This is a genomic window from Amycolatopsis sp. CB00013, assembly GCF_001905755.1.
GTDB classification, from domain to species: Bacteria; Actinomycetota; Actinomycetes; order Mycobacteriales; family Pseudonocardiaceae; genus Amycolatopsis; species Amycolatopsis japonica.
This window is the reverse complement of the sequence record NZ_LIWC01000003.1, coordinates 506823-564493: the sequence shown is the minus strand read 5'-3', so window position 1 is coordinate 564493 and position 57671 is coordinate 506823. Positions and strand designations below refer to the sequence as shown.

General features: G+C 67.4%; 39 protein-coding genes and 5 pseudogenes (1 of these 44 only partly in view). 25 read left to right on the top strand and 19 right to left on the bottom strand.

The genetic code is table 11. The features are described 5' to 3' along the window. The 9 genes from AMK34_RS22180 to AMK34_RS22140 all read left to right on the top strand — a co-directional run. Nucleotides 1–1852, top strand: the 3' portion of a protein-coding gene (locus AMK34_RS22180; protein WP_143202559.1) for a VWA domain-containing protein. It extends 845 nt beyond the left edge of the window; 1852 of the gene's 2697 nt are visible here — the last part of the coding sequence; the start codon falls outside the window, past its left edge; its stop codon occupies nt 1850–1852. Continuing rightward, the gene (locus tag AMK34_RS22175) at nt 1737–5018 is read left to right on the top strand and encodes a tubulin-like doman-containing protein (protein ID WP_143202558.1); all 3282 of its coding nucleotides are present in this window, start codon (nt 1737–1739) and stop codon (nt 5016–5018) included. The genes AMK34_RS22180 and AMK34_RS22175 overlap by 116 nt, the downstream gene beginning before the upstream one ends. 5 nt (nt 5019–5023) lie before the next feature. Further along, entirely contained in the window at nt 5024–7177 is a 2154-nt protein-coding gene (locus tag AMK34_RS22170) for a hypothetical protein (RefSeq protein WP_143202557.1), read from the top strand. Beyond that, complete coding sequence (locus AMK34_RS22165) at nt 7178–8167, top strand: hypothetical protein (RefSeq protein WP_073846656.1); 990 nt, start codon at nt 7178–7180, stop codon at nt 8165–8167. It abuts the gene before it with no gap. Beyond that, nucleotides 8164–9252 (top strand): TRAFAC clade GTPase domain-containing protein, encoded by a 1089-nt coding sequence (locus AMK34_RS22160; protein ID WP_073846655.1) that lies wholly within the window; start codon nt 8164–8166, stop codon nt 9250–9252. Before AMK34_RS22165 ends, AMK34_RS22160 begins: the two co-directional genes overlap by 4 nt. Then, a complete protein-coding gene (locus AMK34_RS22155; protein WP_073846654.1) occupies nt 9249–10679 on the top strand; it encodes a hypothetical protein in 1431 nt (476 codons plus the stop codon). Before AMK34_RS22160 ends, AMK34_RS22155 begins: the two co-directional genes overlap by 4 nt. Nucleotides 10680–11239: 560 nt before the next feature. Beyond that, complete coding sequence (locus AMK34_RS22150; protein ID WP_073846653.1) at nt 11240–12550, top strand: N-6 DNA methylase; 1311 nt, start codon at nt 11240–11242, stop codon at nt 12548–12550. Next, entirely contained in the window at nt 12534–13721 is a 1188-nt protein-coding gene (locus AMK34_RS22145; protein WP_143202556.1) for a restriction endonuclease subunit S, read from the top strand. The genes AMK34_RS22150 and AMK34_RS22145 overlap by 17 nt, the downstream gene beginning before the upstream one ends. Further along, nucleotides 13712–14668 (top strand): hypothetical protein, encoded by a 957-nt coding sequence (locus AMK34_RS22140; RefSeq protein ID WP_073846651.1) that lies wholly within the window; start codon nt 13712–13714, stop codon nt 14666–14668. The genes AMK34_RS22145 and AMK34_RS22140 overlap by 10 nt, the downstream gene beginning before the upstream one ends. 871 nt (nt 14669–15539) lie before the next feature. Here AMK34_RS22140 and AMK34_RS43240 read toward each other — a convergent pair. The 4 genes and pseudogenes from AMK34_RS43240 to AMK34_RS22120 all read right to left on the bottom strand — a co-directional run. Beyond that, nucleotides 15540–15729, bottom strand: a pseudogene (locus AMK34_RS43240) (transposase); the annotation flags it as partial. A gap of 56 nt (nt 15730–15785) precedes the next feature. Continuing rightward, the gene (locus tag AMK34_RS22130) at nt 15786–17339 is read right to left on the bottom strand and encodes a DUF6185 family protein (RefSeq protein WP_073846650.1); all 1554 of its coding nucleotides are present in this window, start codon (nt 17337–17339) and stop codon (nt 15786–15788) included. Nucleotides 17340–18557: 1218 nt separating this feature from the next. Beyond that, nucleotides 18558–18799: pseudogene (locus tag AMK34_RS22125) on the bottom strand (transposase); the annotation flags it as partial. Between the two features lie 88 nt (nt 18800–18887). Next, a pseudogene (locus AMK34_RS22120) lies at nt 18888–19070 on the bottom strand (tyrosine-type recombinase/integrase); the annotation flags it as partial. 1516 nt (nt 19071–20586) lie between these two features. Here AMK34_RS22120 and AMK34_RS22105 point away from each other — a divergent pair. Continuing rightward, nucleotides 20587–20835 (top strand): AlbA family DNA-binding domain-containing protein, encoded by a 249-nt coding sequence (locus AMK34_RS22105; RefSeq protein ID WP_143202555.1) that lies wholly within the window; start codon nt 20587–20589, stop codon nt 20833–20835. Here AMK34_RS22105 and AMK34_RS43525 read toward each other — a convergent pair. After that, nucleotides 20762–21003: pseudogene (locus tag AMK34_RS43525) on the bottom strand (IS21 family transposase); the annotation flags it as partial. The gene AMK34_RS22105 and the pseudogene AMK34_RS43525 overlap by 74 nt on opposite strands. Before the next feature lie 344 nt (nt 21004–21347). Between AMK34_RS43525 and AMK34_RS22100 the strand changes: the two are divergent. After that, nucleotides 21348–22238 (top strand): inositol monophosphatase family protein, encoded by an 891-nt coding sequence (locus tag AMK34_RS22100; RefSeq protein ID WP_158073301.1) that lies wholly within the window; start codon nt 21348–21350, stop codon nt 22236–22238. A gap of 668 nt (nt 22239–22906) precedes the next feature. Here the strand turns inward: AMK34_RS22100 and AMK34_RS22095 are convergent. The 4 genes from AMK34_RS22095 to AMK34_RS42770 form a co-directional block, all read right to left on the bottom strand. Continuing rightward, complete coding sequence (locus AMK34_RS22095; protein WP_073846645.1) at nt 22907–25630, bottom strand: ATP-binding protein; 2724 nt, start codon at nt 25628–25630, stop codon at nt 22907–22909. Between the two features lie 1332 nt (nt 25631–26962). Further along, entirely contained in the window at nt 26963–28327 is a 1365-nt protein-coding gene (locus AMK34_RS22080; RefSeq protein WP_158073300.1) for a pentapeptide repeat-containing protein, read from the bottom strand. 253 nt (nt 28328–28580) lie between these two features. Beyond that, nucleotides 28581–28805 (bottom strand): hypothetical protein, encoded by a 225-nt coding sequence (locus tag AMK34_RS22075; RefSeq protein WP_073846642.1) that lies wholly within the window; start codon nt 28803–28805, stop codon nt 28581–28583. 55 nt (nt 28806–28860) lie between these two features. Next, complete coding sequence (locus tag AMK34_RS42770; protein ID WP_143202554.1) at nt 28861–29106, bottom strand: hypothetical protein; 246 nt, start codon at nt 29104–29106, stop codon at nt 28861–28863. Between the two features lie 402 nt (nt 29107–29508). Between AMK34_RS42770 and AMK34_RS22070 the strand changes: the two genes are divergently transcribed. Further along, nucleotides 29509–29748: a hypothetical protein gene (locus AMK34_RS22070; protein ID WP_073846641.1), complete on the top strand. Its 240-nt coding sequence runs from the start codon at nt 29509–29511 to the stop codon at nt 29746–29748. A 340-nt stretch (nt 29749–30088) separates the two neighbouring features. Then, nucleotides 30089–30535 carry a hypothetical protein gene (locus AMK34_RS22060; protein WP_143202553.1) on the top strand — a complete coding sequence of 149 codons (447 nt, stop codon included), beginning with the start codon at nt 30089–30091 and terminating at the stop codon, nt 30533–30535. 123 nt (nt 30536–30658) lie between these two features. Here the strand turns inward: AMK34_RS22060 and AMK34_RS22055 are convergent, their stop codons facing one another. The 7 genes and pseudogenes from AMK34_RS22055 to AMK34_RS22035 all read right to left on the bottom strand — a co-directional run bounded on the left by AMK34_RS22055 (nt 30659) and on the right by AMK34_RS22035 (nt 36696). Further along, the gene (locus AMK34_RS22055) at nt 30659–32134 is read right to left on the bottom strand and encodes a tyrosine-type recombinase/integrase (RefSeq protein ID WP_073846638.1); all 1476 of its coding nucleotides are present in this window, start codon (nt 32132–32134) and stop codon (nt 30659–30661) included. Nucleotides 32135–32220: 86 nt separating this feature from the next. Then, nucleotides 32221–32496 (bottom strand): helix-turn-helix domain-containing protein, encoded by a 276-nt coding sequence (locus tag AMK34_RS42765; RefSeq protein WP_073846637.1) that lies wholly within the window; start codon nt 32494–32496, stop codon nt 32221–32223. 434 nt (nt 32497–32930) lie between these two features. After that, entirely contained in the window at nt 32931–33359 is a 429-nt protein-coding gene (locus AMK34_RS42760; protein ID WP_143202552.1) for a hypothetical protein, read from the bottom strand. Between the two features lie 255 nt (nt 33360–33614). After that, nucleotides 33615–34229, bottom strand: coding sequence for a DNA cytosine methyltransferase (locus AMK34_RS43765; protein ID WP_274534446.1), 615 nt, complete (start codon nt 34227–34229; stop codon nt 33615–33617). After that, a pseudogene (locus AMK34_RS43760) lies at nt 34214–34561 on the bottom strand (DNA cytosine methyltransferase); the annotation flags it as partial. The pseudogene AMK34_RS43760 and the gene AMK34_RS43765, both read right to left, overlap by 16 nt. A gap of 141 nt (nt 34562–34702) precedes the next feature. Then, nucleotides 34703–35833 carry a TRM11 family SAM-dependent methyltransferase gene (locus AMK34_RS22040; protein WP_073846636.1) on the bottom strand — a complete coding sequence of 377 codons (1131 nt, stop codon included), beginning with the start codon at nt 35831–35833 and terminating at the stop codon, nt 34703–34705. A gap of 68 nt (nt 35834–35901) precedes the next feature. After that, complete coding sequence (locus AMK34_RS22035) at nt 35902–36696, bottom strand: hypothetical protein (protein ID WP_073847154.1); 795 nt, start codon at nt 36694–36696, stop codon at nt 35902–35904. Between AMK34_RS22035 and AMK34_RS42755 the strand changes: the two genes are divergently transcribed. The 9 genes from AMK34_RS42755 to AMK34_RS21995 all read left to right on the top strand — a co-directional run bounded on the left by AMK34_RS42755 (nt 36686) and on the right by AMK34_RS21995 (nt 49661). Continuing rightward, complete coding sequence (locus tag AMK34_RS42755; protein ID WP_143202551.1) at nt 36686–36865, top strand: hypothetical protein; 180 nt, start codon at nt 36686–36688, stop codon at nt 36863–36865. The genes AMK34_RS22035 and AMK34_RS42755 overlap by 11 nt on opposite strands. 630 nt (nt 36866–37495) lie before the next feature. Continuing rightward, nucleotides 37496–38566, top strand: coding sequence for a hypothetical protein (locus AMK34_RS22030; protein WP_073846635.1), 1071 nt, complete (start codon nt 37496–37498; stop codon nt 38564–38566). A 221-nt stretch (nt 38567–38787) separates the two neighbouring features. Continuing rightward, complete coding sequence (locus tag AMK34_RS22025) at nt 38788–39111, top strand: Mbov_0395 family pilin-like conjugal transfer protein (RefSeq protein WP_073846634.1); 324 nt, start codon at nt 38788–38790, stop codon at nt 39109–39111. Nucleotides 39112–39186: 75 nt separating this feature from the next. Beyond that, complete coding sequence (locus AMK34_RS22020) at nt 39187–41526, top strand: hypothetical protein (protein ID WP_241832832.1); 2340 nt, start codon at nt 39187–39189, stop codon at nt 41524–41526. Nucleotides 41527–41539: 13 nt separating this feature from the next. After that, nucleotides 41540–42781 (top strand): PrgI family protein, encoded by a 1242-nt coding sequence (locus AMK34_RS22015; RefSeq protein ID WP_073846632.1) that lies wholly within the window; start codon nt 41540–41542, stop codon nt 42779–42781. 6 nt (nt 42782–42787) lie between these two features. Next, nucleotides 42788–44776, top strand: coding sequence for a VirB4 family type IV secretion system protein (locus tag AMK34_RS22010; RefSeq protein ID WP_073846631.1), 1989 nt, complete (start codon nt 42788–42790; stop codon nt 44774–44776). 68 nt (nt 44777–44844) lie between these two features. After that, on the top strand, nt 44845–47397 hold the full coding sequence (locus AMK34_RS22005) for a type IV secretory system conjugative DNA transfer family protein (RefSeq protein ID WP_073846630.1): 2553 nt from the start codon (nt 44845–44847) through the stop codon (nt 47395–47397). Between the two features lie 133 nt (nt 47398–47530). Next, nucleotides 47531–48613, top strand: a complete 1083-nt coding sequence (locus tag AMK34_RS22000; RefSeq protein WP_073846629.1) for a replication-relaxation family protein — start codon at nt 47531–47533, stop codon at nt 48611–48613. A gap of 73 nt (nt 48614–48686) precedes the next feature. Beyond that, entirely contained in the window at nt 48687–49661 is a 975-nt protein-coding gene (locus AMK34_RS21995; protein ID WP_073846628.1) for a C40 family peptidase, read from the top strand. A 285-nt stretch (nt 49662–49946) separates the two neighbouring features. Here the strand turns inward: AMK34_RS21995 and AMK34_RS21990 are convergent, their stop codons facing one another. Beyond that, on the bottom strand, nt 49947–51152 hold the full coding sequence (locus tag AMK34_RS21990; RefSeq protein WP_241832831.1) for an MFS transporter: 1206 nt from the start codon (nt 51150–51152) through the stop codon (nt 49947–49949). Between the two features lie 75 nt (nt 51153–51227). On the opposite strand from AMK34_RS21990, the gene AMK34_RS21985 reads away from it, so the two are divergent. Further along, entirely contained in the window at nt 51228–51599 is a 372-nt protein-coding gene (locus tag AMK34_RS21985; RefSeq protein WP_073847152.1) for a MerR family transcriptional regulator, read from the top strand. A 224-nt stretch (nt 51600–51823) separates the two neighbouring features. On the opposite strand, the gene AMK34_RS21980 is transcribed toward AMK34_RS21985, so the two are convergent. Then, the gene (locus tag AMK34_RS21980; RefSeq protein WP_073846627.1) at nt 51824–52084 is read right to left on the bottom strand and encodes a hypothetical protein; all 261 of its coding nucleotides are present in this window, start codon (nt 52082–52084) and stop codon (nt 51824–51826) included. Between the two features lie 77 nt (nt 52085–52161). After that, nucleotides 52162–54264, bottom strand: coding sequence for an NACHT domain-containing protein (locus AMK34_RS21975; RefSeq protein WP_158073299.1), 2103 nt, complete (start codon nt 54262–54264; stop codon nt 52162–52164). A gap of 949 nt (nt 54265–55213) precedes the next feature. On the opposite strand from AMK34_RS21975, the gene AMK34_RS21965 reads away from it, so the two are divergent. After that, a complete protein-coding gene (locus tag AMK34_RS21965; RefSeq protein ID WP_143202550.1) occupies nt 55214–55579 on the top strand; it encodes a hypothetical protein in 366 nt (121 codons plus the stop codon). Between the two features lie 654 nt (nt 55580–56233). After that, complete coding sequence (locus tag AMK34_RS21960) at nt 56234–57175, top strand: hypothetical protein (protein ID WP_241832830.1); 942 nt, start codon at nt 56234–56236, stop codon at nt 57173–57175. Nucleotides 57176–57671 lie beyond the last annotated feature (496 nt).

Genomic DNA, 57671 nt, shown 5'->3' with positions numbered 1-57671 from the left:
GCAGGTGTGGCCGTTCGGGTTCGGTTCGGTCGACCAGAGCGCGTTGCGCGGCTTCGCGCAGGGTAAGAGTTGCACGCCGGCCGCGCGTGACCCGCACGAACAGACCACACCGACGTCGGCAGATCTCATCAAGGCCGTCAGCGAGGCCCTCAGTTCGGCGAGCTGCGTCAAGTACGAGTCGCCCGCCACAGGCCGGGTGCCGCAGGGTGGCGCCACCGACCTGACCGTGACCATTCCCACCGTCGCCAGCGACGCTTCGATCCTGGTCTACAAGCGTGATCCCCGCATCCAAGTCGAGTACTGGGCACCGGGAGCGACCACGCCCGTCTCGGCGACGGGCCGCTCCGCGGGGGGATCGCACTTCGAGTTCGTCGGACAGACCACCGAGACGGAATCACTGCGGATTACCGACCCCGAGCCGGGCGAATGGCGGGTCCACCTCTCCTCTGGTGACGTGCCGACACAGGACGTAGCCGCCACGGTGGTCTACCAGGCTGCGGTGAAGACTTACCTGAACGTCAACCCGCCTCAACCCTCCCCCGGCCAGACGGTCGCGGTCGAGATGCAAGTCTGGGCCCGGGGCCGCGCGATTACGGACGCGAACACTCTGCAGGACCTCACCTTCGTGACCGCCGTCAGCGGTGCCGGCGCCCCGGCACAGGACTTGCCGCTGGTCGATGACGATCACGACGGGACGTTCACCGGACAGTACAAGGTGCCGGACAAGGCGGCCGGCGAGCTGACCTTCACCGGCAAGGTCTCTGGGATCGGCATCGGCGGTGATACGCGCGTCTTTCCGGCACGCATCCGGAGCAGCCCGGCGACGGTCCAGGCTCAAATCCTTTTCAACACCAACGAAGCGGCGGTCACCCCTGGCGCCTCGGTCTCGGGTTCCGTAGCGGTTGCCAACGACTCCGGGAAGGCGACGCGGCTGCGACTGGAAGTGGTGGAACCGACGCAGGGCACGACACTGACCGTCGACCCCGGGATCGTCCAAGCGGCCCCCGGCCAAAGCACAATGCCGTTCACACTGCACTTCGGTGCGGGCTCGCCGCTCGGCGGGAACGGCGCCAAGCTCCGGCTGGTCGACGACGAGAACCCGCAGATCGTCGTCGCGGAACGGCTCTACGCCGTGACTATCGCCCCGGCGCCAGGGCTCGTGCAAAAGTACTTTTGGCTCCTCGTTGGGCTGGCGGCCCTGCTCGTCATGGCACTGGCGTTGCTGTATTTCCGGTTGCGGGCACGCCGCGACGCCTGCAGTGTGCGGGGCCTCAAGGTACGGCTGCTGCATCGCGACGACCCGCGGCCCGAACTAGAGCCCCGCGTACCGGGCAGTCGGCGGTTCCGATTCGTCGTCCGGACCGACTTCATGGGGCCACAACTGCACGAGCCGGAACCCGGCGACGCGAGCTTCTTCGAAATCCGACGCGCCGGACAGACGATCGAGCTGGTCGCTCCCGGAGCGGCGGCCGTCCGGCTCCTGCCCAGCCAGCGGCAGGAGATCGGCCCCGACCTCGCGATCGTGATTCTCGACGAGCGCGGGAGTGCCACCGGCCCAGTGCCGAGCGTCCCGGTCACCGGTATCGGGTACGACCCCTTCGGCGGCGCCGCGCCGGGACTGTCGACCGGAGTGCCCACCGAGACGATGTTCGACACCTCCCCGACGGCGGAACCCTCACCGCCGCTTGCGCCCAATCCGTTCGCGGCGGCGGTCAGCGGGACAGGCGACGGCGACGGTGCCTTCCCCGCACACGACGACCCATTCGGCGAGGACTCCGTCCGGGGCGAGCCATCCGCCGACGCCCACCGGCGCGATTCCGCGCCCCTCGATCCCTACAACCCGTTCAGCTGACTGTGAGGACGTTGTCGCGATGAGGATTTATCAACCTATGCTGTTCGTGGGGCTTGGCGGAACCGGCTGCAAGGTCGGTGCCGAGCTGGAAAAGAGACTGCGCGAAGAGCTCTGCGGACCGGACGGCACACGGCTTCTCTCCGACATGCAGGATTCACACTTCCTGCCCTATCAGCTGCCTTCGTGCCTGCAGTTCGTCTATGCCGACCTCAGCGCGAACGAACTCCAGGGGGTTCGCCGCGAGGTTGTGCCCGGCCGGGAACACGAGCAGGCGGCGCGTCGGACCATGCACCTCATCACCGACCTGGTGCCGGCCCGGCTCGCGAACTCGGCCGACGTGGCCGAAAGCCTCCGCATCAACATCAAGGAGGAGGAAGCCATCCGTTGGCTGCCGCCGCGGGAGACCGACCCGCTGATTGGCCCTCTTGTGCTCGGCGCCGGCCAGCTCCCCACAGTCGGGCGAGGGGTCCTGTTCGAGACGCTTCGGCGCAACCCCGACACGGCACTGCTGGCGATCAAGGACGCGCTCGCCGCCATCAACAAGTCCGCGGGCGAACTGCATGTTCTCAGTGGTCGGCGGACCCAGCGCGTCAACCCGGTGATCGTGTTCGTGGCGTTCTCCGTCGCTGGCGGCACGGGCAGCGGTGTCTACTACGACTACCTGCATCTCATCGGCGAGCTGATGCAGCGCGGTGGGAAGAACGCTGAGATCTACCCGCTGGTCCTGATGCCGTCGGCGTTCGACGGCGGCCAGGGCGGTGGCCGCGCGGCCGACCTCAACGCGGGGTCCGCGCTCGTCGATCTCTTCCGTCTAGTGGATGACCAGAACGCGCATGGCTCACCCGAGGTTCTGGACTCGCACGGCACGCGGGGTGCAGTGTCCGTGCACTACCCGCAGCTGGAACAGGTCCAGCTGGCCGCGAACACCGTCCAGACGGCGTTCCTCTTTGGCCGCCCCGTCGGCGGTGTGGGCCGTGACGATCTCCACCGTTCGATGGTTTCCCTGGTGACGTCGTTGATCGGCGCGGGCCCGTCCGGCCCGGACGAGGAGGACGACGGTTCGAACCGGCTGTACCAGTCATTCGCGGATGGCTTCATCAATAGTCAGGTCGATCGGCACGCCACCGCTGACACCGGTATCGGCCGGCGCGGTGTGACCACCAGTGCGGTGGCCGCGCTGACCATCCCGCTCCTGGAACTCACCGACGTCGTCAGCTCGCACCTGCTCGCCAACGCGATCAACCAGTTGCGCGTGCCGCCTCTTGCCGCGGAAACCAACAAGAACCACATCCGGCGCTTTGTCACCGCGTCCGGCTTGGACACGCTACTCGAAGCGATCCCGGCGCGGCTCCCGCCTCAGGGCTCTCCCGTCGGGTACGGGCCGGTCCTCGCGGCACTCACTGAACGCGCCAACGCGATGAGCGCGAACATCGACCGCGGGCCGGAACTTCTCGCCGCCCCGGTCGCGAACCTGGCACAGGCTTTCGATCCCGTTGCCGCGGCAGGCAAACTCCTGAGCGACATCGACCTGTTTCGCCTGCAGCGCAGCCTGTTCGGGCACCGTGACTTGACCGATCCACTGGACCAGAACGGTTTCCGGACGCTGCTGGAAGGCTGGCGTTCACCACCGCCGGAACCGCCGGGCCTGACCAACGCGGCGCCTCCCCTGCCGAACGAACTGCGTCGCAAGAAGATACAGCTCCAGCGCGTACGAATCACCGACAGTCCCGCGCAGGCCGTAGTCCGTTTGCAGGACACCTGGTACACCTGGCAGACACGGCGGATCTGGAACGCCGCCTGGAACAACAGCCACCGCCTGTGGAGCCGGCCATGGCAGGCGTTCATACACGAATTCGAGGGCATCCACGACCAGTTCGTCCAGCATGCCCGCACCGACCCGCAGCAGTTCGACCAGCGCGCACAGGATCTCTACAAGTCTCGGGTCGGCGTCGGGTACCTGCTGCCGCCGGAGAACCTTGGCCTCGAAGGCTTCTACCTGACCGTGCTCGAACGGCTGAAGCACAGTTTCTCCCAGCACCTCGAGGCCCACGCTCGGGAAGGTGAGATTCTCAATCTGCTGCTGGGCAAGGAGGGCTGGGTGACCGCATACGAGAAGGGCAGGCGCGACCCGGAGTCCGCCGTCGCCTTCGTGCGCCAACGGATCAAGCAGGCCGTGACCGAGCAGGTTCGGCCGAATGACCGCGGCATCCCGGCACTGGTCCCGCGGATGGAGGACCTGCTGGCCAACGCGGTTCAGCGGCGGGACCGCACCGTCACCGACGGCGACCTCAACCGTTTCCGGCAAAAGCTCGCAGAACTCGTGCCCGGCGGCTTCGCTCCAGACGGCCGGGCTCCGCTCAAGGCACTGTTCACCTATCCGGCCGCGCAGGAGAACGAGGAGGTCGAGCGATTTCTCCGCCGCGAGGTCTCGCTGCCGTCCGACATGATCGGCGAACCCGAGTTCCGTGCGGTGCAGTCGGATTCGATGGTCGTCGTGTTAACTCGTAGTTCGATGGGCATCACCGAGGTGCCCGAATTGCGCCGCGTGGTCAAGCTCTGGTCGGAGGCACAGGGGCAGCCGCAGCCGCAGGACACCCTGCCCTGGCGGCGACGGTTGAGCCAGGACACCGACTACCTGCTGATGGACGGCCGCGACCAACGGCAGATCCTGCACCGGCTGCTCTGCGCGGCCTGGGACGGCCGAATCGTCGTCGACGGCGACCCGGCGAGCCCTCGCTCCATCAGGGTTGAGCTGGGCGGCCGGGACGCGGTGCCGATGAAGCTGGAGCTCGCGCCGCTTGGCGCGCTTTCGTCGTGGGCGAGCGTCCTGCAGGCCTACGAGCACTGGATCCTCACCGACGACCAGCAGGCCCGCCGCAGCCTCGCGGCCCGGTTGATGTCGTCGGCACCGGCGGGAGCCGCCACGTCGCCTACGCCGCCGGCGTCGGAGTTCACCACCATTGTGGATCTGGCCCAGTCCGAGCTGCTGAAGATCAAGAGGGCCGAGGAGAACCGCGTGCTCGCCCGGGATCCACAACTGGCAGTCTTCCGCGGATTCTGGGCGACCACCTTGCCCGCGGCGCTCGACCAGGTCATTCAGGGCACGGCGAAGAATCTCGTCGACCTGCGCGAACTGGTGGACGCAGCGGACGGATTGGACGGATGACGCCGATGAGCACACCGAACGCAACCCTGCTGGACCTCCGTGCCGGGGCCGTCGGCCCACCGGCCGGGATCGGCGGCCGGGTGGTGGTGCTCGACGACGCCGACGCGCTCGTTGAGCATGCGGGAATCTACCTGTCCCTGGTGGGCGACGACATGGTGACGGCAGTCGTGTGCGTCGCGGTCGGCGAAGCGGATACGGACAACCCGCTCGACGGCGTCGTCCTCAGCGTGCCACCAGCCCTGCGGCACGCGACCGTCCTCTGGGTCGGCGACCAGTGCGGGGTCGACTGGGCGCCCGACAGCGGGCGGCTGCACACGGCCGGCGCTGGCGACGCACTCGACGACCTAGTTTCTGCGTTGCTGGTGCCCGAACTGTTCGACCGTGTCGTCGCCGTGTCGGACAAGCTCGCCGGACCGGTGACCAATCCCGGTATCCGACTCGTCTCCCAGGCCGTCGACCCTGCGGAGCTGGCGGCCGCCAGGGACGCCGCCGTGCGCTCGCTGTGCGCCGAGAACCAGTTGCCATCGCACGACCTAGCCGCAAAGATCCGTCAGCTGGACGCCACGCAGGATCCCGACGGCGCGGCGCTTTCCGGTGCCGTCGCCAGGGCGGGAGCAGAGGCGAAGCTCCGGCTGGACCACGTCGAAACGCTCGCCCGGGCACTCACCACAGCGACGGCGTTGTTCGGCTCCGGATCCCCCGCCGCGGACCTCCTCGAGCAGGCGGTGTGGGCGGGACAAGCGGCCGAGAACTACCGCCGGCACCTGGCCGAACTGGTGAACCGGATGGACAGCCACCTCCAGGTGGGGCACCCGCCGGTCGAAAGCGTGCTGGAGCTTGGGGTCCGAACCCCGCCCGAGGCACGGCGACACGAAATCGCCGAGGGCCTGCGCCAGGCGATCAAAACCCGGATCGACGAAGGCGCGTCGCTGCCGGCCCTGGCCCAAGAAACGCGGTTCGCGTCCGAGAACAGCCGTCCACAGGGCTGCACTACGGCGATCGAGGAGTTCGAACGCCACGGTCAGCTGAGCCTGGCCCTTCCGCCCGCCCCCCGCTGGCCGCTGCCACCGGCGGTGTTCCCGTTCGTCTTCCTCTCCTGTGCGGTACTCGCCGCCGCGCGGGCGGGCTGGCCCGGGTTGCTGGCGGGAGCTCTGCTCGCCGTCATGTGGACCGCCGTGGGGAGGCTCATGGTGCATCGCTGGCCGGGTCACGAATCCAGATCCGTCGTCGTTTCCACCTACGCCGTGACGGCTCTGCTGGGGGCGGGCGTCGGCGCTCTCGTATCCCGGGTGCAGGCCGACCGGCTGGCCATGCCGCCTCTGGCCACCGACGTCGTGACCGTCCTGACCGTGCTTGGCAGCGTCGCAGTGGTCCTGCTCGGCTGGCGCACGAACACGCGCCGATGGTGTGCCGAGCTGCCGGTCGCCGTACTCCGCTACCGCCTCGACGAACTGACGCGGCTAACCGAGCGCGCAGTGGTGTCGGAATGGCAGCCGATGCGCCGACGCCAGGCTATCGCCTCGGCGGCCGCCGAGGTATCTAGAGGGCTCGAAGAGGTGGCCGAGACACTTGCGAAGGCGCAGAGTTCGCTGGCCACCACGGTGAAGGAGGATCCCGCAGCCCGGCTGCGGCCGGTCCCGGCCGAACTGTACGACGTGGTCCACGGCGATCTCGCCGACCTCTGCCGTACCGCGCTCGCCCCAGCGTGGCCGGCTGCTGAGGCGACGCTGCGGACACCACCCGGTGGCTACTCCCAACGGCTTGAGTCGCTGCTCGACGAGTACCGAACCCACATCGAGGGCCCCGGTCTGATGATGGCTCCGCGGTTCAGCCGCGCTTCGGCGTCCCGGGACGCCCTCATGGCCCGCAAGTGGGCCGAGGTGCCGGAAGCACTCGAAGCACTACGCGCCCGCGTCGACGGCGACATGACCCAGCTCTGCCGCGGCGGACAGCTGAGCTACCTGAGCACGACGGCCGAGCCCGCCTTGGTCCGGTTCGCCCCGGCCCAGCTACGCCAGGTGCTGGAGCACGACGTCGCCCACCAGCGCCTTGTCACCGACCCCGGCATCGAGTGGAGCGCCGGGGAACTCGTCGGCTCGCTGCGGCTGCTGCCGTTGCGGCCCGAGTCCGTCCGCCAGGGGATCGGGGGCGGACACTAGATGAAACCGCCGACCGAGGTCGTGCAATGCCGGGACGTCAGCGGACGTTTGCGTGAGATCACGCTCACCGACCAGAGCGAGTTCGTCTCGCCAGGGGCGGCGTTGGAACAGCGGATCGTCATCGCCAACCAGCAGCGGCTGATCCGCAAGTTCGTCTCGCGGCAGGAAGGACGACGCAACTCCCGGCGCTACGCGCAGCTGGACAACGAGATCCGCGCCAGTGCCCGTCTCGGGCAGGTCTACACGAAGGACTACCCACCAGAACTCCCCAGGCTCGTCGCTTACAACGTCGACGCCGAGGAACCGTTCGTGCTGCTGCGGGCGTACATCGGTGAACCGGTCGCGGGCAGCGCCAGCGGATTCGACGACGAACAGCGCCGTCAGTTCGATCTCGGACTGCTCCGCGCTCTGCAGCTCATCGGTGCGGCCGGTGTGGTGCACGGCGCGGTGAGCTTCAACGCCGTCCGCTGGGAGCGCGGCCGCGTCCAGCTCGTCGACTTCGAGTGGGCGCAGCTCGCCGGCGAAGCGAGACGTGGCGGTGGGCCGCCGCCCCGCTCGCCCGAGCAGCTCAAGGGCACCGGCACCGTCGACATCCGTGACGACCTGTGGTCGGCTGCCATGCTCGTCCGCCGCATTCACCTCGGCGCACTGGCCGACAGCTCTTGGCCTGACCGGAGCCGAGATCCGGAGCGACTGCGTTCCTTGCTGTCCCCCATCTTCGACAACTCCGTCGAACAACGCCCCCACGCCGCCGAACTCCTCACCAAGCTGCGTGTGCGGAGCCCGCTCCCCCATCACGAAGACCCCGATGACGTCTTCAGCGCGGGCCGCAAGGAATTCGACCAGGCCAGCCTCCGCAAACGCGGGCCCGAGGCCGCAGGACCGGCACCGGAGCACTCCGGGAACGGGCACACCGGCCGGCGCGGCCGCTGGCGGTTCCCGTTCCGCACGACCGCGCTCCTGGCGCTGGTGACGGCGGTGGTCCGGTGACGACGACTTTCGGTCCCGGCCGGCTCGTGCGTTGCCCTATCTGCGCCGACGACTTCCGCTGGCCACAGGGCCCGACGGTCGCGGTCTTCGACGAAATAGCCAACGACTACTCTCCCGTCGACCTCACTCGGCTGTCCGCGGCGAGACGGACCGACACCATCCGCAATAGCTACCGGCAGTGCCCGAACCCGTCCGGCGACTCAAAACCGCATTTTCTGCCCGCAACGTACGCCGACCACGGTGACCCGCTGGTGATCGGTATGGTCGGAGCTCCGGCGTCGGGAAAGACGCACCTGCTGACCGCGATGATCCGGCAGGCCTACCTGGGCGGGCTGAAGGCACACGGGGTGACGGCGTCGGCGCTCGATTTCCGCCGCCATGAACTTTTCCGCAAGAACTTCATCGCGCAGTTCGAACGCGGAGCCGCATTGCCGGGTTCCCGCCCCGGGTCGATCGAAACCGACATCCTGCTGCTGAGAGGTTCTGGCGGCGCCCGTCCAGTGACGTTCTTCGACGTCTCGGGAGAAGACCTCGAAAGCACCGAAGTACAGAACCGTGCCACGCGGTTCCTGCTCGCGGCCACGGCGGTGATTTTCGTGCAAGCCTCGGAGGATCCGCCCGACGCGAAGGGGCCGCACGCGGTGAGCGAGAACCGGTCGTTCGAGCTGGCCATCGAACGGCTGCACGGTCTCTCGGGAAATGGTGCAGGGATCGCCGTGGCGATGGCAGTAACGAAATCGGATCGCCTGAGGTACCTGCCGCCCGCCGACCGCTGGCTGCGCCGGAACGACGACAGCACCCTGAATGCGGCAGACATCCGCGCCGAAAGCCGGGACGCCTACGCCTACCTGCAGCACATCGGTGCCGAGTCGTCACTCAAACCTTACGAGGCGTTCGCGCGGTGCGCCCTGCACTTCGTCTCCGCGAGTGGCGGGGAAGCGCTTCCAGTGCAGTTCGACGACCACACCAAAATGTATTTCCCACACGGGGTCCGGCCGGCCCGCGTCCTCGCGCCGTTGACCTCGATCCTGGCGATGACCGGCGTCATCTCAGGCCCCGAAGCACAGAAGGTGGGACTGCCGTGATCACTCCTCACCCGGACGAATTCCTCCACCAGGCCTTCTTTGGATGGTCCGACAGAGACAGATGCCAGACCCTTCTCGTCTCGTCGCTGTCCAAAGAGGACGAGCAGAGGTGGCTGCGGTTGCTGGAACGGTTCGTCAGACTCCAGACCGCCAGCGACATTCCACCTCCTCCGCGTGCTCTCTCATACTTCGTCTTCGGGGACTCCGCGGCGGTCATATGCCGGACATACCACGGCCATTCGGACGGCCGGACCAACGCCCACGTCCTGATCGGCCCGGCGGATCTCCTCGACACCACGGCCGCACTTGCCCTGGACACCTGGCAGGGCTGGCAGACGTCACAGCCGATGGTGCTGGAGCCGATCCCCGCGTCCGCCCTCGCCACGACTTCGGACAAGCAGGCAGCCGAGCAGCTCAGCCCCGGCATCCAGCGGCTCGAGCATGAACTTGCCTCCACGCTATCCCGGCTCCTCGACGATGCCTACACGCCATTGACCATTGTCGACTGTCCTGCAGAGGACCGGTTGCCGCTGCTCTGGGGACTGCGTGAAGCCGGGACGGAGTACCTGCCTCCCGATCAGCCTTGGACGTTCTCGACCTACGAGGACCGCCACGACGTCGAAGGGCTGCCACAGATCGTCTTCGTGCCCGTTCACCGGCCGAGCGCTGCCGTCGTCCGGCGCACGGTATTCAACACAAGCGTGCCACCGAACAGCCAGAACGCGCCGCTGGCCGCCCAGCTCGTGACCCGGTTCCTGCACGGAACACCAATGCCTGCCCAGAAACGCCTCGAAGAGCCGCACGATTCCGGGTCCGATCGGTCCTACTTCGACATGCCGTCGAAGGAGCGTCAACCCTTGTACGGAAAGCGGCCGGAAACCCGTCAAGCCCCACGGCACACCGGACACATCGGCCACGCCGACGGCCTGCTAACGGCGGACTGCGTCCAGACCTTCGAGCAAGAACTCCACCGTCTCGAGACCACTTGGCAACTGTCGCAGCAGCGGGAAACCCTGCGGAAGGACCTAGGTGCCGAAGCGCTGAGCACCGCAGCCCGGTTCGTCGAGGTCACCGCGCGGGAAGAGCTGCTCACCCGGCTGCTCGAAGTCGCGTACGGACCTGGTCTGGTCGACCTCGACGATCCCCGCGCCGCGGAGCACGCGATCAAGGTGGTACGTAACTGCCGATCAGAGCAACTCGCCATGATGATCGGCGCTCCCACCGGACGCAGGTTCCCCAATAAGGTCCAGACGGCGGCATTCGAACGCTGGACTACCGGCGGTGCCACAGTGCCCACCCGCCCGTCAGGCCGGGTGGCACAGGTGAACGCAGCGGCATGGCAGGCGAAACATCCCCCGATCGTCATGGCCATGGCCGGAGTTGCAATGCTTTTGATCGTGTATCTGCTCGGCTACTTGATGGGATAGCTACCTGAGCGTCCAGCGCCGGATCATGTGATCGGCAGGCGACGCGGTTCGGGATGGGTGAGCAGATCGACTTGTTCGAGGCGTCGGCGGTCAGCTACCTCTATCAGCTCCGCAAGGCGCTCTACCTCTGCGTCGAATAGACAGGAGCCGGTCCCGACTGGTCCGTGGCCATCGAAGCGGGCGACGACATCGAGGTCCACTAGGACGCGGGACCGGGCCTCTACCAACTCAAGCACCGCGCCCCGGGGACCAAGATGACTGACAAGGCCACTGACCTGTGGAAGGGCCTGCGGATCTGGGCCACCGGTTGGGCCGAGTCTGCAGACAGACAGGATCGCCTCCACCTTTTCCTGCTCACGACCGCCGAGGCCGCCGCGGAGGTCGCCGCCTACCATCTCCTGACGCGCGGCGTTGAGCTACACGTCAGACGACCACATCCAGCGCCTTGGGAGAAGTGGTATGGACGGCATTGTGTAGCAGCCTGCAACGGAGAGTTGCGGTCGACGTTAGTTTGTGTAAAGATTCGCAGCTTTGCTCAAGACGGACGGGGAGTACTGCTTGTGAACAGCGAGAGAGAGCTGCTGGCCCGGGTCCGGGAGGACCTCCGGGCGGCTGGCTACCCGCTCGTCCTCGCCGACATGCGCTTGCCCACCACCCGCAAGGAGCATCGCCTCGACGTCGTCGCGTTCGCCGCAGACAGCACCGGCGCTCTGCAGCCCGCTGTCGTCGTCGAGATCAAGAAACGAAGGGTTCACGACCCGCAACTCGTCCTCGACCAGCTCGCCTTGGCTCGCGACATCCTCGGAACCCGACTGCACTACCTCGTCACCCCCGATGGCTGGCTCGAGGCTGATGGCGGCCTGCGCCGCCTGCAGCAGGTCGACGGCCCTGCCGAGGCGGACCGGCCCGGCGGCGAACTGCGTGACATCTCCACCGTCGAGCTTCTGCTGCAGCAGTACCTGCGGGCCGAGGGCAACCGGCACCGCAACGAGGCCGGACCAGATGCCGCCCTGGGCGCGGTTCGTGATTTGCTGATTCGCTTCGCCAGCCCGGCCACTGTGCCTGCTGACCAGACCGTGCCGATGGACCCGGCAACGCGGTGGCTCGCCGTGCGCGACGTCGTTCGCAAGTACCTGGCTCGCGACAGGCATCTCGAGCCGTTGCTCAGCCAGCCAGCGCTCGCTCGGCCAGTGGCTCAACTCCTCGGCGACGTCGTCCCTCCGCGCGTCGAGGATCCGTTCGCTGGCCTCGGCGCCTTCCTGTGGGCGGTCGCCGACCGAGCAGTGGAAGCTGGCACCGTGGTGCAGCTGTCCGGCACGGACATCAACTCCAACGTGGTTGAGCTCGCTTCGGCGGTGGGTGCGCTCTGCCCAGTGCCGCTGCAGTTCCGCGTCGGCGACAGCTTCCGCCTACAGGATGGCGATCCGGCCGACGCGGTCCTCACGCAGCCGCCGCTGGGCCTGCGACTCCCCGACCCGTTCCCTCTGTCCAGCGGTGCGACGACGAAGGACGGTGAGCTGGCCGCGATCGACGTCGCCCTGAGCCGCCTCACATCAGGCGGCCGCGCTGTCCTGCACATCAGCCGTGGGTGGACGTTCCGCAGCGGAGACGCGGCGCGGTACCGCGCGTACTTGGCGGCGAAGTGGCGCGTCGCTGCGCTCATCGGGCTGCCAGCCGGGGCGTACGCCGGCACGAGCATCCCGTCGACGATCCTGGTCGTTGACCGTGCTCAGCCCGGCGAGACGTTCGTCGCGAACCTCGAGGCGAACTGGGCGGAGGAGCTTGCCCCCGGCGGCTCCGTGCTCACCGAGTGCCTGAAGCATCTCGACGCACCGCACATGCTTGGCGGCGCGGGTGGCCGAGGTGATTAGTCCCGTCACTGCTGTTCTCGATCTGCGGGAGCGAGCAAACTGGGACGTCACCGCGTTGCTCGCACCGACGCCCGACGAGCTGTGGGGTCAGCAACCGCTCATTCCGCTGGGTGCGCTCGTGCAGGTGCGCACGCCGCGCAACGAGGCGAAGGAGGACGAACCTGTTGTCGGTCCGGGGAGCGTTGACACCGTCACTGGTGACGTCTGCACCCGCCGTGGCCGTGGCGCCCATCGACTCGTCCTGCGCGTCGGGAATACGGACGCCGCCGCCCACCTCGGTGACGTCCTGGTGCCGCAGCTCGGTGACGGCCCCTGCGTCCTCATCGGCGAGCAGCACCGCGCCCTGACCTTCGTCAACTTCGTCGCGCTGCGCCCTGAGCAGCCGACCACCGGCCTCTGGCTGTGGGCCGCGCTGAGCTCTGCTCGTGGACGCGCGCTGCGCCGAACCCTGGCGGTCGGCACTACCGGGCGACTCCCGCTGACCGCGCTGCTCAACACGCCCGTTCCGGTACCGCTCCCGCCCGCCGACCCGTGCTACGCCCAGCTCTCAGAGCTGCACGCGCGGACCAGCGTCGCCGTGGGCTCCGAAGGGCGCAGCTGGTGGCGCGTCACCACGCTGCCAGTTGACGGCCAGTGGCACCGCTACCTCGTCACGCCCACACCCGAGGTCTTCAACGACGGCGTTCCACTGAAGGAACTCGCCACTATCATCGCTGGCCGCAACCCGCCTGGCGTCTTCGAGCAGCCGCGGCCAGGCGCCCTGCCCGTCCTCAACGGTCGGTCGGTCGATGGGAACAAGGTGCAGCGCTGGGCCGAGCCGGGGACCGGTGTAGTCGCGGAGCCCGGTGACGTCGCCGTTGTCGAGGTCGGGGTGCGCGGACGGGCAGCCCTGGTCACGCAATCGGCCATCGCCGGGACGGGCGTGCTGCTGGTCAAGCCTCACGACCGCAGCCATGGCGAAGCGCTGGCCGCCTATCTGCGCAGCGAGCCCGCTCAAACGCTCCGCGGCACCCTCATCACCGGCGGCGTCATTCCCAGGCTGAGCCGTAGCACCCTGGCGCAGCTGCCCGTGCCGTACGACGCGCTGTCCGCCTCCGGGGATGCCCATGCGCAGCAGCCGTCTCCCCACGCCCCACTGAGCGAGAAGTTGGAGCAGCTGCTGTGGAGCTGACCGCACGGCTGGCGCCCGTGGTGTTTGCTGAGCTGTACCAGGAGCTCCAGAGCAGCTGCGCCACACAGATGGCTGACCGGCTAGCCGACATCGACCGCGATCTCGACTGGCTCAGCTTGACCATCCAGCGGTACGAGGCGCTCTGGGCGTACCGGCTCACCCTGCCGGACCCTCAGGAGCGGTACCAGCCGCTCGACGCCGACCACGCGGCCCTTGCCGCCTGGATCGCTGCCGGACTGCGCGGCTACGGTCCGAGCAACGAGATCAACCAGGCCGTGCAACAGGCCGTGCGCGACCGGACCGCCGGCGACCCGCCGGAGCTCGTCCGGGACCACAGCCGAGTCGCGCTCGTCGCCTGGAGCCTCGGGCAGGTGGTTGGCGACTACGACCGCTCTCTGCCCGTTGTGTTCTGCGAACCGCTCGCCGACCGCAGTGTGCAACTGGCCTACGAGGGGCTCGTGCAGCACGTAGTCGGGCTGCCGGAGGTGGACGAGTGGCCCGAGATGCTTGGCAGCGCCGTGCTGTGGCGGGCGTGCGGGCTCGCCGACGGCCTACGCCCACAAAGGGGCGGCAGATCCAACCTGGAAGCGAGCGTGAACGAGCTCATCGCCGGGATGCGCCGCTACGTCAGCTCCACCGTGCTCCTCCAGTGGGCAAAGGAGTGGCCCGAGTACACGAAGGTCCGCAACGGTTTCACCCACGTCGCCGGGGAGAACGGCGCGTACTCCTTCGCTGACGTCGCCTCACGCATGCGCAACCGCAGCGAGGTAGCGCCCGCCCTGACCAGCGCTACCACGTTCATCGGTCACAGCCTTGCCGAAGAGCTTCTCGACAGCCCGCTGGCGCGGTGGCGAGCCGTGGCAGACAACCTCGAGTGGGAACTTCAGGCCTACGAAGACTTCGCGCCCGCCGGATCCGACTCATGGACGTCACCACATTCCGGCTGACTTACAGAACTGAGGTCCGGCCCTCAGCAGAACGATCTCGATCAGGTTGGTGCCCTTCCCAAAACCCGGCCAGGGCGGCGGCACGTTCTGAGATCACCGACCGTTGACAGGAAATGCCGCCGCCACTGGCCTCCAAATACGGTCTCGGTCTCCAGACGAATGGCGTGCAACCCGCAATCTAACGAGCGGCGCTACTACTTGGCAGCACCTCGGCCCACTTCTACCCTAATTCAGAGCGCGGTCATCGGCAACACCCTGACGAGGCGACGGATCGGCCAGAGCGTCGTAACGGCCGTTCGCTTTTGGCGTTCTAGCTGCACCAGTTCATTGGCAGGGGCAACAACGCCGTCAATTGCTGGATCGAGTCGGAAATTGACCGCTACCTCACGACCCGGTATCAACTGGCGGTGCCTGACCACCCGAAGCCGTTCTCGCGCCGCTCGCGTTCTGCCGCGGATGCGGCCAGGAGTACCTGTCGGTCATTCGCATATCCGATGGTTCCGGCTACGGCTCCCGAGCGATGCCACTGGTAATGCCTGTAGCGGCTATCTGTACGTCGACACCACCCAGCCTCTGGCCTGTAGATACGGCGTGCTGGAACGACTTCCAACCGGTTAACTGGTCGGTCGTTCCAGCACGCGGACCCTTCTGCACGCGGGCGCTCCGCTTCCACCGCCCTCGCAGGAAAAGGCTGGCCATGTCTTAGCCGGTACTGCACGCAGCCGTCCATATGGACTTAGCCTCCGTGGGCCAAACAATCAAGGGCCTCCGGCTTGAAGGAGCGCCGCCCACGGGTCCGGCTCAACTGGGCCGTGGACGGCGCCTGCTCACAAGACCATCAACCTCGGTGACTTCTCCTGAAAGGGCACCCCCCGAACGAAGGCGGCAGATCCGCCACGCACAACCGCTGGTCAGCACGTACACAATCGCCGTGAACACGCGCGAGCGTCCAGCGGGATCGTGCCACCGCCTTGCGGACGCGGCTCAAACACCGGAATCAGCGGCTCCACCAGCACCCATAACTCATCCGGCACCAACCGCAACGACAAACGATCAACCACAGCCAAGATCATCGCTCACAACCGAGCGACCACCACATAAGAAACGCCCCTAGCATTTACCGTCGTTGGAGGTGGCCGGTATCGACGCTGGGGAATGACACATCTCCACCCTGGGTCGCGCTCCATACAGCCAGAATTGCCAAGGCTGGGGTGACCAGCACTGTCATCGCGGCCGCAATGCTGTCGATGCCGTACTTTTGCAGTTTTGTTCGCAGTCTCGATCCGACCGGCTCCAGCTTGATTTCGGCCAACACCGCCAGATCCATGCGCAGTCCTAAGATCAGCATCACTGCCGCGAACAACAACAGGTCGGCGGTCGCACGCCAGTCCACACCTAGCCCGAGCGCCAGCTCGATAGTCACGACGGTAACCGGAGCCGCAGCGTAGGTCAGCAATACAGGCAGCATCTTCACTATGCCGCGCCTGCCGGGAAGGTGCTGCCAGGCGAGACCGATCGCCGCTGCGGCCAATAGCCACTTGGCAAATTCCCAGCCTGCCATACCGACCAGGTCAAGCAACACCGAGACCTGTTGGTTGATGGTAACCAATGGCGCGGTCATTAGACGGATTAGGACCAGCACAGCACCTGCGAGCAACCCGGGCAGTACCACTCCCCGTACGGCGGCGATCAGGTTGCCGCGCGGGTCACCACCCGGGCCGAGCGCCAGGAGCAGGTGCAGGGCTCGCGCTCCCAGACCGGGCACGAGTTGGTGCGCGTCCTTCGATTCCGCTTTTACCTTCAGTGCTTCAGGGTCGAGAGGTTGGTCCGCGACAGTGGTGAGGACCGGCCGCATGCGGCGTGTGTACAGCCGGACCAGTAAACCGATTGCTGCGAGCCCCAGAGGCCAAGCGGGCACGGAAAATCCTGCCACCTCGAGGTCCCACCAGATTGGACCGATGAGGAACAGCAGCGCGGCTGCACGGAACGCCTCAGGGGAACGGTTCGGGAACCAGTGGCGAGCGAATAGGCGGTAGATAGCTGCTGCCGCGACGAGTAGCAGCAGCCAAGCCAGTTCGTAGTACAAGTCCCACAAGAAGTACTGATACAAAGGAGCCGGTTCGACAATTCGCACAGTGTGGCCAAGCCATTCCCGTCTGTCTTGGTTGGCCCGCTCCACAACCAGTTTCTCGATCAACAGGATCGCCGAGCCGAGTCCTGCCCAGTACCACAGCCACTGTGGCGCGCCCTTGCGTTTCCCATTCCATGCCAGGATTCTCAGTGCGTTTCCACCGGCGGCTAGGAGGAGGAAGGTGGTCAAGAAGAGGCTCGCCAGGCGTGTTGCTATCGAGCCCATATTTTCCCCGAGCGGACCAGCATACGACGTCAACGACACGAGCCAGAGCGTTGCAAGTGCCCCGCCGCCTGCCCCGATGATCGCCGTCCAGGGCACCCACCAGATCGCGGCGAGCAACATGCTGAGCAGCACCAAGCCCACATTTAGCAAGGATGATGCCGTTTTACCTGCTGAAAGTGTCGGGCCGAATATCGCCAGCCCGCCCGCGGCGAGCACTATCAGCGGCAGGGGCGTCACCGCGCGCCGGGCGACCCTGCGGTCGACAGACTGAAACCGCGCCCGGGGCAGGTAGGCAATCTGCAGTGCCTGCCGCACTCGAACCCACCGCGCGGCCCCGTCGGCTTTCGGCGCGGGCGCCCGCCGTGTTGAGGGCGGGTACAGCCAACGACCGTACGTGACAGGATCGAGTCGGTTCCACCACAGTGATCCGATCCAGGACCGGTACCACGTCGAGAACGACGGGTCGGTTCGACGACTCCGAGTGAGCCGTCGTGGTCGCACTCTGGGCAGCGGCCGGGACCACGTGTGTACCGCCCGGGTAGCAATGACTGCAAACATCAACGGCGACAGCACCCAGCCAGCCGCTGCCAGGTAGGGCAGAACAGGCCGCGTAACTGCGGCAATCGCGAGCTGGGCTCGATCGTCCGGGGTGAGCCAAAGACCTGCTGCCCAATCGTCTGTAAACGGGGCAACTCGCTCCCATCGGGTCAGACCTGGGCTGACGGTGACCGTCTCCCGCGGCTGCGGGGCGGGCTGCCATTCCACGGGCACAGCTATCGACACTGTCCATACCGCTCTATGCAGGCCTGGTGGGACGTCCACGCCGAGCCACCAGCTCTTGCTGCCTTCGACAGTCAAGCGCGCAATGCCCGACCATGCATCCCACTGAGCTGCCCGTGTGGGATCGGGCGGGACGACGTCGGCGTAGGAATGCTCAGAGATGGTCACGGTATCCGCGTCTGCCACGACCACGGGGTCTTCTTCGCGGATTTCCAGAGGGCTCCTTGTCGCCCCCAGTAGACAGGCGACCAGATTCCGGCGCGCAGGGTCATCATCTGCGCCGACCAAGTCCTGGGCTCCGCTCGCCGTCCTGGGAAGCCGAACCTGAGTCTGGGTGGTAATTCGCGGGTAGTCCAAGCCAGCCATCGCTGCCGAGATCTGAACGTTCACTTCGGCTTGTGGATACTCATGCGTGCACGACGGCGGCGCGGTCTGCTTATGGCCCATGGCGAGAAGCGCCGCACCGCCGACCCCCCCAACCGCGAAGAGCGTGAAGATCAAAGCACTTCGGACGAATGTCGACAACACACGTCTTCGCTCTGACCACCGCTGTCGCCGTTCTTGTTGGCCGTGCATCAGACCTGCTCCCCATGATCGACGCGGCGGCAATGTGATCGGCAGCGAAGTTGCCGGGCCCTTCGTGGCGGGCACAATATCAGGCGAGCATTCACGATCGGGCAGCACTTCGTTCGAGCGCCAGGCCAATGCCGGGTCTGTCAAACGAACGAACGGTGTAACTCGGGTTGAAGGAAACTACTTGCGTCCGGCGGCCAGGCGGCCGTCGAAAGCGATCTCGAAGGTGTTCAAGGCGGGTTTCCACCGCATGGTCCAGCATTTCCGGCCGGTACCGGTCGGGTCCAGGCTCATGATCGCCATATAGACGCACTTGAGCGCGGCCTGCTCGTCGGAAAGTGCCCGCGGGCCTTCACGGCGCGGCGGATGCGAGCGTTGTCGCTCTCGATCGCGTTGGTCGAGCAGATCACCCGCCGGATCTGATGGACGGCCCCGCGAATACCTGAATCGCTGGGCGCTGCGCCGCCAGGTGGTGAGCCATCACGCTCGTCCGGTGTGGTGGGCGCGGGCTTACTCGGCGGTGCGCTGGGCGGCGTCGGCCGACGGGCGGGCGTAGCGGACGACGCCGCGTATGTCCTGGTGCCCGCTCTTGACCATGAGGTGGGTAACGTCCTGGCCGTCTTCGGCGTTGTGCGTGAGCCCGGAGTGCCGTAGGTCGTGCGGAGTCCAGCCGCCGGTCGCCTTCTTCAACGATTTGAGCGCGGCGTCGTAGCCTTACCAACCGCGCCCGGTGGCCGGGTCGAGGTCGGCGGGCCAGACGATCCCCTTCGCTGAGCCTTTCGCCGCGTGGACGGTGAGGAAGCGGGCCACGGGTGCGGTCGCCGAGTCAGCGGACGAGCAGCCGGGCGGCGAGCCCGCCTCGGTCCAAGGTGACGATGGCCGGCGCTGCCCTGACGCACGACGCCGACACGGGAGTTACGCAGGTCGGTGTCCTCGACGTCGAGCGCGAGGATCTCCTCGGGGCTCAGGCATGCGGAGCATGGTGTGGCCGGCGCGGGCGGCCCTAGCTGCTCCGTCGCACCGCCACAAGCCCGGAACTCCGCTGGACCACGCCGAATACCTCTATCAGCGGTCTAGCGGAACAACCGGCAGTCTCTCGCACTCATCCGGGACGTTCTCGATCCCGGCGCCGAGACGTCAAGGGGCACTGCGGAGCGCAGAGCGTCTCTGACGGCTACCGCACTGCAGCCGCGCGGAATCGCACCGTGACGTCATGGCCGAGCTGGATGCCAGCGGTGATTGTGATCGGGCGCCCGTTGATGTGGGCGGAGTGCCGCCCAGCGGCTTCAAGGTCGGCGACTGGCACTCACGGGCCTGCCGCACCGCGTAGGTGGCGCTGTCGAAGGTGATCAGCACAGCGATGTCGAAGTAGGAGGAGCGGTAAGCCGAGAAGGAGGCGCTTGCCAGGGTGTCCGGGGGAACGACTCTGGCCTTGACCTGGACTCGACGGTCGTCGGCCGCGAGCTGATCGTAAGACTTGACCCAGTTCGCGGCCAGGTTCCCGTCGTAGACCTGGCGGCGAGGTACTCGGCGTAGTTGACCAGCGGGGCGTTGCGAGTCCGCACTCCGACCCGGTCTCGCAGCTCCTGCAGAATCGAGGCGTACCTGGTTAGCAGGTCCGCATTTGATACACCGCTGAGATCGTCGCTAGCCGCCATTTCGTTCATCCTGCCGCCGTCGACATCCGAAGCTCCGGCCGTGGAGATAGTGTCACGCGAGGATTCCGGCTGACCGGCAGTCCAGGCACTCCCACGCCATCGCAGGCCTGCAAGTCGGCCACGCGCGGACCGGCTCTCCACAACAAAACACCACCGTAATGCGGTACGACCGCAGGGCCTGCTCCGGCGAGCTTCTCGAAGTACGCGAGGTACCCATGGAAAGCACGCCCGCGGCGACGCCCGTCTCCAACAGAAACCGGTCGACCTCGGCGTACCACTGCCGGACATGCGCTGGTCAGAGCTCGAACGGCTCGTCGCAAATCCAGGCCACCTCGCGCTTAGCAGCCTCGTCGGCGAAACGCCACCATCGTCCCCGCGAGGACCCGCCACCGGTGATCGCCAGCCGAGATGCGCCGAGACAATCATCATGGTCGCCAGCACCGAGATCCAGTCGGCGCCCAGCGTGACGACGGTGCCGCGACCAAGAGTTGAGTCCGCGCTGGGACCAGACTCCGTGCCCTTGAACGGCTGGCGGAACAGAGGGGTCTGAGGTGTCTGACGAACCGCGTGCAGGACAGGATGCTCGCCTGGTCGCGTTAGTGCACCGACTGATCGCGCTGCCGCGGGAAACGGACTGGGTGGAGTTCAAGGAGAACTTCTTCAAGGCCGAGGACATCGGCCAGTACATCTCGGCGCTGGCGAACTCCGCAGCGCTCGGCAGCCAGGGCGGCGGCGGCCGGCCTTCCACGCCTGCTTGGCACGAGCGACGGCGCGACGGGTGGTCCGCTCGACGCCGGTGAAACCCATCGCGACCAGGCGTTCATGCACCACGTCAGCGCGAACCTCGCCCTCCGACGCCTCGACCAGCTCCTCGATCTTCTCAGCGAACGGGTCGATCTTCGGCCGTTTCACGGCCGGTCCAGTGAGTCTCCGTCGGCGTCGCGGATCGCGACATACCGGGCGACGGTCTTCTCGTTAGCCAGCACCTCCATCCCCGGGGACCCGGCCCGCGAACCACTGTCCGAAGTCCAAGCCGTCGAGTTGTCAACGCTGTTCAAGGCGATGACTGGCCATATCGAAGAGCACTTCACTGGTTGCACGCCTATCACCTTTCCCTGCCGGTGGGCGCGATTTTCGAATCCGACTTCAAGTTCGCCAGCAACATCAGCAGGAGAACGTGCATCAAACCACGCATTCTATACTTCACTCATATTTCGACAATTAGACTCAATCGTCAAATCATGAGATTATCTCAGCCGAGACACGGATAGTAGCAGCCCTAAACCGAAGAATGCGCCTACCGGAGGCATACATGACCGAGCATTTAACCCTGGCCGTCTCTGCCGCCAAGGCGGCAGCCAGGCATCTGTTGATGCTATTCGAACAACGCCCAAGAGTGGAAGCTAAGTACTCTTCACAACTACTTACAGACGCAGACCTACTGGCCGAGAAGGCCATTCTTGAAGTACTCGAAGACAGGCACCCCGATCATTCAATAGTCTCGGAAGAGTCGGGAATAAAGCAGGCTCAGTCGCCTTTTACCTGGTACGTCGACCCACTTGACGGAACCACCAATTTTATTACTGGCTGCGCATACTTTTCTGTTTCCATTGCACTGGCTCGCGACGACGAGATTGTCGCCGCCACAGTGCTGAACCCGGTCACCGACGAGCTGTACACGGCCACGCGAGGCGGTGGATCTTATCTAAATGGCCAACGCATTCAGTGCCGAGAGACAGACCGGGCCGCAGTAGCATTAGTCGGGACCGACCTCAGCGTAAATAAGCCCGCCTACGCGCTCAAAGGGCAGTCGTTGACGGAGGTGTTGAACCAAGGCTGCCGGGCCGTGGTAATCAACCGAGCACCCGCACTCGACTTGTGCAACATTGCCCGCGGCCGCCTCGATGCACTGATCGACAACGGATCCAGAGCCGTCGATCATGCCGCAGGAAGCCTTGTTCTGAGCGAAGCGAAGGGGCGAGTGCGGAACTTTCTCCACCCGTCATGGTCACCGGCGACCACAGGGATCATTGCCGCCGCCGGCCCGCTTCTACAGCCACTCGTGAACCTGCTCGGCCTCCCCGATGCCACCGGCACCACGCCCTCTCGCATCGATCCGCCAAGTCATTTACCGCGGACCGGCCTCGACCCTTCGCGACAACACCGCGGAGACGCAGAGCACCCTAGCAATGACCGGAAGTAGCCGATCGTGAACTCTGTTCACCACTCCAGGCGGCCCGAAGCACACTGAGGGCAGCCACAACGTCGTCACAGATCTGCCTGTGCACAGTGCCGCCCGCATGACGGCCTACCGAATGGAGCATCGACGCAGCCGTATTGGTGAACTCGACGATCGCAGAGACCGCACTGTCGGCATCCACGTCGCGAAGGGTCACTACGTTCGCGCCACGGGCCGGCAGAACGGTGTCCCTGTCACGCAGAACGGGTGACTGACGTAGCGCGCGAGCAAGAGCCACCTCCGCGAACTCGGCATGCTGCTGCCGGGATGCCCAGCGCGGATCGTCCGACACAGCGAGTCCGCACCACCTTGTGACCACTAGCCCCGCCCAGGTCGTCAAGAACACTGTACGCGTGTCCACCGGTTGACAGGTTCCCAATTCGCTGACAATGGCAGCCAGTGTCCGCGAGGGATTGGCCGGACTTACCGCTTCAAAGGTCACGCACCTGATTGTGCCCGACCCGGTCATCGATCCGTAGCGGGGCACGCTCATGAGGCAGGCACGCTCATCGGCGTGAGCATCACGGGATGAACCGCGACGGGCCGCACGTTCCGGCAGGCGGCAAGCGGCAAACCCGACCAGGAACCCCAACTCCAGACGGTCGGCGGAACTTGCCAGGCATACCCAGAGGCTACTCGACAGTCTCGGCGAGGCGCGCCCTAACGGTGTCCCGGAAAGGGTGCCGCAACGTTTCCAGTATTTCCAGGGCCTCCAACCATCGATCGCGGGCATGCGCTCGATGGCCAATTAAGATCAACACCGTTGCCAGATGATGCAGAGCCTCGGCTTGTCCGAACAATTCACCACTATCGGCGAACAGTTTCACGGCGTCCTGATAGCAGTCGACAGCGTCACCGTGACGATCGCTTAGCGCAAGCACCTCCCCTAGAGCATCGAGCGCGCGAGCTTGATCATTGGCGTTGCCAGCATCGCGGTAGATTTCAATCGCAGCGCGACAGTTGGTGGCCGCTGTTTGAAAACGACCTGCCTTGCCTTCTATTCTTCCGATTCCCAGCAGCGCATGCGCGCGAAGGATTTGTCCGCTTTTCTCATCGAGCGCCAGTGATTCACGGTAGTAGCCGAGCGCAATCTCGTATTCGCCCCGCTTGGTATAGATTGCACCAAATAGGCCCAGACAGAGAGCGTTCCCATATTCGTCACCATTTGCTTTGAATAGCTCTAGCGCCGTCATGCAGTTTGATATTGCTTCCCCCCACTGCCCGATGTGCGAGAAAGCCCAGGCCAGGTCGTGATGTAGGCGGGCTTGTATGTCAACACTGACCTCGCCAATGCTGTGCTTAATCATGACCTGATGACTGCGCACCCATTCTTGCCAATGTCCCCGCACTCGGAAGAAATTTGTCAATGTCCAGGGTATCTGCCACGCATATTTCTTCCACCCGTGATCGACCGCACAAACAATAGCCGCGAGAAGGTTCATGCGTTCAGAATCACACCATTCGAGGGCGGCACGATAGTCTGCGATTCGCAAGGTCTCCCCGCACAGTGGCCGGCCAAGGTCGATCGGCCGTCTGTGTGGCCGGAGTTTTCGGTCCGCCGCGAAAGCGGCGTGCAGGTAGAAGTCGACCACTCTTTGCAACGCCGCTTGCAACGCATGGCCGGCCGCATGATCACATGTCATCGTGGTGGCGTAGCTGCGGATCAGGTCGTGCATCGCGTAGCGACCACGGGAATCACGGTCAAGAAGGGAGGCTTCTTCCAGGGAGTGCAACGTCCGCCGCACGTGCAACGGCGGCAGATTCGCCATAGCCACAGCTGCCGCGAGGCTGATGTCGGGGCCGGGAGCAGCTCCGAGAAATACGAAGAGAGTCTGCTGCTCGTGGGTCAGGGCCAGAAATGACCACGACAGGATGGCGGGCAAGCTTGCTGCGGGATCGTCGTCGTCCAGGGCGTCGAGGCCGAGTTCTCGTAGCTCAGCGACCGCTTGCCGCAGGGAGATGTGGGGATGAGCATGTGCGCGTCCGGCTATTATTCCGAGCGCTAGTGCGAAACCGTGGCAGTATCTGATCAGGTCATCCACCGCCTCCGGTTCAGCGTTCACCCGGTGCGGGGTCAGCCAGTCGGTGAGCAGTGCACGTGCGTCTTCGGGCGGCAGCGGGTTCAGGTGCAAGTGGTGTGCACCGTGACGGCTGATCAATGTGGTCAGAATCCTGCGGCTTGTGATTATCACCAGGCTTGAATCCCCACCGGGCAGAAGCGGAATAACCTGATCTGCCGTAGCGGCATTGTCCAGCAGTATGAGCATGCGAAGCTCGGCAGTCAGGCTCCTATATAGGGCCTCCTGGGCGTGCGGATCCGAGGGCACTTTCTCGGGATCGGCTCCGAGTGCGTCGAGGAAGCCTCTTACGGCTGTTTCAGACGACATGGGGCTACCCTCTGGGCTGAAGCCTCGGAGATCAACGAACAGTTGCCCATCCGGAAACCGATCCGCGACACGATGCGCCCAATGCAAGGCCAGCCATGTTTTCCCGATTCCGCCGGCGCCGGCCAGCGGCGAGATCAAAACGGTCCCGCCCCGGTCGGCGGCTTCGTCGAGTGTCCTGGTCATAGCTTGTAGCTCTGCGTTGCGTCCCACGAAGTGGGCTGGTGCGGGTGGCAGTTGCCGCGGCGAAACGTGTGGCGAACTGGCCGAGCCGGGAGGTAGCGGCCTACCTGTCAGCTGGTGGGTACTGGCTGGCGTGCTCACTACGGGCGCCTTGCCGACTGCCGTCAGCTTCCCGTGCTTGGCCCGCGATCCTACAGCTGGAAAGTGTGGATGGTCGGGCAGCGCCACCCATCCGACCGTCGTCACTTCCTTGACCTCGACCTCGACCGGCACATAGCTGGCTGGTGCTGCACCGGGAGCGTGGCGGACAACGTCCTCGAAGAACCACCCGGAAACGACGAGGGCCAGTACCCCCGGGGACGCTGCGAGTGCTGCCTTGAGCGCTGGCGCTGCGTTCAGGCGGAACGCGAGTGTCAGAGATGCCGAGGTCACACCATGCGAGTCATAATGAACTTCTCCTGCATGAAGCGCCATCCTTAGCCGGATCCGTTCCAGGATCACGTGTGTGTCGTTGTGAACTCTCAGCTCAGTGACAAGAAGTGGCGGAAGCCGCTCAACAAACCTGCTCTTGTCCGTCTCGGCAGGAGCAAGCACAAAGATGGCGTCACCGCGGTCCTCGTGGTAGCACCCGTTCCAAGGGACGCCAGCGGCGTCAAACGCCCGGCGGGCAACCTTGTACAACCCGTCCCGGATGGCACGCTGATGAAGGTTTGTACGGGCGCGAGCCCCGAAACCCTCGACGTCAAGTACCACGATCGTATGATGGCGCAGCTCTTGCGTACTTTGCATCGAAGTCCGACCTCCCCGCGACGAACGCTCACTACGCTGACATCAAGCCTGCCACGATCACAGAAGCACGCAGTGAATCAGGATGAATACTCAGCGTACACATCTAGCCCGTTGTCCACCGTCGCCTTCCTGCATGACGAAAAAGGAACCACGTCGGATTCTCGTTGATGCTGAGACCTCGTTCTCGCTGGGCCGCGTCGTTCCCAACTACTCAGCCCAGCACACATACCTAGCCCTCGGCGGATGCATGGATCCGGCCCACCACCAGCGGACAAGCAACTGGGACAGCGCGAATGTTTACTCCACTTGATGGACCAGCGCCAGTCGGCAGTGCCAACCAACCCGGCGATGGCGGCCCTGTCGTGCCAAGATTCTCCGGGTGGCTCCGCGTTCCCTCCACTCGACGTGAAGCCACATCCCTGTGCTGGTGAAGGCGCTGGCTGCCCCGACGCGCGCGAAGCCTGGCGGCGCTAGTCACAGTTGCATGAAGTGCGTGCTGCTGGTGAGCAGCCCCGGAGTCGCCCCCGTGATGCGGACACCTTGAGCCCAGACGGCGTGGAGCTCCATAAGATGGTCACCCGGTGCTGACCAGTGGCTTTACGCGGCCCGTTCGTATTCGTTGACCAGGCCCCGAGCAACCCGCTGTCGCCCGAGCCGCTGGAAGCTGAGTTCTGCCACGGGGTGGGTCGGCTGTGGCGGGCGAAGCTCGCGTACTCGGTGCGGCCGTTGACCGTCGTAGTGCCGGATGTACTCGGCGAGCACCGGCGTTCAGATGCCGCTTACTCAGGAGCAACACACGTCGGCGAACTCGGTTCTGGCCGCGGGCACGAACCTTTCGGCGTAGCACCTCGCCCGTGGGCAACGCGGAGAAATCCTTAACGTCTCGATGCCCGCGTCAGCTAGGACGGCATCGAACGGCGCCCGCGAACTGGCCGGCCCTGCCACGGCTGAGAAATCCGAACTCGTAGACTCGATCATCGAGATCCGTCACCAGGTTGCGGATCTGCTGGAGTGGTCCATCGCCGTCCGGATTCGTGGTCGTGGTCATGCCCGGGATGTGCGCGTAGCGACTGCCGACCACGAGGAACGTAGGGGCGCCCACACCCTTCCCGACTACCGCGTCCGATCTCCCCCGCCTTACGCAACGCCGCCCCACAATCTCGCTACCCCCGCCTCAAGCTACGCCGCCCGCAGCACCGACCTCCTCGACGGATGGCACGTTGACTCGTTCCGCGCCATCCGCACTCAAGGGGTTCAGCCGCTCCCGCGTCTCCTCGATGGCTCGACGACCGACGTGGTGATCGTGCCCGGAATCGTTACGCCTTTTCGGTCTCAGGGCCACACAGTCCGGTTGCCCTCGGGACGGCCGAGACGAACAGAGTCGAAGTTCGCAGTGCGACTGAAGGAAGCGTGTTCGAAACTGGCCTCACCGCCGAGGTAGAGGTTCCTGAACCACGCGTCGTCGTGGAAGGTCGCGCCCGCCAGCCACAGGTCCAGGGAGAAGCGTGCAATGTCGAAAGACACCGTCCGGCAAAACTCTGCTCGGCGGAACCACGCATGGTGGCCGAAGCGGGCGCCGGTGAACTTCGCGTGACCGATGAACCGGACGTCTCCGAAACCCGCGATCTGATTGAAGGAAGCTCTTTCAAACGCCGCGACATTCCCGAACGTGGCATCGTTAAATGCGGCGATTCGCTCGAAGTACGCATCTTCGTACGTGGTGCTGCCGTAAAATTCGGTCTCGCAAAACCAGGCGTCGTCAACGAACCGGGCATCTTGAAAAGAAGAGCTCATCGCGAACGAAGTATTGTCAAAGGAAGTAGTGCTGCCAAACCATGCTCCGACGAACTTCGCTTGATCATCGAAGACGGTACGCTCGAATGAAGTGACATTGGAGAACGCCGCTCCGTCGAAGATAACGGGCCCATGGAAATGGGCATCCTCAAAGGACGTACTGCCGGCAAGGTTTGCCCCGTCGAACCTCGTATCGCCGTAGAACCGCGCCCTGTCGAACGTCGATTCGTGCGCGACACACTGCCGCATATCCCAGTTGACCAGAGCGGCGTCAGCGAGATCGAGTTCAACGTCCTTCCAGTGGTGAACGCTCGGCGTTCCGGGACTGACTGGCGACGTCGGCCGCAGATGTTTAACCAGGATGCGTTGCGCAGTCAACCGAGCCTGAAGCTCCTGCTGGGAGGACTCCTCGGCTGGATCGTCCGGGGAGGTCCCAGCACCGGATGTTCGCGACGGAGGAGTGAACGGCATCCGCAGGTAAGCGCAGAACACGTTGACGGCTGTCTGACGATGGTTCTCATTCTCGGTCGCCAAGCGTTCTAGGGCATAGAGACCCCCGAGTCTCACCACAGCTTGCGAGGACCCGATCTGTTCGACCGATTTGATGTAAAGTTCACTGTTACGTCGTTGGGCCGCGTCGTCCTGGGTTGCCAGCGCGACCTGTTCCTGCAACCTGTGTGTCCGCGCGACATCTTCCTGATCTCGATCCTTCTGACGCAGGGCGATCTCGCTGGTCCGCTGACGCCGCGCGGCGAGCAGCAACGCCGCTGCGCCGCCAGTGCCGACGACGATCGTCCCAGCGGTCTTGATCGCCTCCAGCCGGTTCCGCTCCTGCTCGCCGCCCTGGCCATGACTTAGCAGCAGCCAGGTAGTGATACCCGCTCCGACGAGGAGGGTTGCCACGGCCGACCACCAGATTGCACGCGAGGAAAGAACCGTGTAGCTGACGTATGTGGGCCTGGTGCGGCACTGGTCCGAGACGTCCGGATTCAACGCAGTACCCGCCCTCTCCCCTGCCGTCATCAACCGAGATTGGAGTCGCGAACACCGACGGACGCGTTACTCACTCACGCCGTAGATCCGTGCCGCAAACAGCTACGCCTCCGGCGCAGGAAACGTTGTATCCGCTCATCGGCGTAGGCGGATCAGGTCCCCGCTACTTGAGAATATGTGATCTGGCGCCTTGACGCGCGAAAACCTGCGTGGGCCCGACCGCCTGCTCAGTCCGCTCGTCGAGCTCACCAGTGTCGCTCATCGCGTTGTGGCGCAGAATGTGGAAGTAAACCAGCACGTCGCGGGCACGGGCAAGGCTCGGCGACGCCCAGCCGAGCATGGTCAGCCGTCTGCCCAGATACCACAGGTACGCGGCGTCGGTCGTCACCTCTACAGACCGATGAACTTGGATCGACCTGGCGCTTCAGGTCGCCGAGGAACAGCTAGTTTGAACCCGCGTGGTCAGAGCGCGCGGTGCTGATGCCCGATTGAGCTGCGTCGGCGGCGGCGTGGTACAGGTGGTCGGGAAGGTTGACCCAGCCGCTCGCACTGAGTTCCTTGACCTCGAACTGCACCGGACGCCAGGTCTCCGGTGCAGCGCCGGGAGCGTGACGGACGACGTCCTCGAACAACCAATCAGAGGCAATCGTCACCAACACTCCCGGCGACGCCGCGAGCGCAGCCTTCAACGCGATCCCGATGTCCCCCTCGACTGCAGGGATGACACCGGCACAACTCGCGACGAAGCTCGAACTTTGCCTGCGAGCGTTAAGGCTGCTAGCACGACACCGCAACGGCACCCCAAAACACCTCAGCAATTAGCCGCTGCCGCTCCCCCGGGCGATTACGTACCCCGACATCAATTCTCACAGCGCGCCGACAGCTGGAGCTGCCAAGGCAGCAGGCGTCGACATCATCACGCCGGACGACTGCAAGCAGCACTACTTGGACGGTTTTTCGGCGACTATTGGCACAAGAATCGCTTCACAGCGTGCCGGGCTATAGTACTACTGGGAAAATACCAGAAATGCACTAAAGGCAAGTGCACCTTCGTCGGAAACTGGGCGATCCGCGCCGCATACGTATTCAATATGGCAAACAACGACCGTGCCGCCGAGTTGCAGATCATGGTGTCGAATCTCCGGCTCGGCCGAGGCGTTCCGGATGACGGGCCGCTGAACTTCATCGTCGGCTGCTGGGATCCCGACCCCACCGGGCCAAGCTGCAACCCGGCCACCTCGACCTTCGATCACACCGTCAACCAGTGGAACACCATCGGCACACAGAGCCATCGTGATCCGGTTCGCCGGCGAGTCCATGCCTCAGCCTAACGACCCCGCATTCAACGAGCGGCGCTCGTTCTGCGAGATGAACCCCTACTTCTATGTGGGAACGGCTCGGGGAACGACTTCGTCCAAGCACACACACATGCGGGCGGGACCCATCGCACGCACCGCGGTCAACCCGCAGTACGCCGGTACCACCGACTGTGTGTTTCACAAGGTCACGGGGATCTTCACCCAGAGCGTATCAAACCCGGAGATCACCGAGTCGGCCCAGTTCATCCGGCAAGCCCAGACCAGTATCACCAGCACATGGCCCGGAATCCCAGGCACCTACGTCCCCGGCTAACTCGGCGCCACACCACCCCTGACCCGGATGTACTGCGACGTGGCGATGCGCAACGCCAACCGGACCTCCGCTATCGCGTACCGTGAAGCCGGCTTCGGCAAGGGCTACGCCGTCCGCCCCAACCCCTCTGTGCCCGGCGAGGTAAACGACTGCGACGAATACCCGTTCTCGGCAGGCGGCACCCCCGTCGAGGTGCACACCGCGACCATCCCCGTCCACCATTCTCAATTCACGATCAGCGGCACCTTGTTCCACACCTCCGACCGTGCTCTGTCCGCCGAAGTAGCCCTCAAGATCTGGACTCACGAACCAGCTCACGGCATCGACGAAACACCCCACGAAGAGCACATCTTCAACTCTCCCACTGGCAGCCTCATGATCGCCTGCATAACGGCCTCGCCCAGCGACAAAAACGTCCCGCTCCCCGCCACCGGCGATTACAAGCTTCGCCCGACGAACCCGCACAAGCAACGTCGCCGAGCCTGAAGACCCTGACGTCTACAAAGAATCCTGGACAGTGCAGATCTGGCCGCACCGGTGAACCTCATCACCACCGACGCCGACCAAACAGCGGTCGCGCCCCGCGCGGCCAAGGATCTCCGCAGCGGATCAAGCGGTGCGGCGGTTGTGTTGTTGGTCGCGCGGGACGATGGCGGCGACGGCTTCGGCGGTGTCGCGGGCGAGTTCGGGCAATACGTGGGCGTAGGTGTCTGCGGTGACCGCGATGGAGGAGTGGCCGAGCAGCTCTTGCACGACTTTGAGGTCTGCTCCGGCGGCGATCATGAGTGTGGCCGCGCCGTGGCGTAGGTCGTGCAGGCGTACGGGTGGGAGGTCGGCGGCGTCGGCGATGGCGTGGAAGGCGTCGGTGAGCTTGGCTGGATGCAGCGGGCTGCCGTCGCGTTCGGTGCACACGAGCTCGTGCTCGACCCAGGCGGTCCCGGCCGCCACGCGTAGTTCGTGCTGGTGTTTCTTCTGCCTTCGCAGCACCAGTGTGGTGGCCTCGTCGAGGGCGATGACGCGGCCGGAGGCTTCGCTCTTGGGTTCGCCGAACTCGGCTTTCCATCCCAGTTGCACGATCGCGGTGGAGATGGTGATCGATCGGCTGGCCAGGTCGATGTTCCACCACGGTAGCCCGCAGGCCTCGCCGCGTCGCAATCCCCGATAGGCGATGAGGTGGAACAGCGCGTAGTAGGGGTGCCCCTCGGCCTGGTCGAGGAATCGGCCGACCTGCTCGGGTGTCCACACCATGACCCGTGAGGGCTTCTGTCCGGTGCGCTGCCACCGCTCGACCCGGTCCGGGGTCCACAGCAGTGCCTTCGGGCGGCGCCCGGAGGGCAGCTCAACGTATGAGGCCGGGTTGAAGGTGATCTTCTGGGCGCGGATGGCGGCGTTCAGCGCGGCACGCAGAGTGGCGCGGTAGCGCTGCATGGTGGCCGCGCGCATGACCCGCATGCCGGGCGCGCTCTTGCGGACCTCGGGGTCGTCGCTGCTCTTTGCGGCTGTGATGGTGTCGTTGCGTTCGGCCATGGCGTCGAACATGCGGGAGATGTGCTCGACGGTGAGCACGTCGAGTCGGTAGTGGCCCAGATGCGGGAGCAGCCAGTTGGTGATGTGGCGCTGGTAGGACAACCGGGTTCCTTCACGGATCTTTTTGCGTGTCGCGATCCAACTGGTCAGCCATTGACCGACAGTTGGGATTGCGCCGAGGCCGGCGTTACCTGCGTCGAGCTGCTTGCTGACCGCCTCGGGCGTGGGAAACGGTTCTCCTGTACGCAGCCGGTTGTCGATGAGGTCGCCGATCGTGGCGAGCGCGGCCTCGCCGCGTCGTTCGCCGAGCGTGAGCAGATCGGCGATCTGGTCGAGCTGGTCTTGCGCGGCGGTCTGTGAGGCGAACCCGTGCCGCCTGCGGGTGCGGCGAGTCCCGTCGGGGCGTTTGGGGAGTTCAGCTTGAAACGACCAGGTCCCGTGATGGGAGCTCCACATGCCATTGCCACGCTTGAGTTTCGGGCATTGAGTCCCGAGTTGCTTCCTGGTGCCGGGGTCGGTGCAGGTACAGCGTTTGAATGTGCTGCCTTTGAACGTCATCGCGGATTTTTCCTTTCCTGCAATCCGTGGGGGTGTCGCGTTCGGACACCGGCTATGGACGCTCCGATGCGTTCAGAGGGGAAGCGTCAGGCACGAGGCTCTTTGTCGAGCCCGAGGAGTTCGATCAGTGGTGCGACAGCGATGCGGTAGTTGCGGCCGACGCGAACCGTTGGCACCGGGAGGGTTCCGTTGCGGGCGAGTTTGTAGGCGGTTGTCCGGCCGATGCCGAGCATGTGGGCGGCGGTCATCAGGTCGGTGGTCACTCCGAGGGCGGCGAGCCGTTCACGCGACCATGCTGGTGACGGCGCGGCCGTGGTCGCCGAGTCAGGTGTGGCGGAGGGACGTCGGTCGAGGTCGTGCACAGCAACCTCCTCGCTGTGAGGTGGGTTCGGTGGCAGTCATGGAGTTCTCGTACGAGACGGCGACCGCGATCAACGGGCACCGGCGGGGCCTGGGTCGCCGGGGTGTCGGAACGGCGCAAGTGATCCCGCGCTGTCCTGGAACGGTTCCGGTGTTGGCGCGCGGCTGGTCCTGCGGGACCGACGCGGTTGCTTCTGGACCGCTGCGGCAGGAGAAACGGGGAGCAGCCGTCGGGGTCGTCTTCCAGATGAGGCGCGGTGCGGAGTGCCCTGCTGTGTGGGGATGGCGAAGAGCCCTTTCAGGAAGTCGACTTGTAGGTGGAGCGTGGCGCTCCGGGGCGGGCTCGGCGGTGTCCTCGCCCAGGAGCGCCACGGGTCAGCGACGAGAGCGGGTACGGCTGCGGCGGGGACGAGCAGCGGGCGAGGCCTGGGTAGTACTAGGTGGGCGCGTCATGGGCTCCGCCCACCCGGGCCGGTCGGCTCACGTGGGAGGGCCTGTCCCGCGTGGGGCCGGTCGGCGGGTGGCAGGGTGGACGGTGCAGGTGGGTGAGGTCGTCCAGCAGGTGGCGTAGTGCGCGCGCGGCCTGCTGGGGCATGACCCCGTTGCCCAGTGCGCGAAGTTGCGCGGTGCGGGGGAGCTCGAGGTGTGTGGCGGTGACCCAGCCTGGGGGAAGGCCCATGAGCCACTCGACGAACGGCGGCGCGAGGACGGGACGTCCGTGTCGTCCGGGCTGGGTCGGGTATGGCGCGGGCTGGCCGGTGATGAGTTCCCACCGGTGCACGGCGGCGGCGTACTCGCCCCAGTTCACCGGCCTGGGTTCACTGCGGGCAGCGCGGCGGGAGCGCGGTGCGCGGGCGGTCGTCACGGTCCTTCGCCTCCTTCCGCGCTCGGGACTTCGGTGTGGGTGTGGTGACGGCGATGACGACCGAGGGCAGCATCAGGTCGCCCTTCGAGCCGCGCTGCGCGGGGCAGCCTTTGGTGCCGTCGGTCGCGCGGGGGTCGGCAGAAGTCGTGGAGTGTCCATGAGGACAGGGCCTCCTTGTCACGGAGCTTTCGGCGGAAGAACCGTCGTGCGCGGTCGGGTATCGGCGGCAGGCCCCATGCGCCGGCGGACAGGCAGCTATCGATCTCTTCGCTGTGGGCTGCCGCGCACCACGTTCCGTCCGTCGGTGTGGTCAGGGCGCGGGCGCGGTCGGGAAGAAACGGTCCGCCGTCGTGGGTGTCGTGGGTGCAGTTCTTCGCGTCGGAGGCGGTCGGGGTGGGCAGCAGCCGCACCGAGTCGGTCAGTGTCACGCACCCTGCCGGGATCGGGCGGCCCGGCTTCTGCACGGTCTGGATCGCCGCCGACCGCGAGTCCGCCGCCGTCGGAGTCGGCAGTAGCTGTGACGGCCTGACGACCGAGTCGACGGCGTCGTTGAGGTTGACCTGATGTCCGCCCGCGCGCCGCCGTGCTGGATCGACCGGGCCGCGGGGTTCGCCGTCGCGGGCCTGCGGGGTGGGCATCATCCGCATCCCGTCCCGGGGCGGGGACGGCACACAGGAACACGCGTTCGCGGCGGTGGGCGGCGCCGATGTCACTGGCTCGTAAGCAACGCCAGACCGCGTCATACCCCGCTTCGGCCAGCCCTGCGAGTACACGGTCGAGGCCACCGTTTTCCAACGGAGGGCGGCGACGTTCTCCACGACGACGAGGCGGGGTCGTAGTAGGCGAATGGCGTCCAGGATGTTGCTCCACAGTCCACTGCGAGCGCCTTTCTCGATGCCCGCGCGCCGACCGGCGGCGGAAATGTCCTGACAGGGGAACCCCGCCGTGAGTACCTCGACCGGTGCGACGGAGGTGAAGTCGACCGCGCGCAGGTCACCCAGGTTCGGCACGCCGGGCAGGCGTGCGGCGAGGATGGCGGCCGCGTGCGGGTCGATCTCGGAGTACCAGGCGATGCGGCCGCCGAGCACGGCGGCGACGCCGAGGTCGAGTCCGGCCACCCCCGTGCAGAGCGACCCGATCGCCGGCCCGTCGGTCGCGACGAACCGCAGCGGCTCCGCGGTGCTGGTGTGGCGGTCAGGCATGGTGTGCCTCCCGCGTCACGGGTCGCTCGGGGGAGGCCGTGTCCGGCGGTGGGCAGCGGTGTCGTTCCACGGCGCGCCGGGCGGCGGCGGAATACCGGAAACGGGCGACCCCGCCACACTCCTGGCAGCGCACCAGCGTGCTCACGACCCCCACCGCCTGCCCGCGTCCGGGTCGTGCGCAGCGGTGGGACCGTCGCCCGGCGACGCCGGGACAGGGGTGCCGCTGGGTGCGAGCGGTTTGGCCAGGACGATGACGTCCTCGTGCGCGATCAGATGCAGCGGCAGGCCTTGCTCGCGCTGTTTGCGGATGAAGTCGCGCTGGAAGAAGGAGCCGCGAACGACCAGCTCGCGGTCGGCGACGCGGGCGAGCAAGGCGACGCAGCGCTCGACCGGGGCCAGCCCGGCGGCACGGCCGCAGGCGATGATCTGCGAGGGCAGGTCGATCAGTTCCGAGTGCTCGCGCCACGGCCGCACGGTGATCGCGATGTGCCCGCCGGGGCGCAGCACGGCCGCGCAGCCGGTGAGGATGCGGGTGAAGCCGGCCAGCAGCCGGTGGTGGCCGACGTTGGCCAGGTTCCCGCGATCCAGCGTGGAGCCGTAGCGGTGGTGGTACTTGTGCACCTTCCCGTCCTGCGAGCCGGTGCCGCTGGTGACGACCTGCCCGTGCGTGGACGGCCCATAGGGCGGCGAGGTGACGATCAGCGCGACCCGGCCCTCGTACTTCTCCGGAAGCAGGAACGGCAGCTGCCGCGCGTCGCCGTGCACGACCTCGGCGTCGTGGTCGTGACCGCGTACCCGGGCCAGCTCGAGGTTCGCCCGCGCCACGGTGACCCAGTGCGGTTCGTACTCGACGCCGACCGCGCGGCGCCCGGCGTCGATCGCCTCCACGAGCGTGGTGCCGGATCCGGCCATCGGGTCGAACACCAGCTCCCCGGGCCGGGTGTAAGCCCGGATGGCATGAGCCGCGACGGCCGGGAGCATCTTCGCCGGATGCGCGGTCGACTCGGGCACGTAGCGGCCTTTGCGCTGGGCGGCCGGGGACGTCTGCGCGGTCGCCCACACCGACAACGGCAAGTCGCCGACGTCAACGGCACCCGTCGTACTGATCGGGCTAGCCGGGCCATGTCCGGCCGCGGTGTCCGTCTGTGCGGGATCGGTGTCGAGGGCGTCGATGAGCGCGCGGGAGATCGGCACGGTCGGGTCGTCGCTGCCGTGGATGGGCGAGCTGGTCGCGCCGGTGCTGGTCGATCCGACGGAGTCTTGGTGGGACATGAGGGCGCTGCCTTTCACGGGGGTGGGCGTGGGCGGGGGCGGCCCGGTCGGACGCGGCGGGGGCGGGGTCACCGGCGGCCTCCAGCGCCAGGCGCGTCTGTCACCGGATCAGGCCGAGAGGGCGGCGGTGCGCCGATGTCGGCCGGTTGCGCGAACGCGAGGACATCCCCATGCGCGCGCAGGTGCGGCGCGGGCAGCCCGCGCACCGCCGCGCGATGCCGGGCGCGGTCGTATTCGACGGCAGCCGCCGTGCTCGGCGCGGCGTGCAGACGCCCCTTCTCCACGGGGGTGTGCAGCGTGACGATGTGCTGCAGGTAGAGCAGATCGGCGTGCTGGGCTGCGGCCACGATCGAGCCGGTCGGGTCGACCAGCCGACCCCGCGTCCCGTCACTGTGCGTGTACACCGCGAGGATGCCGCCGTGGCGCAGACGGTTCGCCGCCAGGAGCGCGAGCCGGTCCAGCGGCGCCGACTCGGCGGCGTGGGCGGGAAGGGACACGATCACGAGATCCGCCCGGGCGCCGCGCTCGGACTCCGCTCGTTCCGCGCTGCCGGGAGCACCGGTGCGCGCCGTGGCCGACGGTGTTCCGGCCAGCGCTGCGGACGGGTCGTCCGCGTCGGTGACGAGGTCGGCCCAGAACGGTCGCGATGACGCGGCGGAGCCGCCATCGCCGCTGAGGAAGGTGACGGTGTCGATGGTGCGGCCGAGCGCACGCACCGCCTCCCGCGCCGCCGCCACCGACGCTTCGCCGGTCGTCGCCGAGCCGTCCGTACCGGTGCGCATGACCGTGGTCGGTGCGGGGTCGAGGTCGACCAGGACGACGTGTGCGCCGGGCTCGGTGAACGCCGCGGTGATGGACTCCACGATCGGTACCGGCCAGGTCGCGTGGGCGTCGATCGGGTCCGGTCCGCACGTCCACACCGTCGCCGGAGTCGGTACCGCCGACGACGCCGGGCGCCGGCGCGCCGGGGCCGGCGTGCGCTTGGGACGCGAGGTGCTGGCGATCTCGCCCGCGCCTGCCGTGGTGCTGTGAACGCGGGCTCCGGGGTAGGGGGCGCGGTCGCCACCGCGCCGGGTGCGCGGTGGGCGAGGTGAGTCTGTCCGGCGACCAGGACGGCCGTCCGGGGACTGCGCGCGCTGGGTCATGAGGCCTCCTGAAGCGAGTGCCGCCGGTGCGAACCCGGCGACGGGATGCGGTCACCGGCTAACTCCGGGAAAAAGCCCGTTTGGAGACACGTAATCCCGAAAAACTCAAAAACTCGGAGACCAGAGCGACTAATGACGTGGGACAGCGGCGATACCAGGCGCCCTCTTTGCCGCCGGAGCGTCGCGAGTCGTTAGTGAAGTATTTTTCGCAGCCTCTTTCCGCGCGCCTCACGGCCCCGGCCATTGACGGCCACCTCTTGAGGCGCTGTTCGGTTACCGGGCACTGCAGGAACGTGTCCCCACAGCTCAAGGGCCGCAGACGAAGCGCCTCAAGCGGTGCGGACGCGACTCTCAGACAGCGTGGACCGGGTTGCGACCGCCGTAGCTGTCGCCGCGCTTGAGGCGCCCTTTGAGGCGCTTTTGAAACGGCCAGGAGGCGCTTGTGAGGCGGTTTTGAGGCGCCCCGGCTGGCTTTCTGGTGGCCGCCCTGATTCCACTTTTGCCAGGAGTTGCCGCCATGGATGTGTCGTTACCGGAAACCGGCCCCGCGTCGGGTGTTTTCTCTCTTCGCCGCAGCGATAAGCACGCGCGGGACTGCGGGGTGTTCGACGCCGCCATCACGACCTTCGGGTGGCTGGTGACCGGCCCGCATCCGGTGTGCGTGGATGGCGCGGCGATCTGCGGGCTGCCCTCACGCCCGGTGCCGCTGGACGAACTCGGCGCGCTGCTGCTGAGCGAGGGCTGCACCCAGGCCACCCGGGACGCGGCGTGGACCTATCTGATCACCCGGGCGCGCGCGGAGGGTGGCACCTGGACCATGGCGTGCGTCGGGCTGGCGATGCCGGTGCTGCTGCCGGTCGCAGCACAGCTGACCAACCGGTTCCGCGGCGACAAGCACGACATCCACGCCGCCGTCCTGGCCGGATTCCTCGCCAGGCTCGGCGAGGTCGCTCTGGACCGGCCGGCGATCCTCGTGCGCCTGAGGTGGGCGGCCTACCGCGCCGGCTACACCGCGCTGCGCGAGGCACTCGATGCCGCGCCGCCGATCGAGGACATCGGCGTCCGGTCCACGCTACCGCACCGGCCGGGCGGACACCCCGACCTCGTGCTCGTGACCGCCGTGCGCGCAGGCGTCATCACCACCGACGAGGCCGCGCTGATCTCGGCCACCCGCTTCGGGGAACTGTCGCTGACCGAGGCCGCGCACGCGCGCGGACAGTCGTATAAGGCGACTCAGCAGGCCCGCCGTCGCGCCGAGCAGCGCCTGGCCCGTTACCTCACCGATCCGGTCGACGAACCAGCCGACGACACCTCCACTCCGGCACAAGGGACCACCAGTCGTGGCCACGCCGGCGCACCCCGCCACCCCGCCCTGCGGCTCTCCCGCACCCACCGCCTTCGCCTACGCAGCGTGACACGCGTGAGCCCGGCCTTGGCGAAGAAGTTCGTGCGCCCGGTGTCTCCACAGGGCTCGGAATCCGGAGTTAGCACACGCGGGACCCGTCTGGCCGCACGCCCGCACCGCCACCACTCGCCCGGCCCCGCCCGCCGCTCGGCGCTCACTCAGGAGGCCTCCTCATGCGACTGACCCCACGGACACCACTGCCCCGCCGTGGTCCTCGTCCGCACCCGACGTCCACGCGCCGTACGGCATCGCGCAAACTCGGCTCCGCGGCCCCAGCGGACCGAGCGCATGCCCGGTTCGCGGTAACCGCCACGCACTCCACAGGGGGTCGCTGCGCGGGTTCCGCCGACACGGCTATGCCGGTACCGGCGCGGCCATCGCGACGGGCACACCGTCGCCGGGTCGTGCTGCTGATCGGGTGGTTGGTCGCCGCCGGGGTGCTGGTGACGTCCTCGGCCGCGCGGGCGGACACGGTTCACCATGTCGCGCTCGCGGCGACGGTCGATCAGGTCCTCAACAACATCCGCAACTGGATCATGGGGATCTTGGCTGGGGTCGCGGTCGTGTTCATCACCATCGGTGGCTTGCGCTACCTGATGGCCTCGGGTGACCCCGGTGAGATCGAGAAGGCCAAGGGCGCGTTCAAGGCCGCCGGTATCGGCTTCGGGCTCGCCGCGCTCGCCCCGCTCGTGGTCGAGATCCTCAAGGGCATCGTGGGCGGGGTGTGAGCGATGACCACCTCGCGGCATACAGCTACCTCCCGGCCACGCGACCCTGTCCGGTGCCGCCCGACGACACCGATCGTGTGCCTCGTCCGCGCGCCCGATTCGGGTCGTCTCCACGACGGCACGGACACCGGATCAGGGTGCAACGGCAGGCTGATGGTCGGCCCGCCGACAGGCTCGGGACGGCCCCAGAGCGGATTCGGCGGGCGATGGCGCCGGTTGCCCCAGCGGCGGTGGGCTCGCGTGCTCGGGGTGGTGGTGCCGCTGATGGTGGCGGTCGGCGGAATCGCGCTGACCTCCTCGGCCGCGCCCGGCCCCACGCCCGCTCCCGTGGCTGCGGCGGTGCCGCTGGCGCCCGCGCAACCACCGGTACTGCCGCTGCCGCCCAACCCCAGCTGCACACCAGGTTCGGGCGAACCCGGTTGCTCGCTTCCAGGAACCTCGTCCCCGCGTCCCGGGCCGCCCACCGGTCTGCCGAGTACCCCGCTGATTCCGGGTCCGTCGGCGCCGCCGGTGTCGTGTTTCCCCGGCTCGGTGCTGCCCGAGTGCGGCAATCTCCCCACCCAACCGCCCACGAGCCAGCCGTGCGACGGACCGAACTGCATCCCGCAGCCCGCACCCCGCGATCCCGGCGACGACGAAAGCGAGTGCGGGTTCACCGACCCGGTCGCATGTGTCACCGAGGCCATCGACACCTTCTTCCGCGGCCTGGTGATCGGTGCGCTGAACCCGCTGCTGGAACTGCTGGGCAACACGGTGCTGTCCACACCGCACCCGAGCCTGCTGCCCGGCATCGGGCAGGCGTGGACCGACTCCTGGCACCTGATGCTCGCCTTCTACGGCAGCATCGTCGTCATCGCCGGCCTGCTCCTGATGGGTTACGAGACCCTGCAGACCCGCTACACGATCAAAGAGATCGCGCCCCGGATCGCGGTCGGGTTCCTCGCCGGAACGCTGTCGCTGTTCTTGGCGACCCAGGGCATCGAGATCTCCAACGCCGTGAGCGCGACGTTGATGACCGACGCGGTCAACCCGAACACCGCCGCCAAGGCGATGACCGACATGATCCTCGGTTCACTCAACGGCGGGCAAGGCTGGCTGCTGTTCATCGGGCTCGCGCTCGCGGTGATGCTCGTCGTGCTGCTACTGACGTTCATCGTGCGGGTCCTCGCAACGATGCTGCTGATCGCCGCCGCACCATTCGTACTGATGTGGCACGCCCTTCCACACACCGAAGGCGTGGCCGTGTTCTGGTGGAAGGCCTACGGTCTGCTGCTGGTCATCCCGATCGGCCAGGCCGGGGCCGTGAGTGTGTCGCTGCGGGTGTTCTTCACACCAGGCGGGTTCACCGTGTTCGGACCGACGCTGAACGGGCTGACCAACCTGCTGTTCTGCGTCGCACTGATGTGGATCTTGGTGAAGATCCCGTTCTGGTGCCTGCAACCCTTGCGCGGCAGCGGCGGCCGCTCCATGCTCGGGTCGCTGGTGCGCGGCGCGATCGCCTACAAGACCATGGGACTCCTCGGCGGCGCCGGATCCCTCTTCGGTGGCAAGGGCCGCAAGCCTGGCCCGGCATCGCGTGGCCGGGGACGCGACCACGCGCCCGCGGATCCGCCGTCCACCCGAGCGGGCCAGTTCATGCTCCCGATGCGGGTCCGCCGCACACGCCCCGCTAGCGGGCGATCCGCGCGCCTGGGTGAGGCGCCGGGCTCCGGCGCCGGAGCGGGGAGGAAACCCGGGCCGGGACAGATGTCGCTGTTCACCACGAGCGGCGGCGGGGACTCAGGCGAGGTCGCGGTGAACCCGCGGGCGCTGCCGCCGGGCTCGCTGCCGGGCGCGTTGCCCCGTGACCAGATCGGGTTGCCGATCACCACACGCAGGGAACCGGACCGGGTCGGGCGCCGGTCACTGGCGGACGACCTCGCCGATCGGCGCCCCGGGATGCCGCCGCCGGTGCCCCAGCCCGGTTTGCTCACCTCGGACGGGCGAGTCAGCCGCATCGCCCGGCCGCCCGCGCGCCTGCCTCGCGCGCTGATAGCACCGGGCGCCGGGATGCTGCCGATCCACCTGCGCCCCGCACCCCCGGCCACGCCTCGGCGATCGCTGGCCGACGACCTCGCCAACCCGGCGCCGGCCAGCCCGGCGGCGAGGCAAACGGGGCCTGGGCTGCTCACCCCGTCCGGCCGGATCAACCGTGCCGCCCGCGCCCCTCGTCGTCCGGCGCGGGACGCCTACACCGGCAACCGGCCGCTCGCCTCCGGCCAGTACCCGCTGCCGCTCGGAGTCCGGCGCCAGCCCACACCTCCGCCCCCGCCAGCCGGCGGGCCGAGCGTTTCCCCGCCACCGAAGCGGCGCGCCGGTACGCAACTGCGCCTGCCCCTGGACATGCCCGCCCGGCGGGCCCCGAAGACGAAGTGAGGACCGACTCGCCATGACTTCTCCCGTGCGTGTGCCCGCCGACGTCGACCGCCCGGACCGCGTGCTCGGGCCCCTCACGGCCCGGCAGGTCGCGATCCTCGGCGTCACCGGCCTCCTGCTCTACGGCCTGTACTCCGCGACCCGCGCGTTCGTGCCGCTGCCGGTGTTCCTCCTCGTCGCCATCCCGGTCGGGATCGCGGCCACCGTGTTGGCCCTCGGACATCGAGACGGCCTGCCCCTGGACCGTCTCGCCCTCGCCGCGATCCGCCAGCACCTGTCCCCGCGGCACCGGGTCGCCGCGCCCGAAGGCGTCCGCGCGGCCCCGGCCTGGCTCACCGCCCAGCCCCCCGACACCCGCGCTCGGGGCCGTGGCGGACGGCGACCATCGTCAGCCGGGGCCGAGCCGGTGTCCCCGGCCCCGTTGGAACTGCCCGCCCACGGTGTGGCCGACACCGGCGCGCACGCCGGGGTCGTCGACCTCGGCGCCGACGGGCTCGCGGTCATCGCCGTGTGCAGCACCGTCAACTTCTCGCTGCGCACACCCGGGGAACAAGAGGCGCTCGTCGCCTCGTTCGCGCGCTACCTGCACAGCCTGACCGCACCAGTGCAATTCCTGGTGCGGGCCGAACGACTCGACCTCGCCCCGCAGATCGCCGAACTGCGGGCCCACGCCGGCGGGCTCCCGCACCCCGCCTTGGAAGCGGCCGCGCGGGACCATGCGGACTACCTCGCCGAGCTCACCGCCCAGGCGGATCTGCTGCGCCGCCAAGTGCTGCTGGTGTTGCGCGAGCCTCTGCGCACCGGCCCGGCCCCTGCCTCCGCCGCGTCGAGCGTGCTGCCGTGGCGGCACCACCGCCGCGGCAACGGACCGGTGGAGGACGGAGTACGGCAGGCGGCCGAGCAACGCCTGGTGCGCCGCCTCGGCGAGGCCATCGAACTGCTGGCCCCGGCCGGGATCGTGGCCACCCCGCTCGACGCCGCCGCCGCGACAGGCGTTCTCGCGGCGGCCTGCAACCCCGACACCTTCCTGCCGCCCTCGGCCGAACTGGCAGGAGCCGACGAGGTCGTCACCTCCACCGCCACCTTCACCGATCTCTACGGCCCCGGCGGCGATGCCGACCTGACGGCGTCTCATCCGGCTCCGCCGACGCGCCCATCCACTGCCGCGCCGCGCGCCGGTCGCTCGCAGGTGCCGGGCCCGTGGCTGGCTGAGGACGACGACTGGGACTACGACGACGAGATCGAAAGCAGGTAGACCCTGATGGCACGCACCAGAAACCACGGCACGGCGCCCCGTCCCGGGTCGGCGGGGGCATTCACCCCGGACGCGTTGTCGGTGTCCGCCCGGCATCTCGAGGTCGGCAACGAATTCGTCGCGAGCTTCGGGGTCACGGGTTATCCGCAGGAGGTCTACCCCGGCTGGCTCGCCCCTTTGCTGACCTACCCCGCTCGGCTGGACGTGTCGGTCCATGTTCAGCCGGTCGACCCCGCGACCGCGGCCAGCGGGCTGCGCAAGCAACGCGCCAAACTGGAATCCAGCAGGCGGCACAACGCGCGGCACGACCGGCTCGACGACCCGGACCTCGACGCCGCCGCCGAAGACGCCGCAGATCTCTCGCGGAGCATCGCCCGCGGCGACGGGAAACTCTTCAAATTCGGGCTCTACCTGACCGTGCACGCCCCGGACGAAACCTCCCTCGCCGAGGAAGTCTCCGCGCTGCGGTCGCTGTGCGCGTCCCTGCTGCTGGACGCGAAGCCCGCGACCTACCGGGCGCTGCAGGGCTGGGTGAGCACCCTGCCGCTCGGGCTGGACCCGCTCGGTCTGACGAGGACGTTCGACACCGCCGCGGTCAGCGCCGCGTATCCGTTCACCTCGCCGGATCTGCCCCCGGCCGATCCGGCCATCTCCGCGCCGTCCGGCGTGCTCTACGGCTACAACGTCGGTAGCTCCGGGCTGGTGCACTGGGACAGGTTCGCCTGCGACAACTACAACGCCGTCATCCTCGGCCGCAGCGGCGCGGGTAAGTCGTACTTCGTCAAGCTCGAGACCCTGCGCAGCCTCTACCGCCGTCTCGGCGACACCGAGAACGGGCGGGCCGCACACGGGGTACAAGCGTTTGTCATCGACCCCGAGGACGAGTACGCGCGGCTGGCCTCCCAGGTCGGCGGCACCTACGTCCACCTCGGCGCGGGCGGGGTCCGGCTGAACCCCTTCGACCTGCCCGTGCACACCGACGCCCGTGGACGGCGCGCCGCACCACAGGACGCCCTCAAGCGGCGCAGCCTGTTCCTGCACACCGTCCTGGCCGTGCTCTTCGGCACGGAGATCACCGCCGCCGAACGCGCCGTCCTCGACACCGCGATCACCGCCACCTACGACCGGGCGGGCATCACCGGCGACGCCCGCACCTGGACCCGCCCGGCGCCGCTGCTACGCAACCTGCGCGACACTCTCGCCGCCACCGGCGACGGCGGCGACGCGATGGCCGCCGACCTCGCCGCCCGGCTGCACCCGTTCGTCGACGGCTCGTTCGCCGACCTCTTCGACGGACCCACCACCACGACCCCGGACGGGCACCTCGCCGTGTTCTCCCTGCGGGATCTGCCCGACGAGCTCCGCGCGATCGGCACCCTGCTGGTTCTCGACGTGGTCTGGAGGCGGGTCTCCAATCCCGCCTCCCGCCGGCCACGGCTGGTGGTGGTCGACGAGGCGTGGCTACTGATGCAGCAGCCCGAAGGTGCACGTTTCCTGCTCCGCATGGCCAAAGCGGCCCGTAAACACTGGTGCGGACTCACCGTGGCGACCCAGGACACCGCCGACGTGCTCAGCAGTGACCTCGGCAAGGCCATCGTCAGCAACGCCGCTACCCAAGTGCTGCTGCGCCAAGCGCCACAGGCCATCGACGACATCGCCGAGGCCTTCGATCTCTCCGCTGGAGAGCGGCGGTTCCTGCTGTCGGCCGACCGCGGCCAAGGCCTGCTCAGCTCCGGGACGCAACGGGTGGCGTTCCAATCGCTGGCCTCACCCACGGAGAACTTCCTGGTCACCACCGACCCCGCCGAACTGGCCCGGTTCGCCGACGAGGCCCCCGATGCCACCGACAGCGGCCTCGCCGACGCCTACATCGACCTCGGCCCCGCCGACACCGCCGGCTCCGTCGACGACGCCACCGCCGTCGCCGTCGGCGGGGTCGAGTTCGTCGGCGACGAGTTCGACGACGCGGGACACGTCGACCTCGACCCCGCGTAGGCCCACCCCTGGTGCCGCCCTCGACTTTCCCTTGCCCCGTACGAGTTTTCCCGGAAGGGAGTTCCGTTATGGCCGTTCACACCGCGGGATTACCGGCGACGCAGGCCGGGGTGAGTGACTACCTGCGCGATCCCGGCGGTGTCACCGGCCGCCTGCTCACCGTCGCAGGCGACTGGGCGTTGACCTGGGGACCGGTCGCCGTCCCCGCCCTGGCCCTCGCGGTGACGGCCGTCGCCGTGGCGTGCCGCTGGTGGCGCGCTCGCCGCCACACCGCGCTGCTGGCCGACGCTCGCCGGATCACCGTGCTCGCCCCGCCCACCGTCGATCCCGCCGGCGGGACCGCGGTCTGGTCCAACCTCGTCGGACTCTTACGCCCCGGCTGGCGGCGGTGGTGGGCCGGCCAGCCGCATCTGGCAATGGAGTACGTGTTCGGCGAGCACGGTGTCACCGTGCAGTTCTGGGTCCCCGGCGTCATCCCACCGTCGCTGGTGGAACGGGCGGTCGAGGCCGCCTGGCCCGGTGCCCACACCCGCACGAGTCCTGCCACCTCACCCTTCCCCGCGGTGCCAGCTGGGCGTCGGCGGATCACCATCGGGGGCCAGCTGCGCCTCGCTCGCACTGAGGCTCTCCCGATCCGTACCAGCTTCGAGGCAGACCCGATCCGCGGGCTGCTCGGCGCGCCCGTCGGGCTCGGCCGGGACGAGCGAGCCTGCGTGCAGATCCTCGCCCGCCCGGTCACCGGCCGCCGTGTCGCCCAGGCACGCCGCGCCGCCCGCCGAGTGCACCACGGTTCCTCGGGGCGTCTCGGGGGCCTGATTCTCGACGCGATCACGCCGGGCGCGAACGCGACCCGCACGCGCCGGACCTCGGACTCACGCCGGATCAGCCAGGATCCGCAGCTGTCGCTCGAATATTCGGCACAGAACAAGGCGATCGTCGGAAAACAGCGAGGATCCCAGTACGAGACGGTGATCCAGTACGCCGTGGCCACCGACCTTCCCGAGGACGCCGACGGCGATCTAGTGCGCCAGGCCCGCGACACCGCACGCGGCCGGGCACACGCGCTGGCTGCCGCGTTCGCCGCCTACACCGACCACAACCACTACACCCGCACCCGCCTCCGTCACCCAGCCCGCGCGCTCGCGGAGAGGCGACTCGACCGCGGCGACCTGCTCTCCGTACCTGAGCTGGCGGCGCTCGCGCACCTGCCCACCGACGCCGAAATCCCCGGTGTCGAACGCGCCGGCGCCAAAGCCGTCGCCCCGCCACCCGGCATCCCCACCCCGGGACCGGGAGTCATGCCGCTGGGACAGTCCGACACCGGGCATTCCCGCCCGGTCGGCCTGCGGCTCGCCGACGCCCGCTACCACCTGCACTTGGTCGGACCGACCGGCTCCGGCAAGTCCACCCTGCTCGGGCAGATCATCCTCGACGATATAGACAACCACCGCGGCGTGGTCCTGATCGACCCGAAAGGTGACCTGGTCACCGACATCCTCAACCGTCTCCCCCGCAGCGCGGCCGAGCGAGTGGTGCTGTTCGACGCCGACTCACGGCACCGGCCACCCATCCTCAACCCACTGGAGGGAGGGGAAACCGACCGCGAGGTCGACAACCTCGTCTCCGTCTTCCGCCGCGTGTACTCGGCGTTCTGGGGGCCGCGCACCGACGACCTCATGCGCGCCGCCTGCCTCACCCTGCGCGCTCAAGAGGCCGTGCCGACCCTGGCCGACCTGCCGAAACTGCTCACCAGCGAAGCGTTCCGGTCCCGCATCACCACGGGCTTGACCGATCCGGTGCTGCGCGGGTTCTGGGAGTGGTACGACGAACTCACCGACTCCAGCCGTTCCCAGGTGATCTCGCCGTTGATGAACAAACTCCGCGCGTTCTTGCTGCGCCCCTTCGTGAAAGAAGCCATCGCCGGAGGACGCTCCACAGTGGACATGTCCCACGTGCTCGACGAGGGCGGGATCTGCCTCGTGCGCATCCCCAAAGGATCCCTCGGAGAAGAGACCACACGGCTGGTCGGGTCGCTGGTCGTGGCCCGCACCTGGCAGGCCACCACCGCCCGCGCACGCGTCCCCCAGCGCCTGCGCCCCGACGCGCACACCGTGATCGACGAGGCCCATAACTTCCTCAATCTTCCCTACCCCCTGGAAGACATGCTCGCCGAATCCCGCGCGTTCCGGAACGGATTCATCCTCGCCCACCAGCACCTCGGCCAGCTGACGAGAGAACTCAAGGAAGGCCTCTCCACCAACGCCCGCAACAAAATCATCTACTCCGCCTCCCCAGAGGACGCCCGCGAACTCGCCCGCCACACGACACCCCGCGTGTCGGAACACGACCTGTCCCACCTCGGCGTCTACCACGCCGCCGCACGGCTGGTCGTGCACGGCGAGGAAACCGAACCCTTCACCATGACCACCGCACCCTTGCCCGCCCCCATCCCCGGGCGGGCCCGCGAAATCCGGGCCGCGCTCCGTGCCCGGCGCCGCGCGCGCAACACCACCACCAGCGGCACGACACCTTCCGCCGGAAACCCAACTGGCGCCAGCTCGACACGGACCGGCCACCGCGTTCCGCCGCCCCGGACCGACCCACGCCGCACCCGGCCCTAGAGACCCACACAAACCGGGATTTCCTTGGCGTCAAAAGGAAACAGCCACTCACTCCCCCAGTTCTCGGCTGGGGTCAGGGCCGGTCTGCCCACAGCACTAGTCCACAGCCTGTTGACAATTAAGGGAGCGTCCGTTGATCACGACCACCACCCGCCAGCACACCTTGCGCGGGCATCTCCCTGGCCGTCACACCGCCCGCGCCGCCAGCTCGGTCGAGCACCAGGCCATGCTCGCCTCCCGCCTCACCGCTCGCGACAAGTGGCTTCTGGCTTTGCTGCACGAGCACCGGGTTCTGACGAGTTTGCAGATCCAGGATGCCGCGTTTCCGTCGGGCCGGTCGGCACGCCAGCGGGTACGGGATCTCTACCTCTGGCGTGCGGTGTCCCGGTTCCAGCCGTTTCAGCAGCTCGGGTCCGCACCCATGCACTATGTCCTCGGCCCGGCCGGGGCCGCCGTGCTCGCCGCCGAACACGGCCTCGAGGTCAAAGACCTCGGCTACCGGCACGACCGCACCATGGCCATCGCCCACAACCAGCGTCTCGCCCACACCGTCGGAGTGAACGACTTCTTCACCTCCCTCATCGCCCGCGCCCGCCACAACAGCGGCGAGGCGTTGGCGGCGTGGTGGGCGGAAGCCCGCTGTGCCCGCCACTTCGGCGACCTCGTCATCCCCGACGGCTACGGCCGCTGGCGCACCCGCCACCACGGCACCACGCGCGAGGTGGAGTGGTTCCTCGAATACGACACCGGAACCGAATCCCTCACCAAGGTCGGCCGCAAGCTGGCGGCCTACGCACGGCTGGCCGAGTCCACCGGCATCGCCACCCCGGTTCTGGCGTGGCTGCCCACCACCCGACGCGAAGCCGGAGCCCGCACCGCCCTGGCCCGCGTGCACGCCGCGCTCGACGACCCTCGCGCGGTGCCCGTGGCCACCGCCGCGGCCGACCTGCTCGACCCGACCTCGCCGCATCCGAGCCCGGCCGAGGCGATCTGGCTGCCGCTGACCTCAACACGCCCCGGCCGCGCCGGCCCGCGATACAGCCTCGCCGACCTCGCCGACGCCTGGCCTGGCCTGGCGCCACCAGCCGTACCCAGCACCGAGGACAGCGAGGGCGAGGCCGGTGATCCCGCGGCCGCCTCGCCGTACCGCCTGCCACCACCGAGCCCAATCCCGCCGCGAGCCACGCCGAACCGCATCGCACGTGGCGAGCACTGACCCCGGCGGGCGCCAGCTCACCCACCACGAGCCCCGCCGCCGCCTGCCGTCGTGAAAGGAGCGCTATCCAGCTATGGGAAGCAAACTCGGGGCCGTCATCGCTGCCATGATCCTCGCCATTCCGCTGCTCATCGGCGCCGGTGTCGCCGGCATCGTCAGCTCGTTGTCCGGCGGCAGCGGCACGAGTTCCCTGATCTGCACGCCCGACGGAACAACGACCGGTACCGTGCCGAGCCTGACCGCCGAGCAGATGAGCAACGCCGCCACGATCGTCGCGGTCGGCAAACAGATAGGCGTGCCCGAACAGGGCTGGGTGGTCGCGATCGCCGCCGCACTTCAGGAATCCAAACTCCGCAACATGCACTACGGTGACCGTGACTCCCTCGGACTTTTCCAGCAACGCCCCTCCATGGGCTGGGGCACCGCGCAACAGATCACCACACCGACCTACGCGTCGACGAAGTTCTTCGAACGCCTCACCGCCACGCCGAACTGGCAGACGATGAGCGTCAACGACGCCGCACAAACCGTGCAAGGCTCCGGCTTCCCCCACGCTTACGCCCAGCACGAGGACAAGGCCCGCGCGGTCGTCGCCGCCGTGTCCGGGGTGCGCTGTAAACCTGCGCCTGCGATGGCCGGGAGCGGTGACTGCAATGACATCCAGGCGCCCACCGCCGCCGCGATGACCGCGATCAACTACGCATGCGGACAACGCGGGCTGCCGTACGTGTGGGGCGGCAACGGGCCTTTAAACGGCGACGCGGGATTCGACTGCTCAGGCCTGACCAAAGCCGCCTACGACGCAGCCGGAATTTCCCTCCCCCGCACCGCACACACCCAGTATCACGCCGGACCACGCGTGCACGACGGGTCTCTTCTGCCAGGCGACCTGGTGTTCTACGGCCCTTCCTCGAAAATCCGGCACGTAGGGCTCTACATCGGCAACGGGAAAATGCTCAACGCCCCGACCTTCGGCCAGCCAGTGCAAATCGACAACTACCGGTACCCCGGCGACGACTATGCGGGCGCCACACGACCTGCGCGCTAAGCACAAGTTATGTCTCGTGTGGATAGTGGCCGTGATTCGGTGACATGGCGGCCAGGATCAAGTCAAAACCTATATCCGGCTTGACCATCCTGACGCGCTGGCTGCGCTGACACGTGACGACACCCCAGCTCCTGTACCGCACATGCTGGCGTACCTGACCGACCATCCCGGCGCGTCGTCCAGGATGCGGCGGAAGGACCTCGCCGTCTGCTCGGGTGGGGACCGGGAGATCGCGCACCGTCAGTGCGTCGGGGCCGCCGGGCCGGTCGAGTTGGACAGCGCGCATCATGCCTCATGCGGGACGGTTGTCGTGTGGGATGTGGCCAGCCAGGACAGGCCGAGGCCGGCCAGGGCGAGGACAGCGCCGGCCAGGCCGGTCCAGCGCAACGCGCCCGCGGCGACGATGCTGCCGCCGAGTGCGGCGCCGAATGCGTTGGCGAGGTTGAATCCGCTGACATTGACGGCGGTCGACAGGGTGGGCGCGTCCGCGGCGTGCTGAAGGATCAGGCCCTGCAACGGGGCGATCGTGGCGGTGGCCAGCAAGCCGAAGGCGAGCACGGCGACGATGGCGGCCGGCTGCGAGGGGGCGGCGAACGGTAAGGCAGCGAGGATCACCGTCAGGCCGAGGAACACGATCCGCACCGTCATGGTCGGTGAGCTGTCGGTGAGCCGGCCGGCGGCGAGGTTGCCCAGCAGGCTACCGGCGCCGTAGGCGAGCAGCAGGGCGGACGCCATGCCACCGGAGAAGCCACTGACCTGGGTCAACAGCGGCACGAGGTAGGTCAACACGACGCCGACCCCGGCGAACCCGATGGCGGTGGTGGTGATGGCCAGCAGTACCGGGCGACGCGCCAGGACCCGAAGCTCGGACGGGGCGCCGGTGGTCGGCGCTGGTGTGCGCGGCATCGCCACGGCCAGGACCGCGCCGCCGGCGGCGGCGATGACCGCGATGGCCAGGAACGGCACGCGCCAGCCGAATGCCTGGCCGAGCAAGGCCCCGAGGGGAACCCCGAGCACGGTCGCGACGGTGAGTCCGGAGACCACGATGGCGATGGCGCGCCCGGCCCGGTCGGGTGACACGACGGTCGTGACCACGATCAGGGAGATAGCGAACAGCGTTCCGTGGGCCAGCGCGGCCAGCACGCGGCTGGCCACCAGCATGCCGTAGGAGGTCGCCGCCGCGCTGAGCAGACTCCCGGCGATGAACAGCGCGATCAGGCCGAGAACCAGACCTTTGCGGGGCATCCGCGCGGTGAGCACGGTGATCAGCGGGCCGCCGACCACGACGCCGAGGGCGTAGGCGGTGACGAGTTGGCCGGCGCTGGCGACCGAGACGTGCATGCTGGCCGCGATCTGCGGCAGCAGTCCGCTCACGAGCAGTTCGGCCGTGCCGATCGCGAAGACGCACAGGAGGAAACCGGCGATGATCGGGATAGCACGTCTTGTCGTGACGGGCGCCGAAGTGCCGGGTGAGGTCATTGCGGGTGCCATACCGCCGACCGTAAAGTCTCACATAGATGTGAGAGTCAATGTGGTGTGACGGGAGTCGCAGTGTCGGTGCAGACGATCAGGATCGGCGAGTTGTCCCGGCGCAGCGGCGTGAGCCAGCGGCTGTTGCGCTACTACGAAGAACAGGGGCTGCTTCGGCCGCAACGCCGACCGAGCGGATACCGGGAGTACCTGTCCTGCGACGTTGCCGTGGTGCGCCGGATCCGGGGCCTGCTGGCCGCTGGATTGTCCACCGCGACGATCTCCTCGGTGTTGCCGTGCATCCGCGAGGACGACGAGCGGCTCGTGCCGACCTGCCCGGACCTCGTCGCGCAGCTGCGACGGGAACGCGACCGGATCGACCAGGCCATCGAGGACCTCACCACGTCCCGCCAGATCCTGGACACGGTGATCACCGCGGCACCGTCGGCACCGAGCCCGGCGAACTGAGCCGGACACGACACGACAGTCCGGCACGCCACGGCTTCTTATTCACTGGGGTGGCAGGCGGCGAGGTAGTCGGTCCAGCTGGTTTGGGCGAGTTTGGCCCAGGCGTAGGCCGTGCCTGGGGTGGATGCCAAACAAGTCGGCCACGACGATCGGTGGGAGTTCGGCGCCGGATTCGATCATGGCGGCGTTGCGGGCGGACCGAGTGGGCAGGCCGTGCCGGAGCATCAGTCCATGGACACCTCTGGTTCCTCGGGGTTGACCGGGTCGTCGGCCCGGAAGGAGAAACCGCGGGACGTCATCGGCGGATCGGTGATCTGCCGCTCAACGAGCGCGGCCAGCGTGGGTGGCAGCAACACCGGATTCTTGCCGAGGGTGAGGCACGCGGACTCGTGGTCGCGGTGGAATCGGTCGATGGTGAGTTCGACGATGCGGCTGACCGGCAGGCCGTAGAGCCGGATCAACGCGCCGACGATCCGGACTTCCAACGGGAGTGTGTCGTCGTTGAGGCAGCGTCGAAGTTGCTGTCGTTGCTCCTGCTCGGCTGGAAGTGACTGGGCCCACGTCAGCGGCGCGGCGCGGGCGTAGCCGGGCAGTCGGCGTGCGGTGGCGAACCGGCGGGGTCGTCACTGATCTCCCCCAGGATCGAATAGTCGGCGGAGAGTTGATCGCGCAGTCGAGTGTGGCGGAACTGGTAGATCGGGCCGGCTTGGCGCAGCACACCCCGACGGTGGGCGTCACGCAGGAACGTCATGAGCGCCCAGGGGATGCGCCCCGACAATGCGAGGTAGATGCGGATCGGGATAGACGCTCCCCAGACCGTGGACGCGGTACCTACCACCGCGCCCCCACACCCGAATGCCAGCGCAAACGCGACTCGGTGGTAGCCAGACTCCTCGAACGTCATGCTGCTCACGAGCCCCAGAATGAGCCCGACCGCGACGATACGGATGAGGGCGATGCGCCGGTCCGCGCGGAACAGAGAATCCGGGTTGACAACGCGGGCCGTATCGTTCGCTGTCTCGACCTTGAGCGCGAACAGGAGCCCGAGTGCGAACCCGAACGCCGGCACATATCCGGGAAGCTCACCAAGCATGTGCAATTCGTTCTTGAACCCCTGATAGAGCTCGAACACCAGCCAACTGATCAGCCAGCATGTGAGTGCGACGGCGATGTGGCGTCGTCTCAGCCGTGGCCAGCGGGGGTGCGGGGTGGCGGATATCGTGACACTGGCTATGAGGCCTGCGACGAGCCCAGCTGGTCCCCCGAACGCAAGGCTGGCCGAGAGACCGGATTCAAGTCTGGCTATCAGATCGGGGTGATACACACCTGAGGAAGTTCCCGCCCAGATCCCGGCCCACAGTCCAGCGATGATGGTGCCGCCGATTCCGAAAACGAGCGCGGCTACGAGGCGTGGGTGGCGCAGGGCGTGGCATAGGTGCCACCAGGCCAGGTCGTCGGTGGTGCGCTGGTGGGCGACCTGAGCGAGGAACGCGAGCCAGCGGTGTGCCCGGCGGGCGTTCCATGTGCGTCTGGAGGTATCGGAGTGCCGGCTGTAGGCAGCGGAGACGAAGCGGCTGAGCAGATGAGTTTCGAGCTGTTGTCGCCGTTGCTCCGGGCTGTCTTGCGCGGCGGCGAGCTGGAGGAGGTCGCTGGGGTCGGCGGTGGTGTCGCAGTAGATGGTGCGGGCCAGGAACAGCATCAGCGGAGTGCCTAGGACCGCGGCGAGGGCGTCAGCGGCGGGATCGGACGGGCTGGTGTGAAGGCGAGCCAGTACCGGGGACCACTTGTCGCGGGTGCCGGTGGTTTTGTCGCGGGTGGCCAGACGCAGATAGGTGGCGATGTCGTCGAGGCTCAGGTCGGCAAGGGTGACGACAGGGGCACCGGTGATCACGCCAGTCGCATCGGCGTACTCGTCGTAGCGGCTGGTCAGCAGCAGTGGATCGTGCGGACCGAGGGTCCGGTTGATCTCCTGGATGGCGTCGTTACGCAACGCAGGGTTGATCTCGTCGAAGCCGTCGAGAACCGGCAGAATCCGCCCCGCGGCCAGCAATCGATGGGCAGCGGTGCCGGTATCGGTGAGCGCGGCCAACGCCGGGTACACGGCAGTGAGCTGGGCTTCCAGCCAGGCACGAAACCCGTGCTGGGCGGGATCCCAGGAAGCAAGGGAGAAGATGACCGGCACCGGCTGCGCGGGCGACCAGCGATCTGGGGCGAGGTAGGTCAGCACGAACCGGGTGGTCAAGATGGTTTTGCCCGCGCCGGGTTTGCCCAGCACAACCAGCCGCCGGGAAGGGATGCTCGCGAATACCTCCGCGATGTCCTCGAGCTGGCCGGAGAGGTCGATGGCGTCGTTGCGAGCAGCCGCTCGGTGAATGAGGGCCCAATGATCCGCGAGGCGATCAGGAGCGTTAGACCACCGCACCGGCAGCGGGCGCGGGTCGTGAACCCTGCGAACGGTTTCTTCATCCAGCCACTGACCAACCACGTTCTCGACCAGCTGCCCGGCAAGGTGATCGAGGTCGGCTGGTTGGCCGCGCCGCCCAGTCCGACGGGGCCGTAGTTCTTGAGACAGTGCCAGCAGCAGGGCGGACACACCGGCCGCCGCACCCACCACACTGGCCTTCTTGTCAGCGTCATCCCAGCTGCCGCCACTCAAGATCAGCACCAGACTTCCGGCTAGCAGCAGAAGACCTGCGGTGATCCACAGACGCGACGTGCGCGGGTGATGAGATCGCACCGGCTCAGCACCCCGACTCGCTGGATGTCCGGAGACACCGGTGCATCTCGCTGGTCAGGTCTGGTCTGATCGATGCTGTCGACGAGTGAACGCTGACGGCCGTCGATGGGAACGCGACAAGCTGGGCCGCCAACCGATGAGTGCACTGAGTGACACGCCAGTGGACCGGCACAGGCCACCCGACAGCCGTGTCGGAATCGATACTCACGGTGACATTCTGTCAGCTCACCGTCCTGGTCTCAAATTCCCGCCCTTGCACGGCGGTGCTCGCCGGACCCGCTCTGGCAACGCACACTCGACGAAGGCTGGGCGCTCCTCGCGGTCCGCAGGCAGCGAGGAGCGCGAGCTCGCACCCTCTGTCGCCGATCGCCGGTTCTGGAGCGAGGACCGGTTGCACTGCAGCCTCCTGCGACATCAACGGATCGCCGACGCGGTCGCGCACACCCTGCAGGTGCCGGGCAGCAACGATTCCTGGAACGAACCCTCACCACCGTTGCTCATCCCACCGTCAACGCAATGGCGCGCCACCGCAGAACTGCGTTGGGCAGCCACCTTTCTCGGCCCTTGGCTCGGCAGGCGCCTGCGCGGCCAATCCTCCGGCGACCAGCGCACGGCCAAACACCCACAACTCCACCGCATCGAGCGACAGCAGAGTTGAGTGTTGCTGACAGCTCGACATACCTTCCCGGCGCGATCAAGATCGGTTCGCGAGCGCGCACGCCGCCAGCCCCGTCGGCTACGCGTCAACGTCCTGCGCCGCTAACCGGGGACAACGGCCACGCACCGACCACTCCATCTGTCGCGCTGGCCGCGACTGTCCACACCAGACGCCCCGTCCCCGCAGGCGATCGCACATAAAGAGAAGGGAACCATCAGCATGACCACCACAGAACACATCGACACCCCGGCGACCCAACCAGCTCCCACACCCGTGACGATCATCGGCGAGTCCTACGACGGCACCGCCGAGCTACCCCTGGGTGACATCGCCACGCGTATCCGCGAGGACCTCGTCGCCGTACAGGAGGACGACATGATCCACGCCGACGCGGAGTTCACCGTCGTAGCGGACGAATCCGACCCGCAAAACCAGATCCACATCACGGTTTCCGGCCTGCCACACAGCGACCACGGCACCGCCGACAACCCGAGCATGGACGCGACCAGGAAGTCTTCCATTCGGCATTCGCACTCGCCAGCCGCTTACAACACCTTCGCCAGCAGCCCCTATCGGTTGCGCTAGCTGGTCGTAATCCAGGCCGTCTACGACAGCGGCACCGTTTACGCCCAAGGTGTCGGCGCCCTCGGCCTCTGGGGCACACAGTCCAAACCCGAACCCGCGGAAGCACCTCACCATCACAGGTAAAAGCCCTGAACCGGCCACAAGCCACTACGCGGCGCGGCGATCACGAGCCGCATCCCGTAGTGATCAGTCGTTGACGATTGCCATACCTCACAGTGCTCCTGGCCATTGATCGAGCGTTGTTGACCTTCGCAACACCTCAGGGAGAGTTCTCATGCCGGGTATGAGTGCCTGCTGCCGCCGCCACCGCGGCGCGTTCCAAAGCGGGACGGCGATCCACTTCGAACACGGGTTTACGTTGGCATACGGCTTCGAACGAGGCTACGGCCGCGCCGACAACGGCAAGGCCTGGGGAAGGCTCGACGTCGACTTATCCGTCGCCGCGAGAAAAGCGTCTGGCGCCGTGGCACTAACCGCTGATAACCGCTGCAGCGCGACTTCAAGCGTCCACATGAGACACATGTCTTGTTTGACGGATCGCTTGACAATAGCGCGGTGACGAAGCGTCCATAGACGTGTAGCCCGACCAACCGGATGCGCACCGACGGGCAACAAAGCCCCGGCCGGGGCATGACCATCCCCCATTTTCGACACTTGGAGTTCGTCATGTCCCGTAAGAACCGCAATCTCCGCACCACTCCGACGCCCGACACCGCCATCGACGGCGACCGCCACCTGCACGCTGTGGCCGAAGCCCCCGGGCAGCGGAACGAGCCCACCACGGAAGACAAAGTGCGTGAAGCACTGACCGCCAATCCCGGCACCACGACCGCCGCGCTGGCGATGGCCGCCGGAGTCGGTCGTTCGACCGCCGCGAAAGTCCTGGCCCGCTGGGGACGCGACGGCACCGCGACCCGGACCGCCGGAGACAGCCCGCGCAACCCCGACACATGGGCGCTCGCCCTGACCGACCGTGACACCGACGTACCCGGCACCGAGGACACGCGACCGGACACCACGACGAGCGACACCGACGACGAAACCGAGGCAGCTAACGAGCCCGCCTCCGACGCCGATACCGCCCCCGACGATGCGGCGATCGTGAACACCACGGCCATGCAGGAGACCGCCACCGGTCCGGCCGCCGAGGGCACGCCGGAGTCCACCGCCGCCGATACCGCCAGCGACGAGGACGCGTCGGCTATTTCTTCCGACGTCGACAACGACACCAGCACGTTGCCCGACACCGCACCGGAGACTCCGGACGACAGCGAGACCGCAACCGGGCCATCTGCAGCAGAGTCGCCCGTGGACACCGACACCGCCGTCAAAGACAAGGACCGTTTGCCCAAGGGCGCTCTACGGGCGCTGGTGGAGGAATACCTGACCGAACACCCGAGAGAGAGCTTCGGGCCCGCCAAGATCGGCAAGGACCTCGGCCGTTCGGGCGGGGCGGTCAACAACGCCCTGGAGAAGCTCGTCGCCGACGGGTACGCGCGCAAAACCTGCGAAGCACCGAAGCGATTCGCCATCGACCCGGACAAGACTGACGTCTCGGCACCGACCGACGACACCGAGCCCGCGCTGAAAGCCTGACACCTGCCCACCTGAGCCGCGCGCAGGACCGCCGCCCATTCTCTAGGGCTATCCCCGGTCCTGCGCGCGGCTTTTCCGCTACACACCGGGTTGTGTGCTGGGCCCATAACCGAATGGATCACCGGATGGCACGGCGAGAGCTGACGACGGCCCGCGCCGCACGGTTCAGCATGGACGGCAGGGCAGCGCTGCCCGCGCCGACCCGAGCCTGCCCCATGCGGCCATTGCCCCGCGCGCCGTTCCGACAGCTGGGCACCGATACGTCGTTTCGTCCCCTCCGCTCGTTTGCCGTCTGGTTTCTGTCGGTCTGATGCGACCGCGTTTCTGCGTGACAACCCGACCGCACCGGTTCGGCAAGGAGGTGTGTTTGTGAGGTTCGACCGCACCCGTTGCGCGGCTGTCGCGAAAGTGCCAGTCCAGGTGCCGTCGTTGGCCTCTCGATGCTGGAGCACCCATGTCGCCAGTCGGTGGACCACCAACGGCAGGTGGTCCCCCC

What these genes read in the sequence shown, in the direction of transcription:
- AMK34_RS22170 (WP_143202557.1), top strand. Translation starts at nt 5,024, where the DNA reads ATGAGCACACCGAACGCAACCCTGCTGGACCTCCGTGCCGGGGCCGTC.
- AMK34_RS22165 (WP_073846656.1), top strand. Translation starts at nt 7,178, where the DNA reads ATGAAACCGCCGACCGAGGTCGTGCAATGCCGGGACGTCAGCGGACGT.
- AMK34_RS22100 (WP_158073301.1), top strand. Translation starts at nt 21,348, where the DNA reads ATGACCGAGCATTTAACCCTGGCCGTCTCTGCCGCCAAGGCGGCAGCC.
- AMK34_RS22095 (WP_073846645.1), bottom strand. Translation starts at nt 25,630, where the DNA reads ATGCAAAGTACGCAAGAGCTGCGCCATCATACGATCGTGGTACTTGAC.
- AMK34_RS22070 (WP_073846641.1), top strand. Translation starts at nt 29,509, where the DNA reads ATGGCAAACAACGACCGTGCCGCCGAGTTGCAGATCATGGTGTCGAAT.
- AMK34_RS22055 (WP_073846638.1), bottom strand. Translation starts at nt 32,134, where the DNA reads ATGACGTTCAAAGGCAGCACATTCAAACGCTGTACCTGCACCGACCCC.
- AMK34_RS22040 (WP_073846636.1), bottom strand. Translation starts at nt 35,833, where the DNA reads ATGTCCCACCAAGACTCCGTCGGATCGACCAGCACCGGCGCGACCAGC.
- AMK34_RS42755 (WP_143202551.1), top strand. Translation starts at nt 36,686, where the DNA reads ATGGACTCCACGATCGGTACCGGCCAGGTCGCGTGGGCGTCGATCGGG.
- AMK34_RS22030 (WP_073846635.1), top strand. Translation starts at nt 37,496, where the DNA reads ATGGATGTGTCGTTACCGGAAACCGGCCCCGCGTCGGGTGTTTTCTCT.
- AMK34_RS22015 (WP_073846632.1), top strand. Translation starts at nt 41,540, where the DNA reads ATGACTTCTCCCGTGCGTGTGCCCGCCGACGTCGACCGCCCGGACCGC.
- AMK34_RS22010 (WP_073846631.1), top strand. Translation starts at nt 42,788, where the DNA reads ATGGCACGCACCAGAAACCACGGCACGGCGCCCCGTCCCGGGTCGGCG.
- AMK34_RS22005 (WP_073846630.1), top strand. Translation starts at nt 44,845, where the DNA reads ATGGCCGTTCACACCGCGGGATTACCGGCGACGCAGGCCGGGGTGAGT.
- AMK34_RS21995 (WP_073846628.1), top strand. Translation starts at nt 48,687, where the DNA reads ATGGGAAGCAAACTCGGGGCCGTCATCGCTGCCATGATCCTCGCCATT.
- AMK34_RS21990 (WP_241832831.1), bottom strand. Translation starts at nt 51,152, where the DNA reads ATGGCACCCGCAATGACCTCACCCGGCACTTCGGCGCCCGTCACGACA.
- AMK34_RS21965 (WP_143202550.1), top strand. Translation starts at nt 55,214, where the DNA reads ATGACCACCACAGAACACATCGACACCCCGGCGACCCAACCAGCTCCC.